At 56.7% G+C, this 56,890-nt stretch carries 53 protein-coding genes (1 of these 53 cut by a window edge); 20 read left to right on the top strand and 33 right to left on the bottom strand.

Annotated features, from left to right (window positions below; all coding sequences use genetic code 11):
• Positions 1–21: 21 nt before the first annotated feature.
• Positions 22–1,329 (bottom strand): 6-phospho-beta-glucosidase, encoded by a 1,308-nt coding sequence (locus tag CRO87_RS09445; RefSeq protein ID WP_097162672.1) that lies wholly within the window; start codon positions 1,327–1,329, stop codon positions 22–24.
• Positions 1,330–1,412: 83 nt separating this feature from the next.
• Positions 1,413–1,721 (bottom strand): PTS sugar transporter subunit IIB, encoded by a 309-nt coding sequence (locus CRO87_RS09450; protein ID WP_097162673.1) that lies wholly within the window; start codon positions 1,719–1,721, stop codon positions 1,413–1,415.
• A 236-nt stretch (positions 1,722–1,957) separates the two neighbouring features.
• Here CRO87_RS09450 and CRO87_RS09455 point away from each other — a divergent pair, with 236 nt between their 5' ends.
• The 3 genes from CRO87_RS09455 (at position 1,958) to nrdG (ending at position 5,903) form a co-directional block, all read left to right on the top strand.
• Positions 1,958–2,701: a MurR/RpiR family transcriptional regulator gene (locus tag CRO87_RS09455; protein ID WP_097162674.1), complete on the top strand. Its 744-nt coding sequence runs from the start codon at positions 1,958–1,960 to the stop codon at positions 2,699–2,701.
• Between the two features lie 371 nt (positions 2,702–3,072).
• On the top strand, positions 3,073–5,211 hold the full coding sequence (gene nrdD, locus CRO87_RS09460; protein WP_097162675.1) for an anaerobic ribonucleoside-triphosphate reductase: 2,139 nt from the start codon (positions 3,073–3,075) through the stop codon (positions 5,209–5,211).
• A 227-nt stretch (positions 5,212–5,438) separates the two neighbouring features.
• Complete coding sequence (nrdG, locus tag CRO87_RS09465) at positions 5,439–5,903, top strand: anaerobic ribonucleoside-triphosphate reductase-activating protein (RefSeq protein WP_097162760.1); 465 nt, start codon at positions 5,439–5,441, stop codon at positions 5,901–5,903.
• 153 nt (positions 5,904–6,056) lie between these two features.
• On the opposite strand, the gene CRO87_RS09470 is transcribed toward nrdG, so the two are convergent.
• From CRO87_RS09470 to pmbA, 13 genes are all read right to left on the bottom strand, one after another.
• Positions 6,057–6,254, bottom strand: a complete 198-nt coding sequence (locus CRO87_RS09470; RefSeq protein ID WP_097162676.1) for a cold-shock protein — start codon at positions 6,252–6,254, stop codon at positions 6,057–6,059.
• A 285-nt stretch (positions 6,255–6,539) separates the two neighbouring features.
• A complete protein-coding gene (locus CRO87_RS09475; protein ID WP_097162677.1) occupies positions 6,540–8,450 on the bottom strand; it encodes a transcription antiterminator in 1,911 nt (636 codons plus the stop codon).
• Positions 8,451–8,501: 51 nt separating this feature from the next.
• Positions 8,502–9,650, bottom strand: coding sequence for a lactonase family protein (locus CRO87_RS09480; protein WP_097162678.1), 1,149 nt, complete (start codon positions 9,648–9,650; stop codon positions 8,502–8,504).
• A gap of 147 nt (positions 9,651–9,797) precedes the next feature.
• Positions 9,798–10,538, bottom strand: coding sequence for a KDGP aldolase family protein (locus CRO87_RS09485; protein ID WP_097162679.1), 741 nt, complete (start codon positions 10,536–10,538; stop codon positions 9,798–9,800).
• Entirely contained in the window at positions 10,535–11,653 is a 1,119-nt protein-coding gene (locus tag CRO87_RS09490) for a DgaE family pyridoxal phosphate-dependent ammonia lyase (protein ID WP_097162680.1), read from the bottom strand. Before CRO87_RS09490 ends, CRO87_RS09485 begins: the two co-directional genes overlap by 4 nt.
• Positions 11,637–12,770, bottom strand: coding sequence for an amidohydrolase/deacetylase family metallohydrolase (locus CRO87_RS09495; RefSeq protein WP_097162681.1), 1,134 nt, complete (start codon positions 12,768–12,770; stop codon positions 11,637–11,639). The genes CRO87_RS09490 and CRO87_RS09495 overlap by 17 nt, the downstream gene beginning before the upstream one ends.
• An 18-nt stretch (positions 12,771–12,788) precedes the next feature.
• Positions 12,789–13,433, bottom strand: a complete 645-nt coding sequence (locus tag CRO87_RS09500) for a DUF4310 family protein (RefSeq protein WP_097162682.1) — start codon at positions 13,431–13,433, stop codon at positions 12,789–12,791.
• Positions 13,434–13,444: 11 nt separating this feature from the next.
• On the bottom strand, positions 13,445–14,221 hold the full coding sequence (locus CRO87_RS09505) for a DUF4311 domain-containing protein (RefSeq protein WP_097162683.1): 777 nt from the start codon (positions 14,219–14,221) through the stop codon (positions 13,445–13,447).
• A gap of 21 nt (positions 14,222–14,242) precedes the next feature.
• A complete protein-coding gene (locus tag CRO87_RS09510) occupies positions 14,243–14,542 on the bottom strand; it encodes a DUF4312 family protein (RefSeq protein ID WP_097162684.1) in 300 nt (99 codons plus the stop codon).
• 2 nt (positions 14,543–14,544) lie between these two features.
• Positions 14,545–14,907 carry an SFCGS family glycine-rich protein gene (locus tag CRO87_RS09515; protein ID WP_097162685.1) on the bottom strand — a complete coding sequence of 121 codons (363 nt, stop codon included), beginning with the start codon at positions 14,905–14,907 and terminating at the stop codon, positions 14,545–14,547.
• Positions 14,908–14,917: 10 nt separating this feature from the next.
• Positions 14,918–15,247 (bottom strand): PRD domain-containing protein, encoded by a 330-nt coding sequence (locus tag CRO87_RS09520; RefSeq protein ID WP_097162686.1) that lies wholly within the window; start codon positions 15,245–15,247, stop codon positions 14,918–14,920.
• 348 nt (positions 15,248–15,595) lie between these two features.
• A complete protein-coding gene (cybC, locus tag CRO87_RS09530; RefSeq protein ID WP_097162688.1) occupies positions 15,596–15,982 on the bottom strand; it encodes a cytochrome b562 in 387 nt (128 codons plus the stop codon).
• Positions 15,983–16,052: 70 nt separating this feature from the next.
• A complete protein-coding gene (gene pmbA, locus CRO87_RS09535) occupies positions 16,053–17,405 on the bottom strand; it encodes a metalloprotease PmbA (protein WP_097162689.1) in 1,353 nt (450 codons plus the stop codon).
• 94 nt (positions 17,406–17,499) lie between these two features.
• Here pmbA and yjgA point away from each other — a divergent pair, with 94 nt between their 5' ends.
• Positions 17,500–18,054, top strand: coding sequence for a ribosome biogenesis factor YjgA (gene yjgA / locus CRO87_RS09540; protein ID WP_097162690.1), 555 nt, complete (start codon positions 17,500–17,502; stop codon positions 18,052–18,054).
• 37 nt (positions 18,055–18,091) lie between these two features.
• Here the strand turns inward: yjgA and CRO87_RS09545 are convergent, their stop codons facing one another.
• Together CRO87_RS09545 and mpl are read right to left on the bottom strand one after the other, a co-directional pair.
• Complete coding sequence (locus CRO87_RS09545; RefSeq protein ID WP_097162691.1) at positions 18,092–18,616, bottom strand: GNAT family N-acetyltransferase; 525 nt, start codon at positions 18,614–18,616, stop codon at positions 18,092–18,094.
• 85 nt (positions 18,617–18,701) lie between these two features.
• Positions 18,702–20,078, bottom strand: a complete 1,377-nt coding sequence (mpl, locus tag CRO87_RS09550) for a UDP-N-acetylmuramate:L-alanyl-gamma-D-glutamyl-meso-diaminopimelate ligase (RefSeq protein WP_097162692.1) — start codon at positions 20,076–20,078, stop codon at positions 18,702–18,704.
• A 180-nt stretch (positions 20,079–20,258) separates the two neighbouring features.
• On the opposite strand from mpl, the gene fbp reads away from it, so the two are divergent.
• Positions 20,259–21,257, top strand: coding sequence for a class 1 fructose-bisphosphatase (gene fbp / locus CRO87_RS09555; protein WP_097162693.1), 999 nt, complete (start codon positions 20,259–20,261; stop codon positions 21,255–21,257).
• Positions 21,258–21,527: 270 nt separating this feature from the next.
• Here the strand turns inward: fbp and CRO87_RS09560 are convergent, their stop codons facing one another.
• From CRO87_RS09560 to ytfQ, 5 genes are all read right to left on the bottom strand, one after another.
• Positions 21,528–23,096, bottom strand: a complete 1,569-nt coding sequence (locus tag CRO87_RS09560) for a methyl-accepting chemotaxis protein (RefSeq protein ID WP_097162694.1) — start codon at positions 23,094–23,096, stop codon at positions 21,528–21,530.
• Between the two features lie 95 nt (positions 23,097–23,191).
• Positions 23,192–24,193 carry a galactofuranose ABC transporter, permease protein YjfF gene (yjfF, locus tag CRO87_RS09565; protein WP_097162695.1) on the bottom strand — a complete coding sequence of 334 codons (1,002 nt, stop codon included), beginning with the start codon at positions 24,191–24,193 and terminating at the stop codon, positions 23,192–23,194.
• A complete protein-coding gene (gene ytfT, locus CRO87_RS09570) occupies positions 24,180–25,205 on the bottom strand; it encodes a galactofuranose ABC transporter, ATP-binding protein YtfT (RefSeq protein WP_097162696.1) in 1,026 nt (341 codons plus the stop codon). The genes yjfF and ytfT overlap by 14 nt, the downstream gene beginning before the upstream one ends.
• 10 nt (positions 25,206–25,215) lie before the next feature.
• A complete protein-coding gene (gene ytfR / locus CRO87_RS09575; protein WP_097162697.1) occupies positions 25,216–26,721 on the bottom strand; it encodes a galactofuranose ABC transporter, ATP-binding protein YtfR in 1,506 nt (501 codons plus the stop codon).
• 140 nt (positions 26,722–26,861) lie between these two features.
• Complete coding sequence (gene ytfQ / locus CRO87_RS09580; protein ID WP_097162698.1) at positions 26,862–27,818, bottom strand: galactofuranose ABC transporter, galactofuranose-binding protein YtfQ; 957 nt, start codon at positions 27,816–27,818, stop codon at positions 26,862–26,864.
• Positions 27,819–28,112: 294 nt separating this feature from the next.
• On the opposite strand from ytfQ, the gene ppa reads away from it, so the two are divergent.
• A complete protein-coding gene (ppa, locus tag CRO87_RS09585; protein WP_032616230.1) occupies positions 28,113–28,640 on the top strand; it encodes an inorganic diphosphatase in 528 nt (175 codons plus the stop codon).
• Positions 28,641–28,731: 91 nt separating this feature from the next.
• On the opposite strand, the gene CRO87_RS09590 is transcribed toward ppa, so the two are convergent.
• From CRO87_RS09590 to tamA, 3 genes are read right to left on the bottom strand one after another with little or no spacing between them, the layout of a single operon-like run.
• Positions 28,732–29,076 carry a gamma-glutamylcyclotransferase gene (locus tag CRO87_RS09590; RefSeq protein ID WP_097162699.1) on the bottom strand — a complete coding sequence of 115 codons (345 nt, stop codon included), beginning with the start codon at positions 29,074–29,076 and terminating at the stop codon, positions 28,732–28,734.
• Between the two features lie 2 nt (positions 29,077–29,078).
• Complete coding sequence (gene tamB / locus CRO87_RS09595) at positions 29,079–32,855, bottom strand: autotransporter assembly complex protein TamB (RefSeq protein WP_097162700.1); 3,777 nt, start codon at positions 32,853–32,855, stop codon at positions 29,079–29,081.
• Positions 32,852–34,585, bottom strand: a complete 1,734-nt coding sequence (tamA, locus tag CRO87_RS09600) for an autotransporter assembly complex protein TamA (protein WP_097162761.1) — start codon at positions 34,583–34,585, stop codon at positions 32,852–32,854. The genes tamB and tamA overlap by 4 nt, the downstream gene beginning before the upstream one ends.
• 214 nt (positions 34,586–34,799) lie before the next feature.
• Here tamA and msrA point away from each other — a divergent pair, with 214 nt between their 5' ends.
• On the top strand, positions 34,800–35,441 hold the full coding sequence (msrA, locus tag CRO87_RS09605) for a peptide-methionine (S)-S-oxide reductase MsrA (protein ID WP_097162701.1): 642 nt from the start codon (positions 34,800–34,802) through the stop codon (positions 35,439–35,441).
• A gap of 4 nt (positions 35,442–35,445) precedes the next feature.
• Here the strand turns inward: msrA and CRO87_RS09610 are convergent, their stop codons facing one another.
• Entirely contained in the window at positions 35,446–36,504 is a 1,059-nt protein-coding gene (locus CRO87_RS09610) for a LacI family DNA-binding transcriptional regulator (RefSeq protein WP_097162762.1), read from the bottom strand.
• Between the two features lie 191 nt (positions 36,505–36,695).
• On the opposite strand from CRO87_RS09610, the gene CRO87_RS09615 reads away from it, so the two are divergent.
• The 6 genes from CRO87_RS09615 to CRO87_RS09640 all read left to right on the top strand — a co-directional run bounded on the left by CRO87_RS09615 (position 36,696) and on the right by CRO87_RS09640 (position 44,259).
• Positions 36,696–37,850: a Gfo/Idh/MocA family protein gene (locus CRO87_RS09615; RefSeq protein WP_097162702.1), complete on the top strand. Its 1,155-nt coding sequence runs from the start codon at positions 36,696–36,698 to the stop codon at positions 37,848–37,850.
• Between the two features lie 12 nt (positions 37,851–37,862).
• The gene (locus CRO87_RS09620) at positions 37,863–39,047 is read left to right on the top strand and encodes a Gfo/Idh/MocA family protein (protein WP_097162703.1); all 1,185 of its coding nucleotides are present in this window, start codon (positions 37,863–37,865) and stop codon (positions 39,045–39,047) included.
• The gene (locus CRO87_RS09625; RefSeq protein ID WP_097162704.1) at positions 39,044–40,111 is read left to right on the top strand and encodes a Gfo/Idh/MocA family protein; all 1,068 of its coding nucleotides are present in this window, start codon (positions 39,044–39,046) and stop codon (positions 40,109–40,111) included. Before CRO87_RS09620 ends, CRO87_RS09625 begins: the two co-directional genes overlap by 4 nt.
• A gap of 10 nt (positions 40,112–40,121) precedes the next feature.
• Entirely contained in the window at positions 40,122–41,144 is a 1,023-nt protein-coding gene (locus tag CRO87_RS09630) for a Gfo/Idh/MocA family protein (RefSeq protein ID WP_097162705.1), read from the top strand.
• Between the two features lie 81 nt (positions 41,145–41,225).
• On the top strand, positions 41,226–42,770 hold the full coding sequence (locus tag CRO87_RS09635) for an MFS transporter (protein WP_097162706.1): 1,545 nt from the start codon (positions 41,226–41,228) through the stop codon (positions 42,768–42,770).
• 151 nt (positions 42,771–42,921) lie between these two features.
• On the top strand, positions 42,922–44,259 hold the full coding sequence (locus CRO87_RS09640) for a hemolysin family protein (protein WP_097162763.1): 1,338 nt from the start codon (positions 42,922–42,924) through the stop codon (positions 44,257–44,259).
• Between the two features lie 76 nt (positions 44,260–44,335).
• Here the strand turns inward: CRO87_RS09640 and CRO87_RS09645 are convergent, their stop codons facing one another.
• Positions 44,336–44,542 carry a DUF1107 domain-containing protein gene (locus CRO87_RS09645; protein ID WP_097162707.1) on the bottom strand — a complete coding sequence of 69 codons (207 nt, stop codon included), beginning with the start codon at positions 44,540–44,542 and terminating at the stop codon, positions 44,336–44,338.
• A gap of 321 nt (positions 44,543–44,863) precedes the next feature.
• Between CRO87_RS09645 and CRO87_RS09650 the strand changes: the two genes are divergently transcribed.
• Positions 44,864–45,421, top strand: coding sequence for a YtfJ family protein (locus tag CRO87_RS09650; protein WP_097162708.1), 558 nt, complete (start codon positions 44,864–44,866; stop codon positions 45,419–45,421).
• Here the strand turns inward: CRO87_RS09650 and cysQ are convergent.
• Entirely contained in the window at positions 45,415–46,155 is a 741-nt protein-coding gene (cysQ, locus tag CRO87_RS09655; protein WP_097162709.1) for a 3'(2'),5'-bisphosphate nucleotidase CysQ, read from the bottom strand. The genes CRO87_RS09650 and cysQ overlap by 7 nt on opposite strands.
• A gap of 189 nt (positions 46,156–46,344) precedes the next feature.
• On the opposite strand from cysQ, the gene CRO87_RS09660 reads away from it, so the two are divergent.
• Complete coding sequence (locus CRO87_RS09660; RefSeq protein WP_097162710.1) at positions 46,345–48,288, top strand: bifunctional 2',3'-cyclic-nucleotide 2'-phosphodiesterase/3'-nucleotidase; 1,944 nt, start codon at positions 46,345–46,347, stop codon at positions 48,286–48,288.
• Between the two features lie 19 nt (positions 48,289–48,307).
• Here the strand turns inward: CRO87_RS09660 and CRO87_RS09665 are convergent, their stop codons facing one another.
• Entirely contained in the window at positions 48,308–48,688 is a 381-nt protein-coding gene (locus CRO87_RS09665) for a helix-turn-helix domain-containing protein (protein WP_255252503.1), read from the bottom strand.
• Between the two features lie 90 nt (positions 48,689–48,778).
• On the opposite strand from CRO87_RS09665, the gene CRO87_RS09670 reads away from it, so the two are divergent.
• The 4 genes from CRO87_RS09670 to ytfE all read left to right on the top strand — a co-directional run bounded on the left by CRO87_RS09670 (position 48,779) and on the right by ytfE (position 52,323).
• Complete coding sequence (locus tag CRO87_RS09670; protein WP_097162712.1) at positions 48,779–49,627, top strand: SDR family oxidoreductase; 849 nt, start codon at positions 48,779–48,781, stop codon at positions 49,625–49,627.
• A gap of 78 nt (positions 49,628–49,705) precedes the next feature.
• On the top strand, positions 49,706–50,530 hold the full coding sequence (locus CRO87_RS09675; RefSeq protein ID WP_097162713.1) for an AraC family transcriptional regulator: 825 nt from the start codon (positions 49,706–49,708) through the stop codon (positions 50,528–50,530).
• Between the two features lie 73 nt (positions 50,531–50,603).
• Positions 50,604–51,578, top strand: a complete 975-nt coding sequence (locus CRO87_RS09680; protein WP_097162714.1) for a DMT family transporter — start codon at positions 50,604–50,606, stop codon at positions 51,576–51,578.
• 82 nt (positions 51,579–51,660) lie between these two features.
• On the top strand, positions 51,661–52,323 hold the full coding sequence (gene ytfE, locus CRO87_RS09685; protein ID WP_097162715.1) for an iron-sulfur cluster repair protein YtfE: 663 nt from the start codon (positions 51,661–51,663) through the stop codon (positions 52,321–52,323).
• Positions 52,324–52,421: 98 nt separating this feature from the next.
• Here ytfE and cycA read toward each other — a convergent pair whose 3' ends face one another.
• Both cycA and fklB read right to left on the bottom strand, forming a co-directional pair.
• Positions 52,422–53,825 (bottom strand): D-serine/D-alanine/glycine transporter, encoded by a 1,404-nt coding sequence (gene cycA / locus CRO87_RS09690; RefSeq protein WP_097162716.1) that lies wholly within the window; start codon positions 53,823–53,825, stop codon positions 52,422–52,424.
• 312 nt (positions 53,826–54,137) lie between these two features.
• Positions 54,138–54,758 (bottom strand): FKBP-type peptidyl-prolyl cis-trans isomerase, encoded by a 621-nt coding sequence (gene fklB, locus CRO87_RS09695; protein ID WP_176504289.1) that lies wholly within the window; start codon positions 54,756–54,758, stop codon positions 54,138–54,140.
• A gap of 132 nt (positions 54,759–54,890) precedes the next feature.
• On the opposite strand from fklB, the gene CRO87_RS09700 reads away from it, so the two are divergent.
• A complete protein-coding gene (locus CRO87_RS09700) occupies positions 54,891–55,568 on the top strand; it encodes a LysM-like peptidoglycan-binding domain-containing protein (RefSeq protein ID WP_097162718.1) in 678 nt (225 codons plus the stop codon).
• A gap of 30 nt (positions 55,569–55,598) precedes the next feature.
• Here the strand turns inward: CRO87_RS09700 and CRO87_RS09705 are convergent, their stop codons facing one another.
• Together CRO87_RS09705 and rplI are read right to left on the bottom strand one after the other, a co-directional pair.
• Positions 55,599–56,528 carry a DMT family transporter gene (locus CRO87_RS09705; protein ID WP_097162719.1) on the bottom strand — a complete coding sequence of 310 codons (930 nt, stop codon included), beginning with the start codon at positions 56,526–56,528 and terminating at the stop codon, positions 55,599–55,601.
• Positions 56,529–56,673: 145 nt separating this feature from the next.
• On the bottom strand, positions 56,674–56,890 hold the 3' portion of the coding sequence (rplI, locus tag CRO87_RS09710; protein WP_097162720.1) for a 50S ribosomal protein L9. 233 nt of this gene lie beyond the right edge of the window; the window shows 217 of its 450 coding nt (coding positions 234–450); the start codon falls outside the window, past its right edge; it ends in the stop codon at positions 56,674–56,676.

Genomic DNA, 56,890 nt, shown 5'->3' on the forward strand with positions numbered 1-56,890 from the left:
GTGAATTCCCGTCTTAAAGGTTCAGTTAAACTGCGGCAACCACTGACGATTCAGGGTTAACACTTCATCCAGCAGCGCCTGTGCATCGGTCACGTTGCCCACCAGCGGGTTGGTCACCAGCGCCAGCAGTGCGCTTTCACGGCAGCCGTGGACGGCGGCCTCAATGGTTAAATATTCAAACGCTTTCACCTGCTGAGTCAGCCCGTTCATGGCGGGCGGCAGCGGGCCGAAGGCGAGTGGGCGTGCGCCCTGGGCATCAATAATGCTGTTGGTTTCCACCACCGCATCGTCGTCCAGCCCGTGGATCGCGCCGTTGTTGCGGGTGTTCACCACCATCTCTTTGCCGAGGTTGTTGTGAATCGCGTTGATCAGCTCCACCGCCACTTCGGAGTAATACGCGCCGCCGCGGAAGCTCAGCTGCTCTGGCTTCTCGTCAAGGCTCGGGTTGGCGTACAGCTCAAAGAGCTCCTGCTCCACCTTCATCACCTGCTCGGCACGGGTGCCCTTGCTTTTCGCCGCTTCGATTTCATCGGCCAGCATCGCAGGCGTCAGCCAGAAGTAGCGGTGATACGGGCAGGGAATGGCCTTCAGCGCACGCAGAAAATCGGCGGGCCACGGCAGTTCTTTGATGTTGTTCATTGAGAGCGCGCTGCCGTCGCAGAGCATCTCAATAACCTCTGCCGTCACGTCTTTGCCGTCCTGCATCACCTTGTGGATCCACACCATGTGGTTCAGCCCGGCAAAGCGCAGGTTGAGCGTACTTTCGTCGGCGTTGAGCATTTTGCCGATCATATGCTGCATGTTGATCGGCACGTTGCACAGGCCAATGATCTTCGCCTTGCTGTAGCGGCTGACCGCTTCGGTCACGATGCCCGCCGGGTTGGTGAAGTTGAGGATGAAAGCGTCCGGGGCCAGTTCTTCAACCTTACGGGCCACGTTCAGAATGACCGGAATGGTGCGCAGCGCTTTGGCGAAGCCGCCGACGCCGGTGGTTTCCTGACCCAGCAGGTTATATTTCAGGCCCAGGCGCTCGTCCTGAGCACGGGCCGCCAGCTGCCCGACTCGTAATTGAGTGAGCACGAAGCTTGCGCCGCGAATAGCTTCATCGAGGGTAAAGTGGACGCTCACCTTCACGTGCTCAAGCCCTTTGTGTCGGAGCATGCGCCCGGTCAGCGCGGCGATGATTTCCACCTTCTCACGACCGGACTCCACGTCCACCAGCGCCAGTTCCGTCACCGGAAGCTGCTCGTAGCGCTGGATAATCCCTTCAATCAATTCCGGGGTGTAGCTGCTGCCGCCGCCGACAACGGCGATTTTTAATGCCTGCATGATGACCTCGTTTTCGGCACAGGGAAGCCCGCGCGTGTTCGTGAAGAAAACGCGGAGGTGCCGGACAGATTAAAAAAGGAAAATCAGTGAGCGATGAGCGCCAGCGCTTTGTCGAGTACCGCCGCGCCGCGCATCATTCCGTAGTCGGCCATGTCGATCACCGCCACGGCTTTGCCCTGGGGTTCGGCAATCGCCGAGAGACGAGCAATTTCATATTTGACCTGTGGGCCAAGCAGCACCACATCGGCGCCAGGCAGTTCGCGTTCGAACTCGGCGACGGGCACGGCATAAATATCCAACGCCAGCGCGCGCAGCTCGGCTTCGGCCTTCATCTTGTTGACCAGCATGCTGGTCGACATCCCGGCGGCACAGCATAAAACGATTCGTTGCATGACGTTCCCCTTCAGTGTGGCATGACTATCTTGTTAAGATTATGTAATGAAGAAGGCTATATGAAATTTATTTTCATGGATGTGATCAATGCATAACTTTCAGCCAATAGTTGATCCAACGCCGTGCGTATTTCAAGCAAAAACATAGGCAACATCGGCATTCAGTGGTATAAAGTTCACCAGCCATAAGTGAAAAATATTTTCAAATCGTGACATCACGCAAAGGACAGAACCGGATGGATATCGTTGGTCAACTGAAGGACGGGATGAGCCGTTTCAGCACCCAGGAGTCCCGGGTGGCGACGTTTATTCTGGAAAATCTGAGCTTTACCGCCAGCGCCTCGATTGATGAACTGGCGGCAAAAGCGGGCGTCAGCCCGGCTACCATCACCCGCTTTGCCCGTTCGGTGGGCTGCGACGACATTCGCGATTTGCGTAAACAGCTGGCGCAGGCGAGTGAACGCCGCTCGACCTGGGTGTCCGGCCACAGTGCGGCGCTGCCGTCTGCCTGGCGCGATCGTTTCGACGCCGTAAACCTGACGCTCACGCATCAGCTGGAACATACCAGCGAGAGCGCCCTCGATAAGCTGAAATCACGCCTGCAAACCGCCCGCGCCGTACACTGCTTTGCGTTGGGTGAGCAGGACGTGCCGCTGGCGACCCTGTTGCAGCATCAGCTGCTGCCGCTCGGCATTGCGCTCAATTTTTGCCAGGACGGTAATATGATGCGGATGATCGCCAGCACGCTGAGCGACGACCACCTGCTGCTGGTGCTTGCCACCGGCCCGGCAGACAACCTGCTGCAAGGCGCAACGCTCCAGGCACGCATGCAGGGCGCAACGATTTTTGCCCTCACTCCTGAAAACCACCCGCTGAGCAATATGGCGGCGGAAGTGCTGCCGCTCTCCTCCTCGCCGCAGGCTGCCCGCTATGCGCTGCTGATGCTGGTTGACTTACTCAATGACACTCTTAATGCGTGATCCTTCTCACGGCGTCGCTCGCGCCGTGAACAGCTGATTTTGCTGCTTTTTTACCCACCGCACATTCTCAGAAATTTCATTTTAATCCGCACTGCCCGCCTGCTGCGCTGTGCCATTTTTACTTTGTTCTGAATCAAAAAAAGCGCAAACATGTTTGATGCAAATCACTATATATAGAACTTAGAATGCACCCCGGCCCTACATATTGTATTAATCGTCTATTCTCACACCAATGACCATCAGGTCAGGCGATGAGGTTTGTGGATAAAAAGGGCCGGGACTGAAGGAAGTCATTGGCGGACAAACCCAATTGCGCTTTTGGTCAGCTTTCCCCCTCTGTGGATAACCTGTTCTTTTAATATGGAGTGATCATGACACCGCATGTGATGAAACGAGACGGCTGTAAAGCGCCTTTCAACTCAGCACGCATCCAGGAAGCTATCCTGCGTGCGGCCAAAGCAGCGGGAGTCGATGACGCAGACTATTGCGCCACCGTCGCAGAAATCGTCAGCCAGCAGATGCAGGGCCGCGACCAGGTTGATATCAATGAGATCCAGACGGCGGTGGAAAACCAGCTGATGTCTGGCCCACACAAGCAGCTGGCGCGTGCCTATATTGAGTACCGCCACGACCGTGACGTAAAGCGCGAGAAGCGCGGCCGCCTGAATCAGGAAATTCGCGGCCTGGTTGAGCAGACCAACTCTGCCCTGCTCAACGAGAACGCCAACAAAGACAGTAAAGTGATCCCAACCCAGCGCGACCTGCTGGCGGGCATCGTCGCCAAACACTATGCGCGCCAGCATCTACTGCCGTACGACGTAGTGCAGGCGCATGAGCGTGGCGAAATCCATTACCACGACCTCGACTATTCGCCGTTCTTCCCGATGTTCAACTGCATGCTGATTGACCTGAAGGGCATGCTGACCAAGGGCTTCAAGATGGGCAACGCGGAAATTGCGCCGCCAAAATCCATCTCGACCGCCACGGCGGTCACCGCGCAGATCATTGCCCAGGTAGCCAGCCACATCTACGGCGGTACCACCATCAATCGCATCGATGAAGTGCTGGCCCCGTTTGTCACCCTGAGCTTCGAGAAGCACCGCAAAATCGCCGAAGAGTGGCAGATCCCGGATGCGGAAGGCTACGCCCATTCGCGCACCGAGAAAGAGTGTTACGACGCGTTCCAGTCGCTGGAATATGAGGTCAACACCCTGCACACCGCCAACGGTCAGACGCCGTTCGTCACCTTCGGGTTCGGCCTTGGCACAAGCTGGGAATCGCGAATGATTCAGCAGTCCATCCTGCGCAACCGCATTGCTGGCCTCGGTAAAAACCGCAAAACCGCCGTGTTCCCGAAACTGGTCTTTGCGATTCGCGACGGCCTGAACCACAAGTTCGGCGATGCCAACTACGACATCAAACAGTTGGCGCTGGAGTGCGCGAGCAAGCGCATGTACCCGGACATTCTGAACTATGACCAGGTGGTGAAAGTCACCGGTTCGTTCAAAACGCCGATGGGCTGTCGCAGCTTCCTGGGCGTCTGGGAAAACGAAAACGGTGAAGAAGTTCACGATGGCCGCAACAACATCGGCGTAATCAGCCTCAACCTGCCGCGCATTGCGCTGGAAGCCAAAGGTGACGAAGCCGCCTTCTGGACGTTGCTGGATGAACGCTTGCAGCTGGCGCGTAAAGCGCTGATGACCCGCATCGCCCGCCTGGAAGGCGTGAAGGCGCGCGTGGCACCGATTCTGTATATGGAAGGCGCGTGCGGCGTGCGTCTGAAGGCTGACGATGACGTTTCCGAAATCTTCAAAAACGGTCGCGCGTCCATTTCCCTGGGCTACATCGGCATTCACGAGACCATTAACGCGCTGGCGGGTGAAACACACATGTACGACAGCGAAGCGCTGCGTGCCAAAGGTGTTGCCATCGTGCAGCGCCTGCGTGATGCGGTCGATCAGTGGAAAGAAGAAACCGGCTACGGCTTTAGCCTCTACAGCACGCCGAGCGAAAACCTGTGCGACCGCTTCTGCCGTCTCGACACCGCGGAGTTCGGCCTGGTCAACGGCGTCACCGACAAAGGCTACTACACCAACAGCTTCCACCTCGACGTGGAGAAGAAGGTGAACCCGTACGACAAGATCGACTTCGAAGCGGCCTACCCGCCAATCGCCAACGGCGGCTTCATCTGCTACGGCGAGTACCCGAACATTCAGCACAACCTGAAGGCGCTGGAAGACGTGTGGGATTACAGCTATCAGCACGTGCCGTACTACGGCACCAACACGCCAATCGACGAGTGCTACGAGTGCGGCTTTACCGGTGAATTCGAGTGCACCAGCAAAGGCTTCACCTGCCCGAAATGTGGCAACCACGACGCCGCCCGCGTCTCGGTCACCCGTCGCGTGTGCGGCTACTTAGGCAGCCCGGACGCCCGTCCGTTTAACGCCGGGAAGCAGGAAGAAGTGAAGCGCCGCGTGAAGCATCTGGGGAACGGGCAGATCGGTTAAGGTTTCAGTCCGATTTCCCCCTCACCCTAACCCTCTCCCTCAGGGAGAGGGGACCGACCGAGCCAACCATTAAGAGACTCTCCGGCCTCTTTTCCCTGCTTTTTCTGCAAAGCAATTGGCGTCAGAGCAAGGCGGCAAACGAAAGAATCCCAGGGAGCTTACTTGAGTAAGTGACCTGGGTGAGAGAGAGCAGCCAACGCCGCTATGGCGTCAATTGGAAAGCAGAAATGAATTTTCACCAGTACTACCCTGTCGACATCGTCAACGGCCCCGGCACTCGCTGCACCCTGTTTGTTTCCGGCTGCGTCCACGAGTGCCCCGGCTGCTACAACAAAAGCACCTGGCGGCTGAACTCCGGCATGCCGTTCACGCAGGAGATGGAAGATCGCATCATTGCCGATCTCAAGGACACGCGTGTGAAGCGCCAGGGGATTTCACTCTCCGGCGGCGACCCGCTGCATCCGCAGAACGTGCCTCACATCCTGAATTTGGTGAAGCGCATTCACGCCGAATGTCCGGGGAAAGATATCTGGGTATGGACAGGGTATAAGCTTGCCGAACTGAATGCTGACCAGATGGCCGTGGTGGATCTGATTAACGTGCTGGTTGATGGGAAGTTCGTGCAGGACCTGAAAGACCCGGCACTTATCTGGCGCGGCAGCAGCAATCAGGTAGTTCACCACCTGCGCTGATTGTTCTTAGATGTGAGCTTTAATAAAATAAAAAAACGCCCATGGGCGTTTTTTTATTTATCAACAGCAATCAGGACACTCTGCTATTTTTCAGATTCGCCTTAGCGATTCACCTGAATGTATTACGCCTGATGCGGTTTTTTATTTACGCTTTTATTTACGGTACTGCATCGGGGCGTAGCCCGACTGAATAAACGTAAAGACATTATCAAACGGCGTCATTGCCGATTTACAGAAAATGCATTTCGCGCCATGGGGATTGCTTTCCGTCACATCAAAAGAAGATGTGCGGTACTGCGAGCCGTGACAGCATGGGCAGCGAAAATGGATAGATTGAGTCGTATTTTTCATATCAATAACCTTTATAATTTTTTTTGGGTAAGTGGCCTGAAACAAAATTTGACGAGGTAGAAAAGAAAAACCACAGGGAGATATCGGGAGATACTACAGAGATGGGTATTGCTTTATGGATTACTTCAGTAAATTTTCACGTTCAAACCGAATCGTTATTAACTCATGAAAATTGTTTTCCGGCAAGCCCCGTTATAAAAAGAATTGTAAATAACAGGATTACGCTTTGTCATTGACGATAAGCAGTAAGCATTTCTGATACTTACTGCTCAGCGCAAAGCGTCATTAGAACCGGCTCACGCACTCCATCGCCACGGTTTTAAACTCGCGGAAATTCTTGCAGCTACAAAGCCTCGCCATTGCCCGCTCGCGCAGGAAAGTGACAAAAATATCGTAGATCGCCATCGCCTCTTCGTACTCGCTTTTGCTGATCGCCAGCAGGAAAATCACGTGGGCTGTTTCATCGCCCCAGGTAATGCCCTGCGGGGCGAGCACGGTGTAGACCACGGTTTTCTTCGCCAGCAGCCCTAAGGCGTGCGGCAGCGCGATACCGTCGCCAAGCATGGTGCTGACAATCGCCTCACGCTCCACCACCGAGCCGACAAACTCACTGTCGACAAAGCCTTCATCGCTGAGCTGTTTACAGAGCTCGGCGAACAGCGTCTGCTGATCGATGGGTTCGTTGATGATGCGGAAGTGACGGGCGTCGAAAAACTTCTCCAGCATCCACGGGCGGGTTCTGTCCACCAGCACCAGCTTGCCAATTTGCTCCAGCTGATACTCCGTCGGGAACGGCGACATCACCACCACCGGCTTGTCTTTCTCGGTGATGCGCACCGTTGAAACGACAAAATCTTCCCCGATCGCTTCACGCTGCTCGTAGTCGCGCTGGGTGATGGTTTCGGTCATTTCCAGCTGCGGATATTTACGCTGCAGCACTGCCTCAATCATGCGCACCATCGCATTGCCCGCATCGCAGACCAGCAGCACTCGCGGCTGACGCTGGTAGCCGATATTGTAATGCCGCTCGAGGCCCACGCCGATATGCAGCACCAGGAAACCAATCTCGTTTTCGCTGATGGTCCAGGGCGTGTATTTGCTCCAGCCGGAGACCGCCGCCAGGGTCATATCCCAGGCCATCGGATAGTGCTGTTTGATGTTATCGAGCAGCGGGTTGGGGATCATTATCTGGTAGCGCACGCGGGTGATCATAGTCTTGATGTGCGTCAGCAGGTCCGCGTGCAGCTGCTCATCGCTGAGCAGGTTGTAATTATAGTGGCTGTTAATGTACTGGAGGATGTAGTTCACCAGCGCTTCGTCATCGTCGGCGTTGATTTGGCTCGGCGCTATGTCCTGCACCTGACGCGCGGCAATGTGCACCCGCAGCCAGTTCTCTTCCGAAGCCGCCAGGGTTTTGCCTGCCAGTTTCTGAATGGCCGCCGCGAGGTCGCGTGCAGCGTGGCGCACGTTGTCTTCCACATCATCGGCGGTAAATTCCGGCAGCGGATACCCTTCGCTGATACGACGCACCGCCACTGCGCAATAGAGACGTACAAACAGTTCACCTTCATCCGTCAGGCGGATGTGCCAGCGGCTAAAGACCTCCTGTAGCACCGTCGCGAGCTGCTCCGGCACGCCCGCGTTAAGGGCTTCCTGTGTCAACAGCGGGTTGGAACTGTCCTGCTGAGCCAGCTGCCAGAGCAGGTCGGTGAGGCAGGCGCGGATCGTCATTTCGCTGCCAAACAGCTTCACGCCATGGCGCGGGCGGGTTTCCAGCGTCAGCTGATAGCGCGCCAGCCATTCACGCACTTCGGCCATATCGCCCTGCAGCGTGGCCCGGCTGACAAACCATTCGTCAGCCAAATCTTCAAGCTTGAGCGAAAAGGCCGACGTCAGAAAACGGACCATCAGGTAGTGAACGCGTTCGGGGCCGGTGCGTGGAATGCGTAACGTACGCGGTCGGGTATCCTGCAACAACTGGAACAGCGTGGGATCATCAACACGCAGCTGGTAGCCGTTTCCCCGGCTGAGCACAAACTGCGCCCCGTGCTGAACCAGTAAGGCATTGAGTGCGGTAATGTCTGCCCGAACGGTTCGCGTGGAAACAGAAAGCCGCCGGGCAAGCTCGTCCTGTGGCAGCGTTTCGTTTTGCAGCATGTCAAACAGCTGCGCTAAGCGGTGGTTCGGGAATCGCACTCCGGTGTCCTCATGTTCAGAACGGACGCAGAGCGCCCGCTGTGTTTCTTATTATTTTGGCGATATCACCATCTGCGACGGGCTGCCGATAGCAGTATAACCCGGCTCAAAGGTCAGCTTGCCGCTGTGCGCTGCCACCTTAAAGCGGGTGATGTTGTCGCTGCGCTGGTTCATCACATACAGCCATTGCCCATTAGGGTCGAGCGTCACCGTGCGCGGATAATCACCACGGGTCCAGACATCATCCTGATGAATGAGATCGCCGTCGGCAGATACCGTAAAGTGTGCCACGCTGTTATGCAAACGATTGGCGACATATAGCTGTTTTCCGTCCTGGCTAAGCGCCAGCCCGGCGGCAAAACTGGTGCCTTTGTACTCTTTTGGCAGCGCAGATACGGTTTTCCCTTCCGTCAGCAGGCCTGTGGCCTGGTCGAGGTGATAATGGGTCAGCGTTGAGGCTTCCTCATTAATTAACCATAGCCCATCGCCTTTCGGCGTGAAGACGAAGTGACGAGGTCCCGCGCCTTTTGAAGAAGCATTGATAAACGGCGGCGCGTTCGGCGTCAGCTTGCCGGTCGCATCATCCAGCTGATACTGATAGATCCGATCTAAGCCCAGGTCAGTGGAGAAGACGAATTTTCCCTGTTGGTCGGCGGCGATCATATGCGCATGTGGCCCGTTATGATCGCTGATAGCAAAGCTTCCCTCTGCTGCCGCCTCCGGTTTGCCTGCACCCGCCGGGCCTTCATCCTGATGGGTGTCTGAGGCTTCGCTCAGGCTGCCATCTTCTTTCACCGGCAATACCGCAATCGTCCCGCTGACGTAGTTCGCCACCAGCAGATGACGCCCGTTCGGCGTCAGCGACAGATAAACTGGGCCCGCACCGCCGGAGGAAACCTGATTCAGCTCTGTCAGCGAGCCATCGGCACCAACTTTCAGCGCCTGCACCACGCCCTTTTCCGCTTCGCTGGCGACATACAGCGTTTTGCCATCGTGCGACACCGTCAGCTGCGCGGCATTGGGCAGCGAGCTGACCAGCGTTTTATCGTGTAAATCGCCGGTTTTCGGGTCGATAGTGAAGCGATAAAGCCCTTCCCCGTTCGGGTTGTAGGTGCCGACCCAGGCGTACTGAGTCTGTGCGTGAGCGGCGGTAGCAAGCAGAGAGAATGAAGCGACAAGCAGGTGACGTGCAGACAGCATGATGACTCCTTGACGGTGATGAAGATATTCCCCTCACCCTAACCCTCTCCCCAAAGGGGCGAGGGGACCGGACAGAGCCTGTATTAGCTGAGGAGAGTATCGGATGTATTCACCCTCTCCCCTGAGGGGAGAGGGGCAGCAGGAAAATCACCCCACCAGTTTTTTGGTCATCTCCAGCAGCGTGCGCACGTCTTCAGGACGCGTGTTGCCACTTTCTTTGTCGATGATTGAGCTGTAGATGTGTGGGATAACCTTCTTCACGCCTGCATCGAGGGCGATCTTCAGAATTTCGCTGTAGTTTTCCAGATCGATTCCGCCGGTTGGCTCCAGCCAGAAATCATGACGGGCGCAGGCTTCAGCCACGACCTGATATTCGTCGCGGCTTTTCAGGCCGCCCATCGGGAAGTATTTGACTGAACTACAGCCCATGTCTTTCAGCAGAGCGATAGCCGTATCAACCGGCACGATGCCGTCTTTTTCCAGGCTGCTCAGCGGGCCGGTGGAGATTTTGACCATGCCAGGCGTGCCGGTCGGTGAAACCAGACCGTTCACTACAGTCTCTTTCTGCCCGAGCAGCGCACGGCTGGTTGCCACGCCGGTGAACACCTGATTTACGTGCTGCGGCTGCACTTCACGGGAAATCAGGCTCACCATTTCGGACTGATTTGGGTCACCTGCGCCAAGACCAACGGAGAGCGCATTATCGATAAGCTTCGCGTATTCGCGCATATCGGCAACCGCGCTCGGTACGTCCGGGTAATTTTTGGAGAGCACGCCCACCAGCACATGACCTTCCGCCGCTTCGTACACGTCGCTGGCGTTAGCTTTAGAACCTGCCAGTACGTTCAGGCAGACACGGTCACGGTAAAAATTAGGGGTCAGTTTCATGCGTTGCTCTCCTTGTTCAGCACTTCCGCGATACGGCGTGCCACAATCTCCAACTGCTGCGCGTTCACGCTGCGAACGTCAGCTTCGATAATGCCTTCGTTGGCCTTGTAGCCGCGGAAGTAGATGGCGTATTCGCCTTTTTTCAGCTCGGACACGAGGTCGCCGGTGGCGATTTTAGTGACGGCTTCGTCGAACTTAATTTCGGTACGCGCGATATCACGCCCCGCCGCATCCCATACCACACGGGAGGTTACGCCGTTCAGGGCGTTCAGCGCGTTGATGAATGGCGTCATTTTTTCCACCATCTGCGCGCCGCTCTCTTTCTCTGCGGTCAGGTAATGTTCGATGGCGCAGGTCAGGCCCAGAATGCCTTCTTTGCCGACTTTCATCGCACGGCCAATGCCCGCAGTCTGACGTTTTACCCACTCAACATACTGAGTTTTGCCGATAACGAGGCCGCTGGTTGGCCCTTCAATCGCCTTCGCGCCGCTGTAGATAACCAGGTCTGCACCAGAGCGGTAGTAACACTGCAAATCTTCTTCAGCAGCAGCATCCACAATCAGCGGCAGGTTGTGCTTGCGGGCCACAACGACCGCCTGCTCTACGCTAAGCATGCTTTTCTGCACGCAGTGGTGAGATTTGATGTAAAGAATTGCTGCGGTGCGAGGCGTAATTGCCGCTGCCAGCTGATCGGCGGAACACTCGTTGGCGTAGCCCGCTTCCACCATTTTTCCGCCGCCGAGGGCGATCATGGTGCTTACCGGCGCGCCGAAGTTCACGTTGTGGCCGCGCGGCAGCACGATTTCGTTATTCTCGATCGGCGTGACGTGCAGATTTTCCAGTAACCAGTCGCTGTCTTTGACCAGCACGCCCGCTACGGATTGGGCAATGCCCGCAGAGGCGCAGGAAACGACCGTCGCGCCTTCCACGTCCAGCAGTTTCGCGATGTACTCGCCGGTTTTGTTCACCAGGTCTTTCATTTCGAAGTAGTGATTCATGCCGGTCAGCACGGCCTCCACCACTTCCGGGCGCGGGGTTGACACGCCGAGCGCCGTCATGCGGCCAGAGGCGTTAATCACTTGTTTAAGCTGGTATTTCTCATAAATCGAAGGCATGTTCTGCACTCCCTTGTTCGGTCATATAGCCCTTGCCTGCGCGGATGGCGGCGAGCGGCACCAGATCCTGGTCCACGTCGAGGGCGTTGTTTTCGGCATCCACCAGCGTTACCGGCTGGCGTTTCAGGGTGAAAATGGTCAGGTCGGCGTCGAAGCCGACGGCAAGCTGGCCTTTATGCTTGAGGCGAATCGCCTCGGCGGCGTTGCCGGTCACGCAGTTGATGACCTGTGGCAGCGACATACCGATAGCGAGGAATTTCGCCATCACGCGCGCCAGCGAATGCACCGGGCCGCTGATGCGGTTGCGGCAGTAAATATCGGAGCTAATGGTGTGCGGCAGAATGCCCATCGCAATCGCCTGCTTCGCTACGTCGAAACTGAAACTCGCAGTGCCGTGGCCCACGTCCAGTTTGATGCCGCGCTTCAGCGCACCGGACACCGAAGCACGCAGTTCACCAGAAGGCGTCAGAATGCGGTTCGGCTTGCCGTTATAACAGTGGGTGATAATGTCGCCGGAGGTCAGCAGCTCGGTAATCTCATCGAGATTCGGCGGGTTGTTGCCGATGTGCACCATCAGCGGTAAATCGCCGTTGGCCTTCTGGATCTCTTTGGCTTTTTCCAGCGGCGTGATGCCGTTTTCCCCCACTACGCTGCTGCTCATGCGCGCCTTCAGGCCGACGATAAAGTCCGGGTGGCGCTTGATGGCAGAAGCCGCGGCTTCTGCATCAATGTTGGCCATGTTCGCCAGTTCGTTCTGCGCAATCAGCCCGACGCGGGAGATGTTCAGCAGGGCGTAGACATCGGTTCCGCACTTGCGGGTGATGTCATAAAACGTATCGACGTCATCAGCGCCTGTGCTGCCTGCATCAATCACCGTCGTCACGCCGGTTGCGACGCCCACGCTGTCCGGTTCATCGTTGTAAATCGGTGATTTCGGGTAGCAGTGAACGTGCAAATCGATCCAGCCGGCGCTGACGTAGTGCTCTCCGTTCAGAGAGACGACTTTCGTCGCCTCGCCGTTAAGGTCGCCCAGGGCTGCAATTTTGCCGTCTTTAATGGCGATATCCGTTACCGTATCGTCAACCAGGCGTGCGCCCTTAAGCAGTAAATCAAACATCGCTTTCTCCTTGCAGACTTAACCAATCGCCACCGGGAAGATGGAACCGAGGATCATCGCGCCGAGGATGGCGCCGCCGGTGATCGGCTTCTGCCAGATGTAGAACAGTAATGCGCCAACCAGCGAGCCAATCCCGATTGGAATGGAGGCGGTCATTGCGCTGAGGATAATCAAAGGACCGAGGAAGCGGCCGGAGGCGTTACCCGCGCCCATCATCACGTCCGCCCCGTAGGTGGAGTTGCTCTGGTTGACGGTAAACTTACGCGCCAGAATGATGATGTAGCCAATCGCCAGGCCGATAATCAGGCCGGTTGCCAGTGAGGCAGCGAAGTTGGCAACAGGGAAGACAATGCCTGCGCCGAGCAGCAGCGCCGGAACGCCAAGGCCCACGCCGGTCTGAATCGCCCCGCCGATATCAAGAATACCGACCAGCGAACCTTCAATGATGCGGGCAAACAGGAAGCTTGCACCGAATGCCGCCACCGCGCCGTACACGCCGGTGTCGATCCCGGACTTCAGCATCGCCACGAAGGCCACTTCGTTAAACGCGCCAATGCCGTACAGGTAGTACATGTGTGTCCCGGCGAAGACGCCGGAAGAGAGCAGGCCGACAAAGATCGGGAATGACCAGTCCGCGTACCAAAAACCTTTATTCTGTTCCATGCGTTATCCCCTTATTTGCCGCTCAACGCGTTATGCAGCAGATCCAGCCAGTTCGGCACCGTCATGTGGAAGGACTCAATCATCTTCATGTCGAATCCACGGAAGAAGGCACTCAGCACGAACAGGGCGATAATGGCCGCCATCATGATTTTGGTGACGCGGTTCCAGCCTGCGTCCTCTACGCCTTTACCAATCAGAATACCCAGCACCAGGCCCGGTACGGCGTTGCCCATAATCAGCTGCGCTGCGCCGCCGAAGATGGTTGCCCAGAAGCCTGATTTCTTACCGGCATCAATCGCCGCCAGCCAGAAAATTACTGGCATGATGATGTTCACCAGCAGGTTTGCCGCAGGCACCAGCACCTTAACCGCAGTCACCTGCAGGGCTTCCGGTACAGCAGAGGCTGTGGAGTTGAGGAACGCCACCACGATCATGCCGATAAGGCCACAGGCCACCGCCATTTTCTTCGGATCGTGAAGGGTTTCCGCCACGTTGCGGTTTTTCAGCATCAGCGCTGAAGCACCCCAGTGTGGGATGATGCGATGGTCAACGTCCTGGGTGAAGGCACCTGCCGCCACGGAGGACGCCCAGGCGTTGAAGAAGAAGCCCAGACCAAAGGAGAAGTGAGAGGCCGGATCCCCTTCGCAGGAGTTCAGCTCGCCCAAAGTACGAAAAGCACCCATCCCTTGCGTGGTGGGCGCATGAAACATGCGTGCAGCTCCGGCGCCCACACCGACGCCGACCAGGCCGCCGATAATGAGCGATTTAAAAAGAATAATCAGGAACATGAGTCTGTCCTTTTCTAATGGTTATGTTGTCGTGACGAAATCAACCTGGTCAAGATTTAAGGCTGTCACGTTGACGGTAACGTCCAGCTCTACGCTGAACGTGCGTCGCTCCCGGCGCAGAAAGAAAAACAGAAAAGCCTCTTTCCGGACCGCTTCCTGCGCATGAACAACCGCCACGTCCTGTGGTTCAATGCGCAGTAAAATGTGCGGTGATGCTTTCATCACCGTACCCTGTACCTGGCTGAGCGCATCGGCGAAGGCGCGTGCTTTGGCCTCGCCTTTGCCCTTCACCCTCACCGTGGTGGTGAACTGTTCTTTCATGCTTATGCGCCGTGTTTCTTCTGCCAGGCCTGAACCAGACGCTCGCCCAGCTCTTCTTTATCCATGAAGCCAAAGCCCAGCACGTTCGCGCCTTCGTTGATGGCAGTAACGCCTTCTTCAACGGAGCGCATGCCGTACTTGGCTTTATAGCCGTGCTTGGTCTGAGCGGTAATGGCGCCCGCGCCGCCGCTGCCGCAGAAGGAGATGCCGAAGGTGGCGTTTTCCGCTTTCATCACGTCGCCAAGCTTCATATCTGCTGCCACGCCCGGAACCACAACTGCACGGCCACCGGCCTTTTCCACGCCTGCTGCAACTTTCTGACCTTTACCCAGACGGTCGCCAATCACTACGGTAATTTGTTCCATGTTTTGCTCCTTAAATGTTTTCTTTCGCCACTTCGAAGTGCACTGACAGCAGCCAGGCCTCTTCATCCGGAAGGTTGCCGAACTGCGCGACCACTTCGCGGGCAAGCTGCATTGATTCAGGTGAAATTTCTTCAAACAGGCTGGCTTCCACTTCTGGCAGCGGCTCGCCGGTAATTGACCGGTGTGCCATCGCACGGACGTGAGATGTCAGCATTTGCTCCTGGACGTCGTTCGGAATTATGTCGTGACCCTTGAGCAGGCTGTACACCTGGCCCAGCATGCGCGTTGCAAGTTCTTCGGTCTGACTTCCTGCGTCGGTAATGACTGCTCCGTTGTTCACTCTTCTGACCCCGTTAATTGCGTCTGAGTCAAAAACTACCGCGGAGGGTGTCGGGTTTGTAGCGAGTTGTTTTCCACTTCGAAGTGGAAAGGCGAGCGGCAGCAGTGATCTGTCCCACATAAATTCGTCAGACAGGGATGAAATGCTGGATTAGTGTGATGAGAATCACGGGAAAAAACTGAAAAGAGGGCGGGCCGAAGTGGAAATACTTTGCAGAGCGACATGCAAAAATGTGAAGTCGATAAGCTTTTACGATGACGATGCGGGGAAATCAGAGGAACGCTGGCGAGGAGTTTACGGGTTCCCTCGCCAGCCTTTCGTTCAGAACGCCGGGCTCAGGCCCCGCGCTTAGCGGTACTTCTTATGGTAAGTGTTGCGGGTTCCGGCAAGATCCAGCGCCACGCCCTGTGCTTCCTTGATTTTACCTTCGTTGGCAAGCTTCATTGCGCCGTCAATCTGACCGATCAGAACATCGAAGCCGTGGCGATAGTCTTTCATCTCCGCGCTGTCTGCCGCTTTGCCTTCCAGCTTCGGCGGGGTCTGTTTCTGTGCATCCTGAGCGGCGGTACGCATTTCGGTCAGCGCCGCTTTCATTTCCGCGGCATCATCGGTTTTCTGCACCACTTTCAGGTTTTCAGACAGGGTGTCCATATCGTCACCGAGATCGGCAAAGGCAGGAACTGCCGCCATCATCAGGGTGGAGACAGCCAGCGCTGCCAGCAGGTTTTTACGCATTGCTCACTTCCTTCATTTTTTATTATTGAACAGGTATGGCGCGACAAGCCGCGCCATCATGAGAACACTGTTATTGCCCGGCGATTTTCATTTCCGGCAGCAGCACGGAACCGCACTGAATGTTGCTGCGCGTTTCGATGTCGTCAGCCACGGTCACGATATTACGCCACATCTCTTTCAGGTTTCCGGCGATGGTGATTTCACTTACCGGATACTGGATTTCACCATTCTCTACCCAGAAACCAGACGCGCCGCGGGAGTAGTCGCCCGTTACGCCACTCACACCCTGCCCCATCAGTTCGGTGACCACAAGGCCGGTGCCCATCTCTTTAAGCAACTTTTCAAAGCTCAGGCCCTGGCCCTGAATGCGCCAGTTATGAATGCCGCCCGCGTGGCCGGTGCTTTTCAGGCCGAGCTTGCGCGCGGAGTAGTTGGTCAGCAGCCATTGGGTCAGAATGCCGTCCTTGATGATGTCACGGCGCTCTGTGCGCACGCCTTCGCTGTCGAACGGCGTGGAGGCCAGGCCTTTCAGCAGATGCGGATGTTCTTCAATGGTCAGCCATTCAGGGAGAATTTGCTTGCCGAGAGAATCGAGCAGGAACGTCGATTTACGGTATACCGCGCCGCCCGCAATCGCACCGACCAGGTGGCCAAACAGCCCGGTCGCTACTTCGTTCGCGAAAATTACCGGCGCTTTCATGGTGGAAAGCTTACGCGGAGAAAGGCGCGACAGCGTGCGCTTTGCGCAATCTGCACCCACGGCTTCCGGGTCGAGCAGGTCGCCTATCGCGCGGCCAATGGTGTAGGCATAGTCACGCTCCATGTCGCCGTTTTCTTCGGCAATCACGCAGCTTGAAAGGGAATGACGGGTGGAGCAGTAGCTTTGCAGCATGCCGTGGCTGTTGCCGAACACCTTGATGCCGTAGTGGCTGTTGAAGCTGCCGCCTTCGGTGTTGGTGATGCGTTTGTCCGCCTTCAGCGCTGCCTGTTCGGCGCGGGCGGCAAACTCGATGGCCTCGTCCGGGGAAACTTCCGCCGGGTGGAACAGATCCAGGTCTGGCGCATCAAAGGCCAGCAGATCTTTTTCCGCAACGCCTGCATACGGGTCTGGCGAGGTGTAACGGGCAATATCCAGCGCCGCCTGCACGGTGCGGGCGATGGCGTCCGGACTTAAGTCCGTTGAGGAGGCGCTGCCTTTACGGTTCTGGTGATACACCGTGATGCCAAGCGCGCCGTCGCTGTTGAATTCGACATTTTCGACTTCGCCAAAGCGAGTGCTGACGCCGATCCCGGTCGTTTTGCTGACCCCAACCTCTGCGCCATCAGACTTGCCTGCCGCCAGTTCCAGCGCGGTGGAGACGGCCTTTTCCAGTGCTTTACGCTGTTCTGCTACCTGTGTGATCACTTTCATCGCTAATGCCATAATGTAGAAAGGAGTTTAGTGAAGTCTAACAGAGAACTGTTTTTCAGTGCGTAGTGAAACTGCTACCATATGCCTCTTTTTTTAGGAGCCTGAGATGACAAAGCAGCCCGAAGACTGGCTCGACGACGTGCCCGGTGATGACGAAATTGACGATGAAGATGATGAAATCATCTGGGTCAGCAAAAGTGAAATTAAACGCGACGCTGAGGAATTAAAAGATCTCGGCGCCGAAATGGTAGAGCTCGGTAAGAACGCGCTCGACAAAATCCCGCTGGATGAAGACCTGCGTGCCGCCATTGAGCTGGCGCAGAAGATCAAGAAAGAGGGCCGCCGCCGTCAGCTGCAGCTGATTGGAAAAATGCTGCGAAACCGCGACGTTGATCCGATTCGCCAGGCGCTGGATAAGCTGAAAAACCGCCACAACCAGCAGGTTGCCCTGTTCCATAAGCTGGAACAGCTGCGCGATCGTCTGATCGTGGAAGGGGATGATGCGGTTGCGGAAGTGCTGAACCTGTGGCCGGACGCCGACCGCCAGCAGCTGCGCTCGCTTATCCGTAATGCGAAGAAAGAGAAGGAAGGCAATAAGCCGCCAAAATCATCTCGTCTGATTTTCCAGTACCTGCGCGAGTTGGCGGAAAACGCCGAGTAATCGCCTGTAGCAGCCCCGTTCTGGACGGGGCTTGCTGTTACTGTGCCATCACCACCTGATGTAATTCCTTCCTGAAGCGTTGATACGCTTCTTCCGCCAGCGGCTGCGGGTAGCTCAATACAATCAGTTCATGATCGGCGATGCCGTCGTGATAGCTCGGATGCGTATGCGCGTAGTCGTTCGCCACAAACCCCATGCTCTGATAAAAGCGAAGCCGCTTGCGGGCAATGTCCGTGGTCAGCGGGTCGATTTCCAGCAGCGTACGCGGATTGCGCGCCAAAAGCCGGGCGAGTAAACGCTTGCCGTAGCCCTGACCGCGCAGGCTGTCGTCAATGGCGAGATGCTCAATGTAGCCATAATCCACGAATCGCCAGGTACCGCTTAAGCCCACAAATATGTCGCCATCGAACCAGACCTCCAGCGCATAGTCCGGATGCGCCAGCGCCTGCCTTTTCGCCACATCTTCCCGCTGTTCATGCCAGGGAAAAGCGTGGGAATAGAGGTCATCTACCAGGGAGAAACGTTCCCCTTCGGCGTTCGTCAGTTTTTCGCTCGTTAGCATCGCAGCGTCCATTATCGATGAGGGAAAGGCAGTAAAGCGGGGAAATGAGCCGTCGGCGGAGATGCCGACGGCTCTGACTGCGGGATTACTCTTGCGCCAGCTGCGCTTTCTTCGCCAGCATATCCAGCAGCTTCTGATGAATGCCGCCGAAACCGCCGTTGCTCATCACCAGAATATGATCGCCCGGCTGTGCGGATTTACCGACCATATCAACCAGCGTGTCCACGTCCGCACTCCAGTGCGCAGGCTGGATGCAGGCTTCCGCTACTTCCGCTACTTGCCATGGAATGTGCTGAGGCTGAAGCAGGAAGACTTCATCCGCGCGGCCCAGCGACGGGGCCAGATCGTCTTTGCAGATACCCATTTTCATGGTGTTGGAGCGCGGTTCCAGCACGGCCAGAATGCGCGCGGTGCCGCCCACTTTGCCACGCAGTGCCTGAAGCGTGGCGAGGATAGCGGTTGGATGGTGAGCAAAATCGTCGTACACGGTGACGCCATTGGCTTCACCGCGCAGCTCCAGACGGCGACGGGCGTTCACAAAGGAGCCCAGCGCTTCTGCCGCATCGGCAGGCTTCACGCCCACGTGACGCGCGGCGGCGATCGCCATCAGGCCGTTGTGCATGTTGTGCTCGCCAACCAGGCCCCACTTCACCTGACCGACCTGCTCACCGTCGAGCCATACCTGCCACTCGGCAGCATCCTGGGTGATTTTCTTCGCCTGCCAGTGGCCCTGCTCGCCCACCAGTTCCTGTTCGCTCCAGCAGCCCATCGCCAGGGTCTGCTTCAGGTTGATATCGTTCTCTGGCGTGATGATACGGCCCTGGCCTGGCACGATGCGCACCAGGTGATGGAACTGTTTCTGAATCGCTTTCAGGTCGTCGAAGATATCCGCGTGATCGAACTCGAGGTTATTGAGGATCAGCGTGCGCGGGCAGTAGTGGACAAACTTCGAGCGCTTGTCGAAGAAGGCGCAGTCGTATTCGTCGGCTTCAATCACGAAGAACGGGCTGTCACCCAGACGCGCGGAGACGTCGAAGTTCCCCGGCACGCCGCCAATGACAAAGCCAGGCTTATAGCCGCAGGCTTCCAGGATCCAGGTCGCCATACCGGCGGTGGTGGTTTTGCCGTGGGTACCGGCAACGGCCACGACCCAGCGGTCTTTCAGCACGAAGTCATGCAGCCACTGCGGGCCAGACATAAACGGAATGTTTTTCTCAAGCACCGCTTCCACGCACGGGTTGCCACGGGTCATGGCGTTGCCAATGATCACCAAATCTGGCTGCGGCTCGAGCTGGCTTGCATCGTAACCCTGAATCAGGTCAATGCCCTGCTCTTCCAGCAGCGTGCTCATTGGCGGATAGACATTGTTATCCGACCCCGTTACTTCATGGCCAAGGGAACGAGCCAGCATCGCCAGACCGCCCATAAAAGTGCCACAAATACCCAAAATATGAATGCGCATACGTCACTGTTCCTTTTTCATCAGCGGCGTATTTTACCCTCTTGTGAGCGGGGGCGGAAATGCATTTAGGCAAATTCCGTAATTAGCTGGCGCGATTCACCTCTACGCGCATTTTTGAATGTTTGTTAAGATTGTTGGACATTAACCGCTTTACTCAACATCAAATGCAGGGAAAGTGTTATGAAAACGTTAGGTGAATTTATTGTCGAGAAGCAGCATGATTTTCCGCATGCTACCGGTGAATTGACTGCTTTGCTGTCGGCAATAAAGCTCGGCGCCAAGATTATCCACCGCGATGTCAACAAAGCAGGCCTCGTCGACATCCTCGGGGCCAGCGGCGCGGAGAACGTTCAGGGAGAAGCGCAGCAAAAGCTCGATCTGTTTGCGAATGAGAAACTGAAAGCCGCACTCCGCGCACGTAACATTGTGGCCGGGATCGCCTCCGAAGAAGAAGATGAAATCGTCGTTTTCGAAGGCTGTGAGCACGCCAAATACGTGGTGTTGATGGACCCGCTGGACGGCTCCTCCAACATCGACGTTAACGTCACCGTCGGTACGATTTTCTCTATTTATCACCGCATTACACCTGTTGGCACTCCCGTTACCGTAGAAGATTTCCTGCAGCCGGGTAACAAACAAGTCGCTGCAGGCTACGTTGCCTACGGCTCCTCAACGCTGATGGTATACACCACCGGCTGCGGCGTGCACGCCTTCACCTACGATCCTTCTCTCGGCGTGTTCTGTCTGAGCCAGGAGCACATGCGCTTCCCGGAAAAAGGCAACACCTACTCCATTAACGAAGGCAACTACATCAAATTCCCGCAGGGCGTGAAGAAGTACCTGAAGTTCTGCCAGGAAGAAGATAAGAATACGCAGCGCCCGTACACCTCGCGCTACATCGGCTCTCTGGTGGCTGATTTTCACCGCAACCTGATGAAAGGCGGGATCTATCTTTACCCAAGCACCGCCAGCCACCCACAAGGGAAACTGCGTCTGCTGTACGAATGCAACCCAATGGCATTCCTTGCCGAACAGGCAGGCGGCAAAGCGAGTGACGGTAAAGATCGTATCCTGGATATTATTCCGGAGACCCTGCACCAACGCCGTCCATTCTTCGTCGGCACCGACCATATGGTGGAAGATGTGGAGCGCTTCATGCGCGAGTATCCGGACGCGTAATTCAGCCCCAGGTTTCCCCTCTCCCCGGCCCTCTCCCGCGGGGAGAGGGAGAAAATCAAAGACCGCTCCGGACAGTTCCCTCTCCCTCCGGGGAAGAGAGACAATCAATACAGCCCCCTGGCAGTTTCCTCTCCCTCCTGGAGAGTGAGAAAATTAAAGACCGCTCTGGACAGTCCCCTCTCCCACCTCGGGAGTGAGAAAATTAAAAATCGCTGCTGACAGTTCCCTCTCCCTCCGGGAGAGGGTTAGGGAGAGGGCATCTCCGAAGGTTTAAGCCGCCTGACTCTGCAATCTGAACGATGCCATGGCGTCCATCAATTCGCGGGACTGCTCTTCCAGCGAACGGGTGGCCGCTGAAGACTGCTGCACCAGCGCCGCATTCTGCTGTGCCGTTTCGTCCATCTGGCTCACCGCAATATTCACCTGCTCGATACCACGACTCTGCTCCAGAGAAGCGCTGGCGATTTCACGCATCAGTTTGGTCATGCGCATCACTTCAGACGCGATTTCATCCATCGTCTCCCCGGCCTGCTGCGCCAGGTCACTGCCTTCGCTGACGTGGGCCTGAGAATCGCTGATAAGCGTGCGGATCTCTTTTGCCGCATCGGCGCTGCGGCTCGCGAGGTTACGCACTTCTCCCGCCACCACGGCAAAACCACGCCCCTGCTCTCCGGCGCGCGCTGCTTCGACCGAGGCGTTCAGCGCCAGGATGTTAGTCTGGAAAGCAATGCCGTCGATCACGCTGAGAATGTCGCCTATACGGCTGGAACTGCCGGAAATGTCGCGCATTTTCTCAATCACGTAGCAGACCATTTCGCTGCCGCGATCGGCGGTGTCGGACACGGTTTTCGCCAGCAAGTGCGCCTGCTCGGCGTTGTCTGCGTTCTGTTTCACCGTGGCGGTGATCTGCTCCATGCTGGCCGCCGTTTGCTCAAGCGAGGTGGCGGTGGATTCTGTGCGCTGCGCGAGGTTGTTGTTACCCGCCGTCAGCTCGCGGCTGCCAATATCAATCTGCGAACTGGCATCACGCACCCGCAGTACCGAATCCATCAGCGACTGGCGCATCTCGCCAATCGCTGCATTCAGGCGGTTGATCTCCTGGCTTACCGGCGGATTGATGCTGTGGGTCAGATTACCCGTCGCCACCTGCTCCAGCTGGACAATTGCCGTATTCAGCGGTTTCAGCAGCATATGACGCAGCGCCAGCCAGGCCAGTACGATGGCGCCTGCGGTAAGTACAATAGCGATAAACATTAGCGACATAACCCGGTTTTTACTGGCCTGCACTATGCCCACTTCCGCCTGACCGCGCGCGTCCACCCAGGCCTGGAATGCCTGCATATCGTTATCGAACTGACGGGAAACCGGGATCAGGTGGTTTTCCAACAGATCGTAATAGTTATCGGCGCTCTGGCTGTCGAGCGCGGCCAACATTGGCGTGATGCCCTGCTGGTTGTAAGCCGTGTAGCTTTTCGCGACCTTAGCCAGCAGCGCTGAGCCCTGCTCATCGTCCACCGTTGAGGCAATCACGTCCGACAACGTTTTCTGCGCAATCGCCACCTCACGATGAATGTTCTGCACGGACTTTGCGGCATCATCGAGCATGCCGATTTCCATCAGACGCACGGCCTGCCCGGCTTCGTTACGGGCGCGCAAAATAAGCGTATAGCCTTTGTTGAGCTGCACGAGCTGCTCACCCTGAAGGTGATTAATGCGCTCTAACGAGGCCGAACTTTTGGTGAGGGCATAAATTCCAATGCCGCTGACCAGCAGCAAAAGGAGGGTCATCACGGCCAGTAGAGAAAGCAGGCCGGTACGGATGGAAAGCTGTTTCAGCATGATGTCATTCCCGGTAGCAAAGAGACTTTTTGGCGTAAATGAAAAGTATCGGCTGCTACCGGAAAGACTTTAGGGTTATGAATAAATTCAGTATGTTATTGCTTTGTTACCGCCACCGGCACGCGCGTTACCGGTGAACTCTGACGGTTTTCCCAGAGCACGGTCAGGCCGCGCTGCAGGGCAATAAAGATGAACAGCAAAATGCCGATGGCGATTTTCGTCCACCACGAGCTGAGCGTGCCGTCGAAGTTGATATAGGTCTGAATCAGCCCCTGAATGCCCACGCCAAACAGCGTGCCGAGCACTGTGCCGACGCCGCCGCTCAACAGCGTTCCGCCAATCACCACCGAAGCGATGGCGTCCAGTTCCACGCCCACGCCCGCCAGCGCATAGCCCGCCTGGGTGTAAACAGAGAAGACGATCCCGGCGAGCGTCGCCAGGCCTGTCGACAACATATAAATACGAATGGTCGTGCTACGGGTGGAGATTCCCATCAGGTTCGCCGACACCGCACTGCCGCCGATGGCGTAGACCTGATTACCAAACCGCGTACGGTGCGCGACAAATATTCCCGCCACCACCACCAGCAGCATCAGCAAACCCATGGCGCTGAGTCGTCCGCCGCCGGGGATCATCCATGCCATATCGGAAAGCTTGTCGTAAATCGGGTGGTTGATCGGGATCGACTCCTCCGACACCAGATAGCTGACGCCGCGCAGGAAGAACATGCCCGCAAGGGTGATGATAAACGCCGGAATTTTCAGGGCGTCAATCAGCAGCCCCATAAACGCGCCGAAAGCGCAGCCCATCACCAGCACCAGCGGGAACGCCACCAGCGGCGACAGGCCCCAGAAGCCAATCGCTTTGGCGAGGAACACGCCGGTAAAGGCGATCACCGAGCCCACGGAGAGATCAATCCCGCCAGAGAGGATCACGAAGGTCATGCCGACGGCAATGATCCCCAGAAACGCGTTATCGGTCAGGATGTTGCAGATGACGCGCGTTGAGGCGAAGCCGGGGAACTGCGTCAGGCAGTAGAGGTAACCGAGGATAAACACCGCGAGGGTGATCATCAGCGGCAGATTACGTTTTATCATGGCCGCGCACTCCTTTCAGTAAGCTGATAAAGCGCGGCGACTGGACCACCAGCACGCACAGCACCACCACCGCTTTCACCACCTGGTTGAGCTCCGGCTGGAAGCCCGACAGCAGAATACCGGTGTTCATGCCCTGAATAATCAGCGCGCCGATCACCGACAGCAGCAGATTAAAGCGCCCGCCCATTAAGGAACCGCCGCCGATCACCACCGCCAGAATCGCGTCCAGCTCCAGCCACAGCCCGGCGTTATTGGCATCGGCACCCCGAATATCCGCCGCGACGATAACCCCGGCAATGGCGGCACATACCCCGCTTAGCACGTAGGTCAGCATCACCACCACACGGGTATTCACGCCAGCGTTTTTCGCCGCGCGAATGTTGATCCCCACCGCTTCAATAAACATCCCAAGCGCCGTTTTGCGGGTGAACAGCCAGAAGATAACCAGCGTCACCAGGGCGATGATCACCGGCGTCGGGAACAGCAGCATCTTGCCGCTGCCGAACCAGGCGAGTGAGTCGGAATCAAAAGTCACGATTTGCCCGGCGGTAATGAGCTGCGCCACGCCTCGTCCGGCCACCATCAGAATAAGCGTGGCAACGAACGGCTGGATTTTGAGGATGGCCACCAGAATGCCGTTCCAGAGCCCTGCCAGAGCCCCCGTCGCCAGCGCTGCCAACAGCACGACTGGCAGGCTGTGCCCGGCAACCTCCATCGACGCCGCCGTAGCTCCGGCAATCGCCATCACCGCGCCAACAGAAAGATCGATCCCCCCGGTGGCAATCACCAGCGTCATGCCGATAGCCAGTAGCGCCACAGGGGCCGCGCGGTTGAGAATATCAATCGGGCTGCCGAACAGGCGTCCGTCCTGCAACACGATCTGGAAAAAATGAGGAGAAACAAAGCTGTCGACCAGCAGCACGAGGATCAACGCCGCGATCTGCGGCATCCCCGTCGGCCAGTTGAAACGGCGCTTCTTCGCCCCGCTTTGAGGGAGAGATTGTGGCATCACTGCATACCCCTTATGCCGCAATAGCATTCATGATCGCCGGGACCGACAGCGCATCCAGCGGGATCTCTGCCACCTGTTGCCGATCGCGCAGAATAATCACCCGATCCGCATAGCCCACCAGTTCTTCCAACTCCGAGGAGATAACCAGCAGCGCCAGGCCATCGGCGCAGAGCGTTTCGATCAGGCGAATAATTTCCGCATGCGCACCCACGTCGATACCGCGTGTTGGCTCATCGAGGATAAGGAACTGAGGGCGCGTCAGCAGCCAGCGCGACAGCAGCACCTTCTGCTGATTACCGCCGGAGAGAAACTCAATCGGCTGCTCAGCACTCGGCGTGCGGATACCTAACTGACGGATAAAGCGCTCAGCAATTTCATTTTGCTCGCGACGTGGGATTGGACGCAGCCAGCCGCGCTGTGCCTGGAGCGCCAGGATAATGTTTTCCCGCACAGAGGCGGCGGCAATGATGCCATCGGTTTTCCTGTCCTCCGGGCAAAAACCGATGCCGAGACAGGAGGCCTGATGCGGCGAACGCAGCGTCTGCGGCTTGCCTTTGATCTCCGCGCTGCCGCTGTCTGAAGGTTTGATCCCAAAAATCACTTCTGCGGTTTCGGTGCGCCCTGAACCGAGCAGACCCGCCAGCCCGACAATTTCGCCAGGGCGTACCTGCAAATCGAACGGCTCAATCACCCCTTTCTTGCCGTAGCCTTTGAACGCCGCAACAGGTTTGTCGCTAAGCAGCGTGCGGCCTGCGCGTTGCAGGGCATTGTGGTCCAGTTCACGACCCAGCATCATTTTGACCAGCTCTATCTGTGGCAGCGCTTTAGTTTCTTTGCAGCCGACAAAGCTGCCGTTGCGCAGCACGGTGATGCGGTCGCTGACCTGATACACCTGATCGAGAAAGTGGGTGACAAAGATAAGGCTGACCCCCTGGTCGCGCAGCTGACGCATGAGGGTAAACAGCATTTCGACTTCCTGGGTATCGAGGCTCGCCGTGGGTTCGTCGAGGATCAGCACTTTGGCTGAGAGATCGATCGCGCGGCAGATGGCCACAATCTGCTGCATGGCAACGGAAAAGCGGTTCAGCGGTTCGCGCACGTCAAGTGAGAAGCCGTAGGACGCCATCAGCGCGGTCGCGCGTTTCTCCATCTCTTTGCGTTGCAGGAAGCCGAAGCGCCGCGGTTCGCGGCCGATAAAGAGGTTGTCCGCGACCGACATATTCGGCAGCAGGTTCACTTCCTGATACACGGTCCCGATCCCCAGTTGTTGAGCGTGGGCCGTGTTTTTCGGAGAAATAGTTTCGCCTTCGAGCCAGATGGTGCCGCGATCTGCGTGATAAACGCCGGTCAGTGCTTTAATCAGGGTGGATTTCCCGGCGCCGTTTTCACCGAGCAGGGCCATGATTTCACCACGACGCAGGCTGAAATCGACGTTATCCAGCGCTTTCACGCCAGGGAAAAATTTGCTTAAGCCTTCCGTGCGTAGAATGTCCTGATTGTGAGTGCTGTCAGTCATTATCGGCCCCTAAAAAATAACCCTCACCCCGACCCTCTCCCTAAAAGGGAGAGGGAGAACACCAGGCCCGCTCAAAGTGAAACGCCGCACAGTCGGTTCCCTCTCCCCTCAGGGGAGAGGGTTAGGGTGAGGGGTTTACATCAGTAACCCATGTCTTTTTTCTTATCCAGCTGTGCCTGAGCGCTGTCTTTCAGGTAGAGCTGCGAATGCGTCAGGGTCAGTTTCGGCGGCATGGTGCCGTCTTTTTTGAATTTCTCGAGAGCATCAAACGCCGGGCCGGCCATGTTTGGCGTCAGCTCCACGTTGGCGTTGGCTTCGTCGGCCAGCATCGCTTTATAGATGTCCGGCACGCCGTCGATAGACCCGGTCAGGATATCTTTACCCGGCTTCAGGCCCGCTTCTTTGATGGCCTGAATGGCGCCGATAGCCATGTCGTCGTTATGGGCGTAAACCATGCAGATGTTTTTGCCGTTGTTTTCCGCTTTGATGAAGCTCTCCATAACCTCTTTACCTTTGCTGCGGGTAAAGTCGCCGGACTGAGAACGGATGATTTTGATGTTTGGTGCTTTGGCGATGGCTTCAGCAAAGCCTTTCTTACGGTCAATCGCCACGCTTGCGCCAACGGTGCCCTGCAGTTCAACCACGTTACACGGTTTACCGGCTTCGGTTTTCACCAGCCAGTCGCCGATGAGTTTGCCTTCCAGCACGTTGTCAGCGGTGACGGTGGTCATGTAGAGGGATTTATCTTTCACATCAACAGAGCGGTCGAGCAGGAACACCGGAATTTTGGCCTGTTTGGCTTCTTTCAGCACCGGTTCCCAGCCCGTGGCCACAACCGGCGCAATGAAAATGGCATCAACGCCCTGAGCGATGAACGAACGGACCGCCTTGATTTGGTTTTCCTGTTTCTGCTGACCATCAGCGATTTTCAGGGTGATCCCACGTTTTTCGGCTTCACTTTTCGCCACGCTGGTTTCAGCTGCGCGCCAGCCGGACTCCGAACCAACCTGCGAAAATCCTACGGTTAAAGGGGCAGCCATCGCCATAGACGACATGGCTGCGGAAACAGCGGAGACAAGAAGTAAGCGCTTCCACATAAGGGTATCCTCGTGAGGTTATTGTTAGTGAATCCATCATCTGCCGAAAAACTATAGACAATGGGAAATGTAACGTGATGCGTTACATCACACTTCCCAAAAGAGAAAGCGGGTTTTGTAAGCGCTTCCACAGCCGTATTCATCAGGCGGCTGGGTTTATGGATTTTCCACCTGGTTAAAGGCTCCGAAAAACGACGAGAGGGCAAGCCACGGCTGAAAAGAAGCGAAGACATTTAGGTTGAGTTGGCTATAATACCGGGCACTTGGTTGCCATACATTTTTAAGGAATCCGACATGAGCTTACTCAACGTCCCTGCGGGCAAAGAGCTGCCAGAAGACATCTACGTTGTTATCGAAATTCCTGCTAACGCAGACCCAATCAAATACGAAATCGACAAGGACACCGGTGCGCTGTTCGTGGACCGTTTCATGTCTACCGCGATGTTCTATCCGTGCAACTACGGCTACATCAACCACACCCTCTCTCTGGATGGTGACCCGGTTGACGTCCTGGTCCCAACTCCGTACCCGCTGCAGCCAGGTTCCGTGATTCGCTGCCGTCCGGTTGGCGTTCTGAAAATGACCGACGAAGCCGGTGAAGATGCGAAACTGGTTGCCGTGCCGCACACCAAACTGAGCAAAGAGTACGATCACATCAAAGATGTGAACGACCTGCCAGAACTGCTGAAAGCCCAGATCGCTCACTTCTTCGAGCACTATAAAGATCTGGAAAAAGGCAAGTGGGTGAAAGTGGAAGGTTGGGACAACGCTGAAGCTGCGAAAGCAGAAATCATCGCCTCCTTCGAACGCGCTAAGAAGTAATTCTTACCGCGCTAAAGACACCGCCTCCGGGCGGTGTTTTTGTTTGTAGCCGCACAAAAAAATAACGCCACCCGAAGGTGGCGTTACGTATTCAGAACTGATCTTTATCCAGCCAGTTGCCGGTATCAATTCGGGTGAAACCCTCCACCGGACGCTGGTAGACGTACATCCACGCGCTGCCGTAGGGTGTCTGGATCAGGTGACGCGCGTATTCACCGCCTTTGGTGCGCAGCGCGTCGAGCTCGGCGAGCGTTGAGGCGTCGATTCGATAGACTTCACCTACTACCGTGCCAGCACCGGGCACCGCGCCTGGATAGTGGCCCAGGCTGTAGAGCTGATAGTTATCGACGCTGTGATCGCCCAGCCACTGAGCGTTGGTCATCCAGTGGCTGTTGCCCTGTTTGCGCCGTAAACTGCCGTAAACAAATATTCGCATTGCTAAAACTCAAACTGATAGAGCAGATCAAGTGCCTGGTCTATGCCAGACACCGCTTCCAGATATAGCTTGGGCATCAGGCGATAGCGTAACGTGAGTGTTGCTAAAGAGTCAAAAATTCCCACGCCATATTTTACCTGCAAGCCTGGCGCGATATATCCGCTCACCACGACCTGCGAGGAATCGCCTACCCCGGCGGTATCCAGGGCCAGATTACTGACGCCAAACGTCTCGCCGATTTTACCCACAATCTGCCCACTTTGTGCAACCCCTAGTCCGACCAGCGCTGACGTCATCGCCGCACCGTCGCCCTGTTCGCTGTCGAGGCCTTGCCCGCGAAGCAGGTACGAGAGCGCGGCCTGCTGCGACATTGCCGGGTCAGAGAAGATTTCGGCCTTCGGCTGATCCGCAAGACCCGTTACGCGCACGCCAGCGATCACATCATTTTCAGTCGCTTCCGGGTTACGAATAGCTTCAATATTCAGCATCGGCTGGTCCGGCGGGCCGGAGAACAGCAGAATACCTTTACGCACGATCAAATCCTGACCGTAGGCGTGGAAGCGGCCTTCCGGGATGTTGATTTGACCGTTAAGGCCCAGACCCTGCTTGTCCTGCGCCACTTTCAGATCGCCCGTCAGGCGCGCTTTCAGGCCAAACGCATCCAGCCGCACGTTGTTACCGACGTGAATGGTCAGGTTGCTGTTGATCGGAATACCCGCCGTTTGTGGCTCAACGGGCTTCAGTTCTTTATCAAGCATCACCTCGTCGCCGGAGACGCCGACGGCGCTCTCAGGCACGTCATGCACCACAATACGCGCCCAGGGCACATCCACGTTGCCATCCAGCGTAAACAGGCTTGGCGTGGCCGTGAAGACCACATCCGGCGACACATCAAGGCGAACCATCGGCGGCACGGTGATACGTACCCGGCTGCCTTTCGCCGCCACCTGAGCACGCCAGTTGTCGATTTGCGTCCAGTCGGCGTTACCGCTGAGGCTGATTTGCCCCTGCTGTGTGGCAATGACGCCGTCAAGGGTCGAACGCGTGCCGTTGAAGTTCATCGCCACCCGGCTCGGCTGCATGTCGAACGGCATAAAGTTGCCGTCGATATCCAGACCGGTGAGCTGTAGCTGCCCGAACAGCTGCGGGCTCTGGACGTTTCCGCCGAGGCGCAGGTTCGCATTCAGAAGACCTGCCGCTTTTTCCCCTCGCTCGAAAATCGGGTTGACCATCGCCAGCGAGAAGTTGCGGATATTGACGTTACCACCGAGATTACGTCGTCCCTCTGGATCGGTGACCTCAATCTGCCCGTCCAGCTGACCGTTGTTGGTCAGGCGAATCATCCAGCCCAGCTGCGCGCGGTTGTTATGCAGATCGGCGTTCAGGTTCAGCGTATCAAAGGCCACGGGCAGCGCCGCGTCGTTTACGGTCTGCGTGACCTTCACGTTACGCCCGCTGAGCGTCACTTTGCCCTGCGGCAGGCCTGGTTTGGTCGCATCCCAGCTGACGTCCGCGTTGCCGCTGAAGACGCCGCTCGCCTGGGTTGCTTCCGGCATAAACGGCTTGAGCATGGCTAAGTCAAAGCGGTTGAGGTTCACCACCGCTCGCCCGGTTTCCCCGGCATCAATGGTTTGCGGTACGCACAACTCGGCATTCGGGTTCGTCCAGCAGTGTGGTCCGATGCTGATTTTCTGTTCTTTGTTGCGGAAATCGAGCGCGATGGCGCGTGAGAGTGACACAGGCCCAACCGGCGTCTGGAAGCGAGTATTGCTGAGCGAGCCTTTCCAGCGCTCCTCTTTGCGGTCGAAGCTGCCTGCTAAATCAAGCTGACCGGAGACAGGTTCGCCCTGAACACGCAGTTCCAGCTTGTGCTGTTTCTCATCGCCTTTTGCTGAGAGCAGCAGCTGGCTGATGTTCACGCCAGGCTGCGCAATGCCGTTCACGCGCACGTCGAGGTTGCCGCCAATCTGGTCGGTGGATTTGACGTCGCCTTTGATGGAAGCCTGAGCAACGGAAATCTCCTGCCAGCGCAGATTGCGGGCGGTGATATCCGCCAGCAGCTGCGGCGCATCCACGGTGCCGCGCACTTTCAGCAGCCCTTTCGCCGTACCGCCGAGGCCCGGCAGCGCGTTATCGAGCCCTGGCGCGTCGATGGTCGCATCCAGGTTCAACTCCTTCACGCCCAGCTCGCCCTTCACGTCCGCGCTGTTTTTACCCAGCTCCAGATGCAGCCCTGGAATTTTCCACTGCATATAGCTGTTGCCTGCAAGCTTGCCGTCAACGTTCACCTTGTTTTGCTTCACGTTACCGGTGAGTTTGAGTTCCGGCACATCCACCTGCCAGCTGCCGCCATACAGGCTGCCGGTGGTTTTGATGCTGCCGTTGAGCTTCGCAGGCCAGTCCGGTACTTCTTTTGCCGTGTTGATGCCGTTCAGGGTCAGCGCACCGCGCCAGCTGATTGCCTGCTGCCAGTCCAGCAGCGCCTTGAGTTCGGTTTTCCCTTCGAGTGCAGCGATAGTTAGCTTGTCGAGATTCACCTGCAGCTCATTGCCTTTGGCATCCAGCGTGATGGTCGCCGGTGGCACATCCTGCCCCTTCACAGCCGTGCGGAACGAGAGCGTATAGTCGGTCATCTTGCCGCTGAGCTTCAGCTTCACATCATCAGCCTGGTACTGTTTCTCGCCAGTGAACGGCCAGTAAAGCTGTTTGCTGAGCACTTCCAGATTGAGCGGCAGTCCGGCTTCGGCGAGCTGCGCCTGCGCCCGGATGCCCACATCCACCGGGCCGGAGAGATTGATCCCGACGTCGAGCTGCTTGCGCACCTCGCCGCCGATCTTCATTTTGATCTTCTCGCCTTTTACCGGGTCAATGTTGAGGGTGCTGTTCAGCGTTAAATCAACCGGCCAGTTATCCTGCAGCTTCGCCGTGCCGGTGGCATTCACCGTGCCCTGGCTGGAATCGACGTCCAGCGCATCCAGCTTCATGTCACCGTCGATGCTGCTGACCTTGAGCAGCATTTTGTAAACGGTGAGATCGGTGTCGCCCGTCAGCCGGAGCTGCTCGCCGCGAAATTCCTGGATGTTCAGGTTGAGGGGCAGATGAACGTCAGTCATTTCAGGCAGCACGGGCTTCGAGAAGAGATCTTTCATCGTCTCGCCGAGCGGTTTCTCATCCGGCTTTGGCTTCTCGATTTTCGGCTCAACCACCTGTTCCTGCGCGACTTTCGCCACTTTCGGCAAGGCGATAAGCAGCCCCTGCAGCGAGGTTGGCGTCAGCGTCAGGTTCTTCTCCTGCCAGTTCAGGCCGGAGGTAAAGTCCATCACCGACACGGTCGTGTCGTCGATTTTGATGTTCACCTTGTTCAGCGCCACCCGGCTCAGGGTGATGGGATACGGCGTGGAGAGGTTCAGCGGGCCGCTGTCCTCCTCTTCAACCGGCGCTGACGGCGGCATTTTTTTGCTGTCGATGACCACGTTCACGTTTGAGAGCGACAGGTCGTTGACGCACAGGCTGCTGTTCCACAGGCATTTTGTGTTCACCGCGAGATGGAACTGCCCGGCATCCACCGCCACGCCCGGCTGGTCGTAGCGCAGGTTCTTGATGGTTAAATCTTTCCAGCCGCCAACAACCTGACCGATGGAAAGGCCAGGCACCCAACGATCTGCCGCCTTGAACACCAGATGGAGCCCGGTCGTGGTTCCCACCAGGAACGCCACCGTGCCGAGCAGCAAAATAAGGAACACCAGCACGCCGAGGCTAATCTTCTTCCATAAACTCATAATTCTGGCCCCAGACCGATATAGAACTGTAATCCGTGCTCTTCTTTGTCACCAACCGGCACCGCCAGATCGAGCTTGATTGGCCCAACCGGCGACTGCCAACGCACGCCCACGCCTGCGCCAGTTTTGAAATCGTTATCGCGGAAGTCGTTCACCGCCTCACCGCTGTCGACGAACATCGCGCCCCACCATTTGCCGGTCACGTTGTACTGATACTCCAGCGAGCCTGTTGCCAGGCGTGATGCCCCGGTGAGCTTGCCGTTGTCATCCTTCGGTGAAATGGACTGATATTTATAACCGCGAATGCTGCGATCGCCCCCGGCGAAGAAGCGCAGGTCCGGCGGCACTTTGTCGAAGTCGCCGGTTTCGATCCAGCCAAGATTGCCGCGCACCACGAAGCGGTGGCGGTCATAGAGGGTGCGGATCCAGGTGTTTTGCGCCTGAATAACGGCGAAGTCAACGTCCGATCCCCATGCGGTGTTCGATACATCGACCGAATAGCGCTGGGAATCGCCCCAGGTTGGCATCAGCCCACCGCGCGAACGGGTGCGGCTGATCATCACGCCAGGGTAGAGCAGCATAGTGGTGTTGGTCACATCCGCCTGGGTAAAGTGGGAGAGGCTCCAGCGCAGGTTGATGGCGCGCTGCCAGCCGCTCGAGAGGTCCCAGTAACGCGACACGCCGAGCGTGGTGGAATCGGATTCCGTATCGTTCAAATCGGTGCGTTTGAATCCACCCTGCAACAGATAATATTGCTCCAGCGGATTCTTCAGCAGCGGCACTTTGTAGGAGAAATCGAGCTGCTGTTCTGGCGCGGAAAGGCTCAGGGAAGAGGTCAGGCTGTGGCCGTAGGAGTTGATCCACGGCTTGTTCCAGGAGGCTTTCACGCGCGGGCCCACATCTGTGGAATACCCGACACCGGTTTCAATGGTATTTTGGGTACGTGGCGACACCACCCCCTGTAACGGCAGAACTTTCGTTTTGCGCGCCTTATCAAATTCCGGCGCCACCACAACCGAGTTGAACCAGCCGGTCGCCGAGAGTCGACGGTTGAGTTCGGCCAGATCCTCAGAGGTGTAGTAATCCCCTTCCTTGAAAGGGATCAGGTTTTGCAGATAGCGGTCCTGAATCTGCGAGCCCTGGAAGGACACCTCGCCGAAGCGATAGCGCTCGCCGCTGTCGTAGTCGATATCCCAGAACGCCTGGTGACGGTCGAGCGACACGCCAAGCTGGCTCTTTTTAAATTCACTGTCGAAATAGCCTTTGCGCAGCGAGACGCTGGTCAGGCTTTTTTTGAAGTCGTCGTAATCGCCGTGGTCGAGGACGGTTCCGATAGCAGGACGTTTTTTCAGCAGGTCCAGGTAGTCACGATCGGTTCGCGCACCGCCGCGTAAAATCACGTCGGTACCGCCAATTCGCACGGGTTCACCCGGTGTCACATGAGCGAGTAATACCTGACGGCCCTTGGCCGGCGCAGGTTTGAGTTCGAAATCGATGGTGGGTTCGTAATACCCAAGCGCTTTCAGCCCGTCGCGAATGGCATCATCGACGCGCGCACGAAAACGGCGATCCGGCGTGACCTCATCGCTCTGGATGGTGGACAGCTGCGCGCGCACGTTTTTCTGCAGCTCTCCCGACAGCCCATCAACCTGTAAACGGATGTTTGCCGCCCCGGCAATACCACTGACCAGCAACAGGCTGGCCCCAAATAATCTGCGAAGTTGTGGCACGTTTTCTCCCAAAATTCCTTGTTTCCTCCCCGTCAGGAAACACAATGCCCGATCTACGGTTTAACAAAATCTCAACACTTCCGGTTGAAAAAAAACGATCCAACTCAATATTATTTCTTATGTCTAACTTTAGTCGTATTCACGGCCTTATTGTGTGCAAAGTGAAGCGCTGTGACAACCTTAACCCCAATTTCACGTCTCCGGAGGCCAAACCGTGAGCTTATTCGATAAAAAACACATTGTTTCTCAGGCGGATGCGCTGCCAGGCCGCAACACGCCGATGCCTGTCGCCACACTGCACGCCGTTAATGACCACTCGATGACCAACATCCCGGAAGGTATGGAAGTCGCGCTGTTTGCGATGGGCTGCTTCTGGGGCGTTGAGCGCCTCTTCTGGCAGTTGCCCGGCGTCTATAGCACTGCGGCAGGCTATACCGGCGGCTATACGCCGAATCCGACTTATCGTGAAGTGTGTTCAGGCCAGACCGGACATGCCGAAGCGGTGCGCATCGTCTATGACCCGGCCGTTATCAGCTATGCGCAATTGTTGCAGGTGTTCTGGGAGAATCACGACCCGGCCCAGGGCATGCGTCAGGGCAACGATCAGGGCACGCAGTACCGCTCGGCGATTTACCCTCTGACTCCTGAGCAGGACAAAGCCGCCCACGCAAGCCTTGAGCGCTTCCAGGCAGCGATGCACGAAGCCCATGACGAGCGCACCATCACTACCGAAATCAGCACCGCCAGGCCGTTCTATTACGCGGAAGACGACCACCAGCAGTACCTGCACAAAAACCCGTACGGCTATTGCGGTATCGGCGGAATCGGCGTGTGTTTGCCGCCGCAGCTTGCCTGAGTCTTTAACTCTCCATCGCAACGCGGGCAGCATGCCGCGTTGCGTTACTCACCGTGCCTGCGTCCTGTATTTTCCCCTGCAGCAGCACGTTGAGCACTGATGCCTCCTGGCGGTTAAGGCGATTTTGCAGCAAATGCACCGCTTCGACGCCAAGCTCCCGGCAGGGTACGGTGATGCTGGTAACGGAGTGCGACAGCTCGTTATCCAGACGCCAGACGAAATCCGTGATCAGCAACGAAATATCTTCCGGCACCCTGAGGCCATGACGTTCAAGCACCTTCTGTACCCCCAGCGTCATCGTCGTACTTCCAGGGAAAATCACCTGCGGCCACTGGTCGCGCGGCGTTTCCGTCAGCCACTTCTCCAGCGCCTGCTCCGACTCCTCCGCCGTAAAGCCTTCGGTGACGATCACCTCTTTTTGCGCATTGAACGGCACGTGATAGCGCCGGTAGGCTTCTTTGATGCCGTCCAGCCGCGCATAAAGGGTTTCACGCCTGAGCGTGGTCATGCACAGCACGCGCCGATGCCCTTGCTCAAACAGATAACGCATGGCGCTAAAGCCAATGGCACGATGGTCGGGTGACACGGCGTCCAGAATACGTTCTTTATCGTTGGTGTTAATTAACACGCAGGGTTTATTCAGCGTTTGCGCCAGCTTCAATACGGTGGGGTCGTCGGTGCCGATAATAATGATCGCATTGATATTCTTATTACTGGCCTTCTCCAGAAAAACTTTAATATCGGCGTCCTGCTCCTCCAGCCCGCAAAAGGTCAGATACACGTCGTGCGGTTCAATCGCATCGGCAATGCCGCGGGTCACTTCCTGATAGAAAATATCTCCCCGCGCCGTAAAGGTTCTGGCTGGCGCGAAAACCGCTATGCCATTAATCAACAGCCGTCCGCTGGCCAGTTCGTCCAGCACGCCGAGCTTTCTGGCGCAGCGCACAATGGCGTCACGCGCCTTTTCGCTGGTGTACGACTTGCCGCTAAGCACCCGGGAAACGGTGCTGACGGAGTAGCCCGTCGCGGCGGCAATCTGGTCCATTTTAAGCTTGCCGGACATGATGTGACCTCGCTCGCATTCGTTTTCTGCAATTTTTTGCAGATGCAGTGAACTGATTTTAAAACACAATTTCATCCACTACGGAAAATTGAGAATGAGCCTGCGAGCATTCTCACAAAATCCTTTTGTCTGCCCGCGCCGCCTTTTCTATTTTCGCCTTATTGGCCCATTAGCTCTGAATAAGGTGTGAGATGAAAACAGTCCGGTTCGGCATTATTGGTGTAGGAAATATTGGTACCGTTCACGCACGTTATTTACTAGCGGGAACGGTCAAAGAGGCCCGCCTGACCGCGGTTTGCGATATTGATGAGCAAAAGCACGACGCGATTCGTGAGCTTGTGGGGGAGAAGATCGAAATCTTCACCCACGCCCGCGATCTGCTACAAAGCGGACTTATCGACGCGGTAATTGTCGCCACGCCACACTATTCACATCCTGAGCTGTCGATGCTGGCGATGCGCAGCGGCATCCACACGCTGTGTGAAAAACCCGCCGGGGTTTATACCGCGCAGGTTCAGGCGATGAACGCCTGCGCCCGCGAGTGCGACGTCGTGTTTGGCATCATGTACAACCAGCGCCCTAACCCGCTGTATCAGAAAGTGAAAGATCTGATCGACAGCGGCGAGCTCGGCGAAATTCGCCGCTCCAACTGGATTATCACCAACTGGTACCGCTCGCAAAGCTACTACAACTCCGGCGGCTGGCGCGCCACATGGAAAGGCGAAGGCGGCGGCGTGCTGCTCAATCAAGACCCTCATCAGCTCGATCTCTGGCAGTGGCTGGTGGGCATGCCGGTGCGTCTGCGCGCGTTCTGCCAGTTCGGCAAACATCGTCAGATTGAAGTCGAAGATGAAGTCACCGCCTACGCCGAATACGCCAACGGCGCGACGGGCGTGTTCATCACCACCGTCGCTGAAACACCGGGCACCAATCGTCTGGAAATTGCCGGGTCGCGCGGGAAGGTAGTCGTCGAAGAAGGCCGCCTGCGCTACTGGCGACTGCGTGAATCGGAAGACGACTTCAACGCCCGCTGGCAAAACGGCTTTGGCGAGCCGGAGTGCTGGGAGGTGACCATCCCCGTCGCGCCGGAATGCAGCGAACACCACGTCATCACCGAAAACTTTTGCGCCGCCGTGCTGCGCGGCACACCGCTGATTGCGCCGGGCCTCGAAGGCATTCGCGGCCTCACCCTCTCCAACGCCATGCACCTCTCCACCTGGACCGACGGCTGGGTCGATTTGCCGTTCGACGAAGAGCGTTTCAAGCAGCTGCTGGATGAACGTATCGCCAGCTCAGTGGAAAAGCAGGCCGGGAGCCGCACGCTCGACGCTTCCGGAACCTGGTAATAAGGAGCCTCTATGTTACGTGTCGCTATCGTGGGAACCGGGAACATCTCGCACAACCACATTCAGGGCTATCTGGAGATGAGCGAGCGCTGCCAGATTGTCGCGCTCGTTGATATCTATCCGGAAAAGGCCGAAGAGAAAAAAACGCGTTACGCACTGCGCGAAGCGCGAGTCTACAGCAGCCACCAGCAGATGCTGGAACAGGAGCCTGACGTCGATATCGTCGACGTCTGCACGCCGCCGTATGTTCACGCTGAAATCAGCATTGATGCGCTGCACGCAGGCAAGCACGTGTTGTGTGAGAAACCGATGGCGGCTTCTCTCGAGGAGTGCGACGCGATGATCGCCGCGCAGCAAGCCAGCGGCAAAACGCTGTCGATCATCGCCCAGAACCGCTTCACCGATGCGTTCTGGCGGCTGAAAGCCGCGGTGGATTCTGGCCTGGCAGGGAAAATCTGCCACGCGCAGGTCGACTCCTTCTGGTGGCGCGGCCACTGCTATTACGATCTGTGGTGGCGCGGCACCTGGGAAAAAGAGGGTGGCGGCTGCACGCTCAACCACGCCGTCCATCACATCGACGCCGTGCAGTGGATGCTCGGCTTCCCCAGTGAAGTGGTGGCAATGATGAGTAATGTCGCCCACGACAACGCCGAAGTGGAAGATCTGAGCGCCGCTATTTTTCGCTATCCATCGGGCGCAATCACGCAGCTCACCGCCTCCGTGGTGCATCACGGCGAAGATCAGAAGATGGTGATTCAGGGCGAAAAGGCGTGCATCTCCGCCCCGTGGGACGTGTTTGCCAGCCAGTCGGCGGACAACGGTTTCCCGCAGGATGCGCATAACACGGCGCTGGAAGACCAGCTACAAACGCTGTTTACCGGCACGCCAAAGCTGCGCTGGACGCTGCACGCCGGGCAAATCGACAACTTTATCCGCGCGATTGAAACGCAAACCACGCCGCTGGTCGATGGCCTGCAAGGCAAGCGCTCGCTGGAGATCATCACCGCGATTTATAAGTCCGCCATCACGCGCTCGGTCGTGACGCTGCCCATTGCTCCTGACGACGCCTTTTACCGCACCGGCGGCCTCACAGCCCGCGCCCCACGCTTTCACGAAAAATCCTCATCGGTCGCCAACTTCAGCGAAGTGGGCGCGATCCCGCTCGGCAAAAATTTCGATACAGGAGCCACATCATGAGCAAAAACGACGGTATGAATTACGCCCCGACCGGCAAGCCTCAGCTAGTAGTACAACCCGGCGAGTTTGTGTTTGCCGCCGCCGCCCTCGATCACGGTCATATCTACGGGATGTGCAACGGCCTGCTGGAGGCGGGCGCGGAGCTGAAATGGGTGTGGGATCCGGACCCGGCGAAAATCGATAAATTTGTGCAGCAGTATCCGCAGGTGCAGGTGGCTGATTCGCTCGAAACTTTGCTCAGCGATCCGCAGGTAAAGCTGATTGCTGGCGCAGGGGTGCCTTCTGAGCGCTGCCCGCTGGGACTGAAAGTGATGGCGGCAGGGAAAGATTACTTCGTGGATAAAGCGCCGTTGACCACCCTCGAACAGCTGGAAGAGGCCAGAGCGATGGTGGCGAAAACCGGGCGCAAATACGCGGTCTATTACAGCGAGCGTCTGCACGTGGAGAGCGCCGTTTTCGCCGGGCAGCTGGTGAAACAGGGTGCCATTGGCCAGGTCATCCAGACCCTCGGCACCGGGCCACATCGCGAAGGTGAAGGCCGCCCGGGCTGGTTCTATGAGAAACGCTATTTTGGCGGCATCCTCTGCGACATCGGCAGCCATCAGATTGAACAGTTCCTGTTCTACACCGGCAATGAAGAGGCGCGCATCGTCGCCAGCCAGACCCGCAACGTCAGCCATCCGCAGTATCCGCAGTTTGAAGACTTCGGTGACGCCATGCTGGCCGGGGCCAACGGCGCAACGGGCTATTTCCGCTGCGACTGGTTCACGCCTTCAGGCCTCTCCACCTGGGGCGATGGCCGCCTGACGCTGCTCGGCACCGAAGGCTATATCGAAATTCGCAAGTACGTCGATCTCACGCACGGTGAGCAGGACGTGGTGTATCTGGTTAATAAGGAAGGAGAACAGCGCTTCCCGGTGGCTGGAAAAGTGGGCTTCCCGTTCTTCGGCGAGCTGATTAAGGACTGCCTGAACCGCACCGAAAACGCGATGACCCAGGCCCATGCCTTCAAAGCCGCCGAGCTGTGCGTCAAAGCGCAAATGCTGGCTAACGCAGCGGTTTAAGGAGGCACGGATGAGAACGCTGAATGCCGCCATTATTGGCTGCGGGGCTATCCACGCCTGTCACGTTGAGGCGCTGCACCAGACGCCCGACGTGACGCTGCGGGCCATTGCGGATATCGACGTTGACAAAGGCCAGCGGCTGGCGTCGGAGTACGGCTGCCACTTTTATAGCGATTATCAGGAGATGCTACAGGACGCCACCATTGACGTGGTGCATATCTGTACGCCGCATCATCTGCACAAGCCAATGATCCTAGCCGCGCTGGCCGCCGGGAAGCAGGTGTTTTGCGAAAAACCCGTCGGGATGAACATGGCGGAAGTCGCGGAGATTGGCGAAGCGGAAAACAGGGCCCGCGGGCGCGTCGGCATCTGCTATCAAAACCGCCTGAACCCCACCAGTCAGGCACTGCGGTCGCTGTTGAACGAGCAGGTGCTCGGCAACCTGCTCAGCATCAATGCGTTCCTCACCTGGTCGCGTAAAGCGCCCTATTACAGCGAAAGTCCGTGGCGTGGACGCCACGCCACCGAAGGCGGCAGCCTGCTGATTAATCAGGCCATTCATACGCTGGATCTGCTGCAGTGGCTTGGCGGCGGCGTGTCTCGGCTCAAGGGCGTGGTGGACTGCGCAAGGCCTGCAGATGTCATCGACACCGAAGACACCGCAATGGCAACGCTGACCTTCTCCGGCGGTGCGACGGGCCTGTTTTTCGCCAGCAACAATCACACCCGTGACGCCCCGTTACAGCTTGATATCCAGTGCGAGCGCGGCGAGTTGCAGCTTCGCGACAATACCCTCTGGCGCATCACCGACGGCAAACGGGTGGCAATCGCCTGCGACGAAACGCCCTACAGCCACAGCAAAAGCTACTGGGGAATCGGCCATCTTCAGGCCATTAATCAGTTCTACATTGCCGTGCGCAGCGGCACCTTCGAAGGCCTAACCGGCCTTCACGAGGCGGCAAAATCCCTGCGTCTCGTGGAGGCGATCTATCGCTCGTCACAATTACGACAATGGATTTCGTTGCCCGAATAACAATGCAGTTCCGGCTGTAATAAGATGCGGCGCACTATGGGTGCGCCATACCGATACCTTACAAGCACGAGAATAATAACTATGGCTAAACCTACGGAACGCAGAGTGGGTTACGGCGTGGCGATTGGCTACGGCGTGACCGATCTTTTTGGCGGGGGTGCATTTGCGGTTATCGGCACCTGGTTACTGTTTTTCTATACGACCTACTGTGGCCTGTCAGTCCTGGAGGCAGGCTCCATCTTCGCAATTGCCCGCGTCATTGACGCTATCCTGAGCCCGGTAATGGGCTACGTGACGGACAACTTCGGTCATACCTGGCTCGGTCGTAAGTTTGGCCGCCGCCGCTTTTTCCTGCTGCTGAGCGCTCCGCTGATGTTCCTGTACGCGCTGGTATGGGTCACCGACATGAGCTACTGGTACTATCTCGGCACTTACCTGTCCATCGAGCTCCTGTCGGCAATGGTGCTGGTGCCGTGGGAAACCCTGGCCGCGGAAATGACCAACCGCTTCAGTGAACGCACCCGCCTTTCCGGCGTGCGCATGATGTGCTCGCAGTTTGGCGGCTTCCTGGCGGTGTCGGTGCCTGGCATCATTATGCAGTTCACCGGCAAGGACAATTCACTCACCTACACCCTGACAGGCGCTATTTTTGCCCTGATTTTCTGTATTGCCGTCTTTATCACCTGGGCGGTGACCTGGGAGGCGAAAGACGTGCGGGAAGAGTATGCATTCACGCCTGACACCCAGCGTCGCTCAGGCCTGCTCAATCACCTGAAGTATCTGGTCATCGACCTTTTCTCTTCCTTTAAAATCAAGGCGTTCCGCCAGCACATCATTATCTATATCTGTTCCTTCACCGCGATGGATGTGTTCGGCTCCGTGTTCACCTATTACGTGGTTTACGCCTTAGGGCGTGATGCCGCTGCGGTGTCGGGGCTGCTGACCGTCGCCGCCTTTGTCTCAGTGCCCGGCACCTTTGGCTTTATGATGCTGATGAACAAACTCAACATGACACCGTCTTCGGCGCTCCGCCTCTCTTACGGCTGTATTTTTGCCGTACTGGCGTTCTTGTTTGTGGTTTACGTCAACGACATTGCAGTGCCCACGCTGCTCTTTTCCGCCGTCTTTGTGCTGCTGGGCGCGGCCCGCGCCGGGCTCTATTACATCCCCTGGAATATCTACAGCTTTATTCCCGACGTTGATGAGATGGTCACCTGCCAGCGTCGCGAAGGCATTTTCGCGGGCGTGATGGTGCTGACACGCAAAAGCACCGTGGCGCTGGCCATCATGCTCATCGGTATCGTTCTGGAAGAGAGTGGTTTTGTGAAAGGTGGCGGTAGCCAGCCTGTTAGCGCCCTGCACGCCATTATCGGCCTGATGATTTTTGCCACCGGAGCGCTGCTGGCCGTGAGCTTCTGGATGACCTACAAGTTCAAACTTACCCAGACTTCGCACAAGACGCTGATCAAAGAAATTGCCCGCCGCAAGCTGGGCGGCAACCCTGAAGACTGTGATGAAAATACGCGTCTGGTTATCAAAGATCTGACCGGCTTCGCTTACAACGAGGTGTGGAACGCCGGACCGGCAAAAGGCAAAAATGCCGCTGCGCTGGCCCCTGAAAGTTAAGTCTCTGGCGAATTTACAGTCCCTTACGCTATACTATCCTTCGATATTACCGGTCCAGCGCCTTCGGACCGGTTTTTTTAAGCGCAATTTCACGCGCAAAAACTTCATCAACTATCCTTCCGAGGTTCTGGCGACAAAAGCCAGAAAAACTATGCTAAACAGTATATTAATCATACTCTGCCTCATCGGCGTCAGTGCGTTTTTCTCGATCTCCGAGATTTCGCTTGCAGCTTCCCGCAAAATCAAACTGAAGCTGCTCGCCGATGAGGGTAATGTAAATGCTCAACGTGTTCTGAAAATGCAGGAAAACCCCGGTATGTTCTTTACCGTGGTGCAAATTGGCCTTAACGCCGTTGCCATCCTCGGTGGTATCGTCGGCGACGCCGCCTTCTCCCCCGCCTTCCACAGTATTCTTATCAACTACGTTTCAGCGGAGCTCGCCGAACAGATAAGCTTCATTCTGTCGTTCGTGCTGGTGACCAGCCTGTTCATTCTGATTGCCGACCTGACACCGAAACGCATCGGTATGATTTCGCCCGAAGCCGTGGCTTTGCGTATCATCAACCCGATGCGCTTCTGCCTTGCTGTGTTCCGCCCGCTGGTGTGGTTCTTCAACGGCATGGCGAACATGATTTTCCGCCTCTTCAAGCTGCCGATGGTGCGCAAAGACGACATCACCTCCGACGATATCTACGCGGTGGTTGAAGCCGGAGCGCTGGCAGGCGTGCTGCGCAAACAGGAACACGAGCTGATTGAGAACGTGTTTGAACTGGAATCGCGCACCGTGCCGTCGTCCATGACCGCACGTGAAAACGTCATCTGGTTCGATATCAACGAAGACGAGCAGAGCCTGAAAAGCAAAGTGGCCGAGCATCCGCACTCTAAGTTCCTGGTGTGTAAAGAAGATATCGACCACATCATCGGCTACGTCGACTCAAAAGACCTGCTGAATCGCGTGCTCGCCAATCAGAGCATGGTGCTCACCAGCGGCGTGCAGATCCGCAACACGCTGATCGTGCCGGACACGCTGACGCTCTCAGAAGCGCTGGAAAGTTTCAAAACCGCCGGGGAAGACTTCGCGGTTATCATGAACGAATACGCGCTGGTCGTCGGCATCATCACCCTTAACGACGTGATGACCACGCTGATGGGCGATCTGGTCGGCCAGGGGCTGGAAGAGCAGATTGTCGCCCGTGACGAAAATTCATGGCTGGTCGACGGCGGTACGCCGATTGATGACGTGATGCGCGTGCTGGATATCGATGAGTTCCCGCAGTCGGGCAACTATGAAACCATCGGCGGCTTTATGATGTTTATGCTGCGTAAGATCCCGAAACGTACCGACTTCGTGAAGTTCTCCGGGTACAAGTTCGAGGTGGTGGATATCGACAACTTCCGTATCGATCAGCTGCTGGTGACCCGCATCGACAGCAAGCCGACGGTGCTGACGCCGAAGCTGCCGGACGCCGAAGAGAAAGGCGCGGCCTGATTTATCGTCCCTCAGAAACACCAACGGCTCCCATCGGGAGCCGTTTTTTTTACGTTACTGCATAGCACGTTGCTGATTACGCCATCTCGGTTTGCAGACGCGTAACCTGACGGTTGATTTCGGACATCACGGAAAGATGCTGCTTGTCCTTCACCTTCGGGATAAGGATCTTGCCCTTATCAAACTCAAAAGCGCCAACGTCCTTGATGTACAACCGTCCACGGAACAGGATCTTCACGTACTTAGCCACCTGAAGTGGGTTGTACTTTTGGAAAATTTTCATTGTTATCTCCTGCTGAGTCTTACACCCTTGCGAATCCACAATCGGCTCCGCGTTCCGGGGCGCAAAATTAATGCACTGAAACTATAGTCCATATCGACCGGGACACCCAGTCTGTAGAAGTTTATTTACCGTTTGATGACAAAGTTTAAGAATTATCTATTCACAACTACGCGAAAGGCAGTATAAACCTTCATTTTTTCGCGGTTATGTGCGGTCCCCCGCAAACTGGCATCACGCTTGCGGGAAAAGCGCATCATTCGCACTTATGATTAAAACAGACACCTAAGTGGTCGGATCACCTGCATACAATAAGGAAACACCATGACTCTAAGTAAGCTGATGGCGATTTCATGCCTGCTGTTACCGCTGATGGCCTCTGCCCATAACCTGAAAACCGGGGAACGCGTGCCTGCGGTTGGCATCGCCGACCGGGGGGAACTCATCCTCAATAATGATGAGTTTAGCTATAAAAACTGGAATAGCTCGCAGCTCGCGGGGAAAGTGAGAGTTGTACAACATATTGCCGGGCGTACATCTGCCAAAGAGAAAAATGCAACGCTGATTGAAGCGATCAAGGCCGCAAAATTCCCTCATGACAAGTACCAGACCACCACCATCGTCAACACCGATGACGCGATTCCGGGCTCCGGCATGTTTGTCCGCAGCAGCCTTGAGAGCAATAAAAAGCTCTATCCGTGGTCGCAGTTCATCGTCGACAGCAACGGCGTGGTGAAGAGCGCGTGGCAGCTCGAAGAAGAGAGTTCCGCGATTATCGTGCTCGATAAAAATGGCCGCATAGAGTGGGCGAAAGACGGGGCATTAACCCAGGAGGAAGTGCAGCAGGTTATCGCCCTGCTGCATAAGCTGCTCGGTCAGTAGAGCGACACCCGGAAGCCGGGGTTGAGGAACGATTCGCGCGGTGTGTAATCCAGGGTTTTGCCCTGCCAGTCGTGAACGTGCGCCCCGGCGGCTACCGCCACGGCATGGCCTGCCGCCGTATCCCAGACGTTGGTTGGCCCGAAGCGCGGGTAAAGCTGCGCCTGCCCTTCCGCCACAAGGCAAAACTTGAGCGAAGAACCGATTGAGGTGGTCTGGTGTTCGCCAAGCTGCTGGAGATACTCCTGCAGTTCGCTGTCCGCATGGGAACGGCTGATCACCACCAGCGGTGGCCGGGCATCGCGCACCTGAATCTGTTTGCGGATGCCGCACTCTTCCTTCCAGGCTTTGCCTTCAGCGGCACTGTACATCACCTTCATCACTGGCGCATACACCACGCCGAGAACCGGTTTTCCTTTTTCAATCAACGCAATATTGACGGTAAATTCGCCATTGCGCTTGATAAACTCTTTGGTGCCGTCAAGCGGATCGACCAGCCAGTAGCGCTGCCAGTGCTGACGCACGTCCCAGCCCGGCGGATCTTCTTCAGACAGCACCGGAACGTCCGGCGTCAGCGCGCTTAGCCCTTCGACGATCACTTTATGCGCCGCAATATCTGCCGCAGTGACCGGAGAATCATCGGCTTTGCTGACCACGTCCATCGGCTTCGCACCCTCATACACCTGCATAATGGCATCACCCGCTTTCCGTGCAAGCTGACAAACCTGTTCCAACATATTCCACCTCGTTTGAGTAGAGTGGCGTTAACTCGTTGTTTTAGTTATATCCCATCGCGACAAATTGCGCTATCTGTGAAGCGTTGCCCGTTTCCTCGCACAACTTTCTGGCAAGCTTCACACTTCTGTAAGCAACAGGATGTATACCCTTTTCTCTTTTGTGCCCCCGATCAATAAAGGACGCCTCTGATGATTAAGTTTAGCGCAACGCTCCTGGCTACGCTGATTGCCGCCAGCGTGCACGCCGCGACGGTGGATCTGCGGATCATGGAAACCACCGACCTGCACAGCAACATGATGGACTTCGACTACTACAAAGATAACGCGACGGAAAAATTCGGCCTGGTGCGGACCGCAAGCCTTATCAACGCCGCGCGTGAGGAAGTCAAAAACAGCGTGCTGGTGGACAACGGCGACGTCATTCAGGGGAGTCCGCTCGGCGATTATATGGCGGCCAAAGGATTAAAAACGGGAGATGTGCATCCTGTTTACAAAGCGATGAACACGCTCGATTACGCCGTCGGTAACCTCGGCAATCATGAATTTAACTACGGGCTGGAATATCTGCACAAAGCCATCAACGGGGCGAAATTCCCGTACGTTAACGCCAATATCATCGACGTTAAGACCAAAAAACCGCTGTTTACCCCTTATTTGATTAAAGAGACAAAAGTCGTCGATAAAGACGGCAAACCGCAAATGCTGAAAATCGGCTACATCGGTTTCGTGCCGCCGCAGATCATGACGTGGGATAAGGCCAATCTGACGGGCAAGGTGACGGTCAACGACATCACTGAAACCGCGCGCAAATACGTGCCTGAAATGCGCGAGAAAGGTGCAGATGTGGTCGTCGTCATTGCCCACTCGGGTCTTTCCGCCGCTCCGTATCAGGCGATGGCCGAAAACTCCGTTTACTACCTGAGCCAGGTGCCGGGCGTGGACGCCATCATGTTCGGCCACGCGCATGCGGTATTCCCGTCGAAAGATTTCGCCAGCATTAAAGGGGCCGATATTGAGAAAGGTCTCCTGAACGGCGTGCCTGCCGTGATGCCAGGCATGTGGGGCGATCATTTAGGCGTGGTCGATTTGGTATTGAACAATGACAGCGGTAAATGGCAGGTGACGCAGTCCAAAGCTGAAGCGCGCCCGATTTACGATCCAGTGGCGAAGAAATCTCTCGCCGCGGAAGATGCAAACCTGGTGAAGGTATTGAAAGACGATCATGACGCCACCCGCGCCTTTGTCAGCAAGCCGATCGGCAAGTCGTCAGACAACATGTACAGCTATTTGTCGCTGGTGCAGGATGACCCGACCGTACAGGTCGTGAATATGGCGCAGAAAGCCTACGTCGAGCATTTCATTCAGGGCGATCCGGATCTGGCGAAGCTGCCTGTCCTTTCAGCTGCCGCACCGTTTAAAGCGGGCGGGCGTAAAAACGATCCGGCGAGCTACACCGAAGTGGAAAAAGGTCAGCTCACCTTCCGCAATGCCGCCGATTTGTATCTTTATCCGAATACTCTGGTGGTGATGAAGGTCAGCGGTAAAGAGGTTAAGGAGTGGCTGGAGTGCTCCGCCGGGCAGTTTAATCAGATTGACGTCAACAGCGCTAAACCGCAGTCGCTCATCAACTGGGATGGCTTCCGCACCTACAACTTCGACGTGATCGACGGCGTGAACTACCAAATCGACGTCAGCCAGCCTGCGCGCTACGACGGCGAATGCCAGAGCGTGAACCCTGACGCGGAACGCATCAAAAACCTGACCTTCAACGGGAAGCCCATCGATCCGAAGGCCACTTTCCTGGTCGCCACCAACAACTATCGCGCCTATGGCGGCAAATTTGCGGGCACCGGCGACAGCCATATCGCTTTTGCCTCACCGGATGAGAACCGTTCGGTGCTGGCGGCATGGATAAGTGCGGAGTCTAAAAAGCACGGTGAAATTCACCCGGCGGCGGACAACAACTGGCGTTTAGCGCCGATTCAGTCAGCCACGCCGCTGGATATTCGCTTCGAAACGTCACCCACGGAGAAAGCAGCAGCGTTTATCAAAGACAAAGCGCAGTATCCAATGAAACAGGTCGGCACCGACGAGATTGGTTTTGCCGTGTATCAGGTCGATTTGTCGAAGTAACGTTAAAACCGGGCGGTAATCATGCCGCCCGCTCATCCCAGTTGGCCATCACCTGCGGCAGATTCAGCTCAATCCAGTCGGCCAGCGCTTCCACTTTCTCACTCACCTGTAAACCGAGCGGCGTCAGGCTGTATTCCACGTGCGGCGGCACCACAGGGTAAGAAACGCGAACGAGAAAGCCGTCCTGCTCCAGCGCCTGTAAGGACTGCGCCAGCATTTTTTCACTCACTCCGCCCATCTTGCGCCGCAAATCACTGAAGCGATGCGTGCCATCACGCAGCGCCACAAGGATCAGCACGCCCCAGCGGCTGGTGACGTGCTTTAACACATCGCGGGAAGGACACTGTTCGGCAAACAGATTGCCATCGCGCATTTGTTCTCTGAGGGTTGGGGTCGTCATTTTCACACTTACCTTTTTGTACGTACTTACTAAAAGTTAGTAAGGGTGTTAGCGTATCACCACTGAAGACAAACACCAAGGAGTCACCTCATGATCGCAATTACCGGCGCAACCGGCCAGCTTGGCCAACTCGTTATTGAAGACCTGCTGAAAACCGTCCCAGCCAGCCAGCTGGTCGCCATTGTGCGTAACCCGGCAAAAGCTCAGGCGCTGAGCGACAAAGGCATCGACGTTCGTCAGGGCGACTACAACGACGAAGCGACGCTGAGCAAAGCCCTTCAGGGCGTGGACAAACTGCTGCTGATTTCCGGCAGTGAAGTAGGCAAACGCGCTGAGCAGCACGGCAATGCCATCCGCGCCGCCAAAGCGGCAGGCGTGAAATTCATTGCGTATACCAGCCTACTGCATGCGGATAAATCCCCGCTCGGCCTGCACGTTGAACACGTTGCCACTGAGAAAATGCTGGCGGAATCAGGCATTCCTTACGCACTGCTGCGCAACGGCTGGTACACCGAAAACTATCTGGCAAGCGCGCCGCCAGCCATTGAGCACGGCGTGTTTATTGGTTCCGCCGGAGAAGGCAAAATCGCAGCGGCGCCTCGCGCAGACTACGCGGCTGCCGCGGCTCGCGTTATCAGCAGCGACGGCCACGCAGGGAAAATCTATGAGCTGGCGGGCGACAACGCCTGGACACTCAGCGAGCTGGCCTCCGAACTGAGCAAACAAAGTGGCAAACCGGTGAGCTACCAGAACCTGAGCGAGGCTGACTTCGCGGCGGCGCTGAAAGGCGTGGGCCTGCCTGCGGGCCTCGCAGACATGCTGGCAGATTCGGATATCGGCGCGTCGAAAGGCGGCCTGTTTGATGACAGCCATACGCTGAGCAAGCTGATTCAGCGCCCGACCACGCCGCTGTCTGAAAGCGTCAAAAGCATTCTGTAAGCGCTGAAAGCTGCTCATTTTTGTGGCACACCCACGGAGTATCTTCGATAATGTCGGGATATTCCGTGGGAGGTTAGCGTGCAGGGTGTTCCTCAGCAGTTCACAGACGAAAGAGACAGCGCCAGCTTCCGCCACCTGGCAGAAGTGCCTGGGGTGGAGCTTTATCACGCGCATATCTCACGTTACGCCTTTGAGCCGCACACGCATGAAGCCTTTGGCATTGGGGCGATAGAACTGGGTGCCGAGCGTTTTCGCTATCGGGGTACTCAGCACGTGGCCCCGGCCAATTCCGTTGTCACCATGAACCCGGATGAGTTGCACACCGGCGAAGCGGCAACCGCCGACGGCTGGCGCTACCGGATGGTGTATCTCGAGCCAGATTTGCTGGAAGAGGTCACCGGCGTTCGCCACTGGTGGTTCAGCGATGTGGTTCGCCACGATGCACAGCGTTCCGCCCTGCTCTGTCAGCAGATTTATGGCTTGTGGAATACTCATGACCCGCTCGCTCAAAAAGGTTTGCTGCTGAACCTGATTGAAACCTTCAGCCCTTTCGCAAAACACGCGCCAGTCTCATGCGAAGGCGCACATCGCTTTGAGCGTGTGCGTGAATTCCTGCACGACAACTATATGCACGCCCTGACGCTCGATGAACTGGCTGCCGTGGTGTCACTCAGCCCGTATCACTTTCAGCGCCAGTTCAAGGCCCGCTATCACGTCACACCGCATCAGATGCTGATGGCGATCCGCCTGTGGCGCGCCAAAGATTTCCTGACCCGTGGAATGCCCGCCGCCGAAGTGGCTGCCGCCACGGGCCTCACCGATCAGTCCCACCTTACCCGCGCCTTTACCCGCCGCTATGGCATCACCCCCGTGCGCTATCAGAAGCAGGTTTTTCCGCGCTGATGCGCAACCTCATACAATACGCCCTGCTTTGCGCCTCCTTACACTGCGGCTGTAAACCAAAAAGGTGGCAAAAATGATGAGTGGTGTGCTGTATGCCCTGCTGGCAGGGCTGATGTGGGGATTAATTTTCGTCGGGCCGCTGCTGGTGCCGGAGTACCCGGCGGTATTGCAGTCGATGGGCCGCTATCTGGCGCTGGGGCTTATCGCCCTGCCGCTGGCGTGGCTGGGTCGGGCGCAGCTTAAACTGCTCGGCAAGCGCGACTGGCTGACGGCGCTGGGCCTGACGATGATGGGCAACCTTATCTATTACGTCTGCCTTGCCAGCGCCATTCAGCGCGCCGGAGCCCCCGTCTCCACCATGATTATCGGCACGCTCCCGGTGGTGATCCCGGTGTTTGCCAACCTGCTTTACAGCCAGCGTGACGGGAAGCTCTCCTGGCTGAGCATGGCCCCGGCACTGGGCTGCATCGCGCTGGGGTTACTGTGCGTGAATATCGCCGAACTACGTCATGGGCTGGCCGACTTCAGCTGGTGGCGCTATGGCAGCGGCATCGGCCTGGCGCTGATTTCCGTGGTTTGCTGGGCGTGGTACGCGCTGCGAAACGCCCGCTGGCTGCGTGAAAATCCGGATAAGCATCCGATGATGTGGGCCACCGCGCAGGCGCTGGTGACGCTGCCGGTATCGCTGCTCGGCTACGTGCTGGCCTGCCTGTGGTTGAGCGGTAAAGGCGAGAGCTTCCCGCTACCGTTCGGTCCTCGCCCGGAAGTCTTTATCACCCTGATGATCGCCATTGCCGTGTTCTGCTCCTGGATCGGCGCGCTGTGCTGGAACATCGCCAGCCAGCGTCTGCCTACGGTGATTGTCGGGCCGCTTATCGTGTTCGAAACCCTGGCGGGCCTGCTCTATACCTTTATGCTGCGCCAGAGCGTGCCGCCGCTGCTGACCCTCACCGGCATTGCGCTGCTGGTCATCGGGGTGGTGATTGCCGTTCGCAGCAAGCCACAGAAGCCGCTTCTCGAGGCGCTGCATGAAGACCCTATAAAATAGTGCGTTATTCCTTAAGGGGTATTTCCTTATCTTAAAGATGCATTTAAAATGCATCTTATATTTTACAGATGAGGTAACGACTATGGCCTTCCGCGATCAACCCTTAGGTGAACTGGCTCTCTCCATTCCGCGCGCGTCTGCGCTGTTCCGTAAATATGATATGGATTACTGCTGCGGCGGGAAGCAAACGCTGGAGCGAGCGGCGGCACGCAAGGATCTGGACGTTGCCGTGATTGAGGCAGAGCTGGCAACGCTGGCTGAAGCGCCGGTCGAGAAAGAGTGGCGCACCACGCCGCTGGCAGAGATTATCGATCACATCCTGGTGCGCTATCACGACCGCCACCGCGAACAGCTGCCGGAGCTGATTTTGCAGGCCACCAAAGTGGAACGCGTTCACGCCGACAAACCGAACGTGCCGAAAGGGCTCACCAAATACCTGACCGCACTGCATCAGGAACTCTCCAGCCATATGATGAAAGAGGAGCAGATCCTTTTCCCGATGATCAAACAGGGCATGGGCACTCAGGCGATGGGCCCCATCAGCGTGATGGAAAGCGAGCATGATGAAGCGGGTGAACTGCTGGAAGTGATTAAGCACGTCACCCAGAACGTGACGCCGCCGCCGGAAGCCTGCACCACCTGGAAGGCGATGTATAACGGCATTAATGAGCTGATTGACGATCTGATGGAGCATATCAGCCTGGAAAACAACGTGCTGTTCCCGCGTGCTTTGGCGGGAGAGTAAAAAAATGCCCGGTGGCGCTAGCGCTTACCGGGCCTACAAAGGGTATTGAACTGTAGGCCCGTGCAAACGAAGTGCCGCCGGGCAACAGATTTCCTGACTTACTTCACTAACCGTTTTTTCCCGGCGTAGAGCCAGCCCAGCCCCAGCACGATAAACCACAACGGGGTGACGATCAGCGCCTGACGGGTATCGTCCTCCAGCGTCAGCAGCACCAGCACGAACACGAAGAACGCCATGCAAACCCAGCACATCAGCTTGCCGAGCGGCATTTTGTATTTCGACGCTTCGTGCAGCTGCGGGCGCTGTTTACGGTAGACCAGGTACGAGCAGAGAATGATGGTCCACACGAACATAAACAGAATCGCTGACACGGTGGTGATCATAGTGAACGCCGCAATAGCGCTTGGGTTCACATAGAGCATCACCACGCCGCCGAGCAGGCAGATGCAGGAGAAGGTCAGCCCTTTTGCCGGAACGGCGCGTTTTGACAGCGTCGCGAAAGCCTTCGGTGCCATCTTATCCTGCGCCAGGCCGAACAGCATACGGCTGGTAGAGAATACGCCGCTGTTCGCGGATGAGGCTGCTGACGTCAGCACCACAAAGTTAATAATGCTCGCCGCCGCAGGCAGACCCACCAGTACGAACAATTCCACAAACGGACTCTTATCCGGAACTACCGAGCCCCACGGCGTCACCGACATGATCACAACCAGCGCGAAGACGTAGAACATGATGATACGAATCGGGATCGAGTTAATCGCGCGCGGCAGTGACTTCTCTGGATCTTTGGTTTCCGCCGCCGTGGTGCCCACCAGTTCGATGCCTACGAAGGCAAACACCGCTATCTGGAAGCCCGCAAAGAAGCCGCTGATGCCTTTCGGGAACCAGCCGCCGTCGTTCCACAGGTGGTCGAACGAGGCCTGCACGCCGCTCGGGGAGGTGAAGTGCGTCATCACCATCACCAGGCCGACAATTACCAGGCCAACGATGGCGACGATTTTGATCATCGCAAACCAGAACTCCATCTCGCCGAACATCTTCACGGTGGCGAGGTTCAGGCCCAGCAGCAGCAGAATGACCGCGAGCGAGGCCACCCAATCGGAAAGCCCCGGGAACCAGAACTGAGCGTATGAGGTTATCGCCACCACATCCGCCATCCCGGTGACTACCCAGCAGAACCAGTAGGTCCAGCCGGTGAAATACCCGGCCCACGGGCCGAGCAGGTCGGCGGCGAAATCGCTGAAGGATTTGTATTCGAGATTCGACAGCAGCAATTCACCCATTGCGCGCATGACGAAAAAGAGCATAAAGCCGATGATCATATAAACGAAAATGATCGATGGCCCGGCCAGGCTGATGGTTTTGCCCGAGCCCATAAACAGGCCGGTGCCTATCGCGCCGCCGATGGCTATCAGCTGAATATGCCGGTTAGTGAGATTGCGCCGCAGCGACTGTTCCGTCGGGGCGTCTTCTTGAGCCCCAACTTTTACCTGATCTACCATGTGATTTTCTTCCTGTTGTTCCTGTTGTGTTGTGCTTTATGGCTCTTCGGCCATTGAATACCCCTGACGAGGTTTCAGTTTTTTGACTGATCGATAGTAGGTAAGAATCGGCGGGTTGAATACTATGAATTGGTTATTATGTTAATAAGATGTTTAAAGTGAGTGTTATATCACTCTGTTAACGCGAAACAGCTCACAAAAATACACTGCCTGCGCCACAAAGCAAGATTAAATGCTAACAAACTTCTAACTTAGGGATTTTGCACTGATTTTAGACGTCCTCTCCCGTTACCGGGAGAGGAAACAGCGGCCTTACAGGATTTCGAGCAGTTCGACTTCGAAAACCAGGGTGCTGAAAGGAGGGATGGATGCGCCAGCACCGCGCTCGCCGTAGGCGAGGTTTTGCGGGATGGTCAGTTCCCATTTGGAGCCAACCGGCATCAGGGTCAGCGCTTCGATCCAGCCTGGGATCACGCCGTTAACCGGGAATTCAGCTGGTTCGCCACGCGCGACGGAGCTGTCAAACACGGTACCGTCGGTCAGTTTGCCGGTGTAGTGAACGCGTACGCGGTCAGTACGGGCCGGGATAGCACCTTCGCCCTGGGTCAGAACGCGGAACTGCAGACCGGACTCGGTGCTGCTCACGCCTTCTTTCTCACGGTTTTCTTCCAGATATTTCACGCCTTCTGCCGCCATGGCTTCAAAACGCTCACGACGCACTGCATCAGCACGCTCGTGAATTTCGCGCAGCGCACGGTGTACCACGTCCACCGGAACCTGCGGCTGCTTGCCTTCCAGGGCGTCAGCAATACCAGCAACCAGTGCTTCCGGCAGCAGGCCCTGCAGGCCGGATTCGCTGAGCTGTTGTCCTACCTGGAGGCCGATTCCGTAACTGGCCTGGGCTTCAATGGTGTCAAAAGTCGGGGTTGCCATGGTCTTTCCTTTCATCGGATGAAAATCAGCGGGCAGCATACCAGCCAGGCCGCATCGGGTAAAACTTTGTCTCGGCAGAATTATGTATATACTGAGGGACAAAACAGGGAAACGCGGAGCAGGAGGTGACCCATGCCCGGGCGATTCGCACTACAACCTTTGTTGTTAAAAATTTGGCATGCCCCGGATGATTTCAGGCTGATGGACCCGCTGCCGCCGCTGCATCGTCGCGGTATTATTGCCAGCTTTCTGCTGGTCATTCTCGGTTTTCTGCTTCCTTCCGCCGACAACGCGCCTGAACAACCGGTGAGCCGCAACGCGCAGCTCGATATGCAGTCGCAGTCCCAACCGCAGCAGGGCAACCTGCAACAGCCGCTGCCTCCGCTGGTTTCTTCTAGTCCGACAGTGAGCGACCCGGATCAGGCGGCACCTGCCGCGCCAGAAGTGGTTCAGGAAGTTCAGCCGGACGACGAGCCGCAGCAGGTTCAGACTCAGCCTCAACAGCAAAGCACTCCTGCGCAAACCCAGTCCGTGCCGGGCATTGAACAGCAGTGGCGCAGCTATCGCGTCGAGCCGGGTAAAACCCTGGCGCAGCTGTTCCGCGATCACAACCTGCCGCCAACGGACGTTTACGCGATGTCTAAGGTGGAAGGGGCAGGCAAACCGCTCAGTACATTACAGGCCGGGCAAATGGTGCAGGTGCGCCAGAATGCCAACGGTGTAGTGACTGGCCTGACGATTGACAGCGGCAACGGGCAACAGGTGCTGTTTACCCGCCAGGCCGACGGCAGCTATATCCGCGCTCGCTAATTATCTTGCCCGGCACTCGCCGGGCATCTCTCACGCACTTCTCTTGTTGACCCACCAGATCCCCGAGCACACCAGCACCAGCGCCAGCGCATATTTCCACTCCAGAATGTTCTCGCCGAGGAAGATACCGGACAGAACCGTGCCCGCAACCGGGATCACAAAGTTGAAAGGCGCGATCATGCTGACGCGGTTGTATTTCAACAGCGTGCTCCAGAGCGCAAACGCCACGGAAGAAAGCAGCGTCAGATAGCCGAGCACGGCAACAGAATCAATGCCGTGGAACGTCAGCGTGCCGCCGCTCAGATAGCCACCTATAACCAGTGCCAGGCCGCCAATGCCGAGCTGCCAGCCGGTCATTACGGTTGGATCGACCGTCTGCGAAATGCGTTTGCCGTACAGCGTCGCCGCCGAGAGGATAAACGCCGCCAGCACCACAAAGCCGTCGCCCTGCCAGACGAAGCTGAAGTCCATCAGTGAATGGCTGAAGTTCACCAGCATCACCCCGGCAAAGCCGAGGATACAGCCAATCGTTTTGTTGTAGCTCAGTTTGTCATTCTGGTAGATGAAGTGCGCCAGCAGCACGCTGAAGAAGGTGCCCGTCACATTCATGATTGAGCCTTTCACGCCAGTTGTGAACGCGAGCCCAATGTAAAAAATGGCGTACTGGATGGAGGTTTGCGTCAGGCCGAGCAGCGTCAGCTGGCCAAACTGGCGGGCGTTCAGGCGCGCAATGGGCTTACGCTGCGCCATAGCAAACAGCAATAACAGCAGCCCTGCGAACAGGAAGCGGTAGCCGGCAAAGATGATTTTCGACGGGATGTCGTCGGTCGCTATCTGGAAAATTTCATAGCCGTTTTTAATGGCGGGATACGAGCTTCCCCACAATAAACAGCAGAGCGTGGCGCCTGCATAAACGACATTTTTACGGGTAAACAACGGGGCGGGTGTCACACTGTCCATGAGCTAAACCTGAATTAAAATCGCGTTTTAATTCATTATCCGGAATTGCCGTTGGAATAGCTACCATACAAGTGAGAAAGTGCGAACGCCAGAAAGCAAAACGCCGGCACAGGGCCGGCGATTTGTCGTGCTACAGAGTAACGAATTACTCAGCAACCACGTTTACTACCAGTTTAGCGAACACTTCGCTGTGAACCTGGAAGTCCACTTCGTGCTCACCAGTGGTACGCAGAACGCCGTTCGGCATGCGAACTTCGCTCTTAGCAACAGCAACGCCTGCAGCAGAAACTGCGTCAGCGATGTCGCGAGTACCGATAGAACCGAACAGTTTACCTTCGTCGCCAGATTTAGACGCGATGGTA

This window comes from Enterobacter sp. CC120223-11 (genome assembly GCF_900215375.1).
In the GTDB taxonomy this organism is placed as follows: domain Bacteria; phylum Pseudomonadota; class Gammaproteobacteria; order Enterobacterales; family Enterobacteriaceae; genus Scandinavium.

Coding starts and splice junctions, on each gene's coding strand:
- nrdD (WP_097162675.1), top strand. CDS start 3,073: ATGACACCGCATGTGATGAAACGAGACGGCTGTAAAGCGCCTTTCAAC.
- CRO87_RS09545 (WP_097162691.1), bottom strand. CDS start 18,616: ATGCTAACGAGCGAAAAACTGACGAACGCCGAAGGGGAACGTTTCTCC.
- CRO87_RS09650 (WP_097162708.1), top strand. CDS start 44,864: ATGACTCTAAGTAAGCTGATGGCGATTTCATGCCTGCTGTTACCGCTG.
- CRO87_RS09480 (WP_097162678.1), bottom strand. CDS start 9,650: ATGCTGTCTGCACGTCACCTGCTTGTCGCTTCATTCTCTCTGCTTGCT.
- CRO87_RS09700 (WP_097162718.1), top strand. CDS start 54,891: ATGCCCGGGCGATTCGCACTACAACCTTTGTTGTTAAAAATTTGGCAT.
- CRO87_RS09490 (WP_097162680.1), bottom strand. CDS start 11,653: ATGCCTTCGATTTATGAGAAATACCAGCTTAAACAAGTGATTAACGCC.
- CRO87_RS09515 (WP_097162685.1), bottom strand. CDS start 14,907: ATGGAACAAATTACCGTAGTGATTGGCGACCGTCTGGGTAAAGGTCAG.
- CRO87_RS09510 (WP_097162684.1), bottom strand. CDS start 14,542: ATGAAAGAACAGTTCACCACCACGGTGAGGGTGAAGGGCAAAGGCGAG.
- fklB (WP_176504289.1), bottom strand. CDS start 54,758: ATGGCAACCCCGACTTTTGACACCATTGAAGCCCAGGCCAGTTACGGA.
- CRO87_RS09495 (WP_097162681.1), bottom strand. CDS start 12,770: ATGTTTGATTTACTGCTTAAGGGCGCACGCCTGGTTGACGATACGGTA.
- CRO87_RS09660 (WP_097162710.1), top strand. CDS start 46,345: ATGATTAAGTTTAGCGCAACGCTCCTGGCTACGCTGATTGCCGCCAGC.
- ytfQ (WP_097162698.1), bottom strand. CDS start 27,818: ATGTGGAAGCGCTTACTTCTTGTCTCCGCTGTTTCCGCAGCCATGTCG.
- ytfR (WP_097162697.1), bottom strand. CDS start 26,721: ATGACTGACAGCACTCACAATCAGGACATTCTACGCACGGAAGGCTTA.
- cybC (WP_097162688.1), bottom strand. CDS start 15,982: ATGCGTAAAAACCTGCTGGCAGCGCTGGCTGTCTCCACCCTGATGATG.
- CRO87_RS09705 (WP_097162719.1), bottom strand. CDS start 56,528: ATGGACAGTGTGACACCCGCCCCGTTGTTTACCCGTAAAAATGTCGTT.
- CRO87_RS09645 (WP_097162707.1), bottom strand. CDS start 44,542: ATGAAAATTTTCCAAAAGTACAACCCACTTCAGGTGGCTAAGTACGTG.
- CRO87_RS09640 (WP_097162763.1), top strand. CDS start 42,922: ATGCTAAACAGTATATTAATCATACTCTGCCTCATCGGCGTCAGTGCG.
- CRO87_RS09505 (WP_097162683.1), bottom strand. CDS start 14,221: ATGTTCCTGATTATTCTTTTTAAATCGCTCATTATCGGCGGCCTGGTC.
- CRO87_RS09625 (WP_097162704.1), top strand. CDS start 39,044: ATGAGCAAAAACGACGGTATGAATTACGCCCCGACCGGCAAGCCTCAG.
- CRO87_RS09665 (WP_255252503.1), bottom strand. CDS start 48,688: ATGACGACCCCAACCCTCAGAGAACAAATGCGCGATGGCAATCTGTTT.
- tamB (WP_097162700.1), bottom strand. CDS start 32,855: ATGAGTTTATGGAAGAAGATTAGCCTCGGCGTGCTGGTGTTCCTTATT.
- CRO87_RS09500 (WP_097162682.1), bottom strand. CDS start 13,433: ATGGAACAGAATAAAGGTTTTTGGTACGCGGACTGGTCATTCCCGATC.
- CRO87_RS09680 (WP_097162714.1), top strand. CDS start 50,604: ATGATGAGTGGTGTGCTGTATGCCCTGCTGGCAGGGCTGATGTGGGGA.
- CRO87_RS09450 (WP_097162673.1), bottom strand. CDS start 1,721: ATGCAACGAATCGTTTTATGCTGTGCCGCCGGGATGTCGACCAGCATG.
- CRO87_RS09445 (WP_097162672.1), bottom strand. CDS start 1,329: ATGCAGGCATTAAAAATCGCCGTTGTCGGCGGCGGCAGCAGCTACACC.
- CRO87_RS09485 (WP_097162679.1), bottom strand. CDS start 10,538: ATGAAACTGACCCCTAATTTTTACCGTGACCGTGTCTGCCTGAACGTA.
- CRO87_RS09470 (WP_097162676.1), bottom strand. CDS start 6,254: ATGAAAAATACGACTCAATCTATCCATTTTCGCTGCCCATGCTGTCAC.
- ytfE (WP_097162715.1), top strand. CDS start 51,661: ATGGCCTTCCGCGATCAACCCTTAGGTGAACTGGCTCTCTCCATTCCG.
- nrdG (WP_097162760.1), top strand. CDS start 5,439: ATGAATTTTCACCAGTACTACCCTGTCGACATCGTCAACGGCCCCGGC.
- CRO87_RS09455 (WP_097162674.1), top strand. CDS start 1,958: ATGGATATCGTTGGTCAACTGAAGGACGGGATGAGCCGTTTCAGCACC.
- yjgA (WP_097162690.1), top strand. CDS start 17,500: ATGACAAAGCAGCCCGAAGACTGGCTCGACGACGTGCCCGGTGATGAC.
- CRO87_RS09615 (WP_097162702.1), top strand. CDS start 36,696: ATGAAAACAGTCCGGTTCGGCATTATTGGTGTAGGAAATATTGGTACC.
- pmbA (WP_097162689.1), bottom strand. CDS start 17,405: ATGGCATTAGCGATGAAAGTGATCACACAGGTAGCAGAACAGCGTAAA.
- ppa (WP_032616230.1), top strand. CDS start 28,113: ATGAGCTTACTCAACGTCCCTGCGGGCAAAGAGCTGCCAGAAGACATC.
- yjfF (WP_097162695.1), bottom strand. CDS start 24,193: ATGATAAAACGTAATCTGCCGCTGATGATCACCCTCGCGGTGTTTATC.
- CRO87_RS09610 (WP_097162762.1), bottom strand. CDS start 36,504: ATGTCCGGCAAGCTTAAAATGGACCAGATTGCCGCCGCGACGGGCTAC.
- cycA (WP_097162716.1), bottom strand. CDS start 53,825: ATGGTAGATCAGGTAAAAGTTGGGGCTCAAGAAGACGCCCCGACGGAA.
- cysQ (WP_097162709.1), bottom strand. CDS start 46,155: ATGTTGGAACAGGTTTGTCAGCTTGCACGGAAAGCGGGTGATGCCATT.
- CRO87_RS09620 (WP_097162703.1), top strand. CDS start 37,863: ATGTTACGTGTCGCTATCGTGGGAACCGGGAACATCTCGCACAACCAC.
- fbp (WP_097162693.1), top strand. CDS start 20,259: ATGAAAACGTTAGGTGAATTTATTGTCGAGAAGCAGCATGATTTTCCG.
- mpl (WP_097162692.1), bottom strand. CDS start 20,078: ATGCGCATTCATATTTTGGGTATTTGTGGCACTTTTATGGGCGGTCTG.
- CRO87_RS09560 (WP_097162694.1), bottom strand. CDS start 23,096: ATGCTGAAACAGCTTTCCATCCGTACCGGCCTGCTTTCTCTACTGGCC.
- CRO87_RS09670 (WP_097162712.1), top strand. CDS start 48,779: ATGATCGCAATTACCGGCGCAACCGGCCAGCTTGGCCAACTCGTTATT.
- CRO87_RS09635 (WP_097162706.1), top strand. CDS start 41,226: ATGGCTAAACCTACGGAACGCAGAGTGGGTTACGGCGTGGCGATTGGC.
- CRO87_RS09630 (WP_097162705.1), top strand. CDS start 40,122: ATGAGAACGCTGAATGCCGCCATTATTGGCTGCGGGGCTATCCACGCC.
- CRO87_RS09590 (WP_097162699.1), bottom strand. CDS start 29,076: ATGCGAATATTTGTTTACGGCAGTTTACGGCGCAAACAGGGCAACAGC.